The following is a 57,671-nucleotide window of genomic DNA, read 5'->3' on the forward strand; positions in this document are numbered from 1 at the left end:
GGAAGCGTTCCAGGTGGAGTTCGTCTACGAGACGAGGACGGACGCGGTGGTGGGGTACCGGACGGGTTTCGGAGTGACGACGGGGAAGAGGCTGTCGTCGGTGAAGGTGAAGTCGTTCGGGGAGGTGTTGAGGACGTATGAGTTGACGTACGACAACAGCTTCGCGCTGAGCCGGTTGTCGAAGGTGAAGATGACGGGGAGGGGAGGAGTGGGAGCGCTGCCGGAGCTGAGCTTCAGCTACGCGCAGGCGTTGACGGAGCAGGTGGTGCAGCAGACAGGCGTGGACGGGTGGGTGCTGAACACGCGAGGGGTGAACCTCATCGACATCGATGGGGACGGGATGAGTGACCTGGTGCGCACGGAGTCGGGGAACCATGCGTACAAGAAGGGCCTGGGGACCTCCTTCGCCCCGGCCGTCACGATGACGGGTCCCGCCGCGTCGCTCACCGCCATCCGACTGATGGATGTCGATGGAGACGCTCGACCGGAGTTCGTCCGCTACTTGAGCAGCGCCTGGCGCCCGTATCGCCTGAGCGGGACCACCTGGGCGGACATGGGCAGCACCTGGCCCGGCAGCACCTCCATCCCGTTGGTGGACGCGAGCTACTTCTACGCGGACCTGAACGGGGACGGGCGCACGGACGTGGTGCAGGCGGTGACGAACGGCATCCGCGTGAAGCTCAACGGCGCGAGCGGGTTGGGCGCGTGGGTGTCGAGGCCATACATCGGCGGGGGGACGTCGACGCTGGTGCCCGGGGCGAACTCACGCTTCCACGATGTGAATGGAGACGGGCTGGCGGACGTGGTGCAGCTCACCGACTCCCTGATGAGGGTGTACCTGGGGAAGGGGGATGGCCACTTCGTGCTGACGGGGACGTACAACCACCCGTGGGGGACGCTGGCGTTCCCGCTGGCGGACATCCGGCTGTGTGACTTGAACCGTGACGGGTTGATGGACGTGGTGAGGCTGTCGTCGAGCCACGTGTACTGGTACGCGGGGAAGGCGGAGGGAGGGGTGGTGACGACGCCCCGCTACGTGCCGAGGCCCGGGAGCGCGAGCTACGACTCGGTGGTGGCAATCGCGGACATCAACGGGAACGGGAGCGAGGACGTGGTGTGGTCGTCGCAAGAGGGCCTGTGGGTGTTGGACATGGCGGGAGCGACGACGGCGGGGATGTTGGTGGGTGTGGAGAACGGGCTGGGGAAGAGCCTGGCGTTGAGCTACTCGGCGTCGGCGGTGCTGTCGGTGGCGGCGGAGGTGGCTGGGCAGACGTGGACGAGCAAGCTGCCGATATCGGTGCCGGTGCCCATCAGCCTGACGACGCAGCCTGGGGTGGGGGAGCCGGCGCGTGTGGTGGAGTACGGGGTGAGGGACGGCTTCTGGGACGGGGAGGAGCGGCGGTTCGGAGGCTTCCTGACGAGCGTGAGGAAGGTGGTGGGGGCGACGGCGGGGGACACGCTGGTGGAGACGACGAGGTACCACGCGGGGCTGGGGGCGGAGCGCGTGCTGCGCGGGGTGCCGGTGGAGGTGAGGACGGAGGACGGGACGGGGGCGCTGTACACGCGGGTGACGTCGACGCACGAGGCGCGGCCCGTCGCGGGGCTGCCGAACGTGCCGCTGCTGAAGCGGGTGGCGACGACGGAGGTGCGTACCTGGAACCACGAAGGGGTGACGACACCGGTGGAGTCGCTGGTGACGTACACGTACGACGCGCAGGTGCGTCCCGTGGAAGAAGTGTCGTCGGGGCGCTTGGACGTGACGGGAGACGAGAAGCGGGTGCAGCGCAGCTACGCGAGCGATGCGGCGCTGTGGGTGCACGACGTGGTGTGCGAGGAGAAGGTCCTGGAGTCGAATGGGACGCTCCTGTCGCACGGTCGGACGTTCTACGGGGACGCGACGCAGGTGTTCTCGTGGAGCGACCCGGCCAACTGCCGCGCGGGGCGTCTGACGCGTGAGTCCCACACCTGGCTCGCGGATGCGCAGACGCCGCGCTGGGTGCTCCAGCAGGCCACGGAGTTCGATGCCTGGGACAACCCGACCCGCATCTACTCCGGCGGCGTGTGGCGGACGATGGGGTATGACGCCAACCACCTGCGGCCGGTGTCGGAGAGCGTGACGCCCTCGGCTGGCCACACCCTGACGTGGACGAGCGTGTGGGACGACGTGCTCGGCCAGCCCGCCAGCGTGACGGCGCCGGATGGCTCGACGATGGCGCTGGCCTACGACAGCCTCGGTCGGCTCGCCTCGATGGGGCACGACAGCGCGGTGCCTCATGTCCGGTATGTCTATGATTGGACCCCTCCGCGGCCTCGGACGCTGACGTACCTGTATGACGGCGCCTCGGCGTCGCTGCCTGGAAGCTGGACGGGCGGCTGGGTGGCGGGTGGCCCCTGGCGGGAGATGGTGGCGGTGACGAACGGCGCCGGCGAGGCGTTGTACTCCGCGACGCGCCTCACCTCGCAGCGCTGGGCCATCTCGGACTGGAAGGAGCGCGACGCGCGAGGGAAGGTGACGTTCGTCGGAAACGCCTTCTTCGCCGATGCCACGCTGCCCACCGCGCGCCCCGCGGGGCTCGACGGACAGGGCCTGACGTATGACGCCCTGGGGCGTCTGGTGAGCCAGCAACTGCCGAACGGCGGCGTGCGCTCGCTGGCGTACAAGGCCTTCGAGACGACGCGCAGCGACACGGCGATGGCGCCCATCGTCACCCGGATGGATGGTCAGGGCCGCATCCGCCGCACGGAGCGGCAGGTGGGCTCGGTGCTGGAGTCGGTGGACGCGGCGTACGACGCCGCGGGACGCCTCCTGTCGCTGACGCTGCAGGGCGGAGCGGTGACGCACTCGTTCACGTACGACTCGCTGGGTCGCCTGGTGGCGGCGCAGGACCCGGACGTGGGCGCGCGCGTGCTGCGCTACGACGACCAGAACCGCCTCACGCACCACACCAACGGCGCCAACCAGACGCGGCAGTACTTCTATGACGACGGCGGGCGGCTGACGCGCACCCTGGGGGAGGATGGCTCCGAGTTCATCTATCACTACGACCAGAACCAGGACGGCACGACGCAGGGCCACGTGGCCAGCCGGCTGGCCTGGGTGGAGGAGCCTCGGGGCACGGCGCACATGACGTACGACGCCTTCGGGCGCACGGCGTGGCAGCGGCGCGTCGTCGACGGGGTGGAGTCCGTGGAGACGGCGACGTACAGCCCCTCGGGGTTGCTGTTGGCTTCGACGGTGGACGGCCTGCCCATCGCACGCTCCTACGACGCCGCGGGACGCAACACGGCGGTGGGGTCGTACTGGCAGGCGGTGGAGCTGGACGCCGCGGGCCGGGTGCTGGAGGAGCAATACGGCAACGGCGTGCGCCAGCTCCACGAACGCGACGCGCTGGGCCTGTCCTCGCGCGTGCAGACGGTGAACGCGCTGGGCGTGGCGCTGTATGACGTGAGCCTCACTCGCAACGCCTACGCCGCGCCGCTGACGGTGACGGACTCGGACGGGCGGGGACTCAACCACTCTGCGGTGTTCGGCTACGACAGCGCCGCGCGTCTGACGGACGCCATCCTGGGCGCGGTGACGACGCCGGGCGGCGCTCTGGGGCAGGGCCCCAACTCGTATGTGTTCGGCTACCAGTACGACGGACTCCAGAACATGGTGGGCCGGCAGGTGGTGGGCCCGACGACGCTGAGTGTGGCGACCGGCAGCTTCCACTTCGCGGAGCGCGGCTTCGGCCCGCGGCAGATGACGCGGGTCGCGACGGCGTCCGGTGACACGCTGGTGGACTACGACGCGGCGGGCCGGCAGGTGCGCCAGGGCGACCGGCTGATGGCGTACAACGGCCTGGACCAGTTGGTGAGCGTGACGATTCCAGGGGCGGGCTCCACGTCGAAGGTGGTGGAGCACGCGTACGGGTACACGGGCCTGCGCGTGCGCACGGAGGTGTCGACGGGCGAGGTGCAGTACTGGTTCTCGTCGCAGGTCACCCAGCGCGCCAACGGCGTGCGCGAGCGGTATGTCGGCGTGGGTGACCGCACGGTGGCGCGCATCGCCTACGAGACGTCGGGGAGCGGCGGCGCGCTGGCGTGGGTGCCGGGGCTGGGCAGCCTGCGTGGCGCGGAGCTGGACCAGGTCGTGACGCGAGGGCTGGGCGCGCTGCTGCTGGGCTCGCTCATGCTGATGGCGGGCACGGTGGTGCTGCGGAGGTCGCAGCGCGCCCGCTCCTTGCGGCTGACCGCGGGGACGGTGGCGGTGGCGATGCTGGGCGTGGGGTGCGAGTCGGGGCTGCGCGCCTCCAACGTCTCGTTGAGCCACGACGCCCTGTGGGCCGTCACGGGCACGGTGTACTTCCAGAGCGGCGTGAGCGCGGGCCCGGCCCTCATCACCCGCGAGGACGGGAGCGTGCTGGAGGAGCGGCGGTATGAGCCGTTCGGCGCACCCATCGACGCCTACCGCGAGTTCGTGGGCGGAGGCAGCGCGGTGGGGGCCGTGGACCACGAAGAGGAGCCGCTCAACGCGCTGAACAAGCTGACGGACCCGCACACGGGTTGGAGCGACCACGGGGCGCGGTGGATGGCGCCGGAGCTGGCTTCATGGCTGACGCCGGACCCGCCGGTGAAGGCGCCGCACGGGCGCTTCCTGCTGGCGCCGTGGGACATGCACCCGTACCAGTACGTGCGACAGAACCCGGTGCTGTATTGGGACCCGGATGGGTGGACGCCGCGTCAGAGCCCCCTGGCCGCCGAGCTGGACGCACCGCTCTCCTCGGGCAGCTATCAGATCGTCACCCGCTCCTTCGCTCCATTCGACGAGTTCGGAGGGGGCTATGAAGGGGATGGGAGCAACCGAGGTTTCTCCACCGACTCTTCGGCCACGTCGCGCATGGTGCAGGCCACGACGGTGAGCGATGCCAAGGTCGTGTCGTCCGTCGCCTGGTCCGACGAGTCGGCGGGTAGCGGCATGCTCGCGCGTGGCTCCGGCGTCACGGTGGGCATCATGCCGTGGGACGAATTGAAGGGCTTCGCGTCTCCCGCCAACAGCGTGGACTGGTCATCGAGCAGTGGGTTCTTGAAGATCGAACAGTCACTCGCCGGCGCCATGCCACTCAACAAGTTCGCGCCAGATATCAACACGCGTAGCTATCTCCAGATCTTCAAGGAGAGCAACATGCTGCGGGTGTCGGGTTTCATGACGGGAGATGCATTCCCCTCCGCGGAAATGTACCTCCGTGACGCGGCGAACAACCGTGTGTTGATCAACGCGTCTCCCGCCAATGCGGGTGAGTACGGTCCCTTCTACAAACTGCAAGGTGAAGGCAGTCGGGAGATGGGAAACATCAACGTACAAATCCGTCTGGACGTCGATGGCAACTTCACGGGGGTTCGTGCCAAGGGCCAGGAGGAGTTCATGTCGATCGACGCCTGGAACCAGCAGATGAGCGCCACGCCGACGGGGCCGCAGTGATGCATCCTGTCCGTTCGACAGGTCGAGACTGGGGACGGGCCTTGTTGGGCCTGTCCCTGGTCGTCCTCGGGGCCTGCTCGAGCCGGGCGGCCCCGGAGGTCCACCTGCTTCCCGCGGGCTACGTGGGCCCCGTCGTCATCCTCTTCGACGTTCCAGAGGGCCAGCCGGTCGATGCACGCGACAGGACGTATCGCATCGGTCCGGACGGTCTGCTCGCGGTGTCCGCGCCGGAGAACCCGGGCTGGCAGACGGAGAAGGAGCTGCGGTTCTACTACGTGAACCCGGATGGCTCGCGAGAGCGCATCCCCATGGGGCGTGAGCGTCCCGAAGACTCGCTCCAGGTCTTCGGTCGTCATGTGCGGACGACGTTCCGCGAGACGACGACCGGTGGGGTGTCCACGCGCCATGTCATCAAGGCCCACGTGTACGCCGTGGGCGTCCCGAGTCGGATGGACGACTGGCTCGAGGAAGGACATGCCAGGATGGAGCGGTGGGCGGACGTCAGATACGGCCCGCGTGCCTCGGCTCCGGTTCCCGATGCGATGACGCCGTAGTCGCATCGGCTAGAAGGACCCGGGCGGCGCTCGGACGGATGAGCGCCGCTCGGGGATGGAGCGAGGCACCCCGGAACGAGGAGGTTTCACGCGATGACGCCAAGTGACAGGAGCTTCAGCGGGTGGCGGAGCCTTCCCTTCGTGTCCCTGACGTTCCTGTTGTCGGGGGCCGCGCTGCTCGTGTGGTTCCCCAGGGCCGCGGAGCGGCTGTGGCGGCTCGACTCGCTCATGGTGGTGCTGGCCCTGGTGTTCGCCGCGCTGTCCCTCCAGGCCCGACAGGGTGGCTGGGCGCGGGGCACCGCGGTCCTGTCGTGGATGTTCGCGAGCCTCTTCCTCGTGAGGATGTGTGGCGAGCATCTCCGGATGCGGGACCTGTACCGGCTCCACGCGGTCTCGGGGCGAGCCTGTGAGGAAGTGGCGGCCCGGGGGGCGGCCGTGGACCCGGACGCGGCGCTCGCGCGGGCGCTCGAACTGGCGGACCTGCCTCGCGAGGATGAGCGCTTCTTCCACCTGACCTGCTCGCCGGACGGCCCGAGGACGTCGATGGTGGATGACTTCGACGCGTCCTGGACGCTCGATGCCCGCGGGGAGCTGGGGCCGTAGCCCGGCGCCTCAACCCCGGGGCAGGAAGCCTCCTTCGAGGAGCGCGTCGAGCGCGGTGGAGAGCGGGTCGTAGTCCAGGGAGGCCCGGAAGAGGTTCTGGTGCATGAGCATGCCCAGGTAGGCGCTGAAGACGGCGTGCGCCATCCGCGCGGCGTCCAGGTCCTGGCGCAGCTCACCGGTCCGCTGGCCCTCCAGGATGAGCTCCTCCAGCAGCCGCGTGTAGTGTCCCAGCTTGTCGCGGATGGCCTCGGCCACACGCTCGTGGGTGTCCGCGGCCTCCGCGGTGAGCATCCCGAAGAAGATACCGTACTCGCGATGCTCCTTCAGGAACGCGTGCGTGTGGCGCCTGAAGGCCTGTAGGCGCTCCCGCGCGGAGTCCGTGGGCGCCGTCGCGAGCACGTCCTCGAAGGCGGTGAGGTAGCGCTGGTGCAGCTCGTCGAGCGCGGCCAGCAGCAGGTCCTCCTTGGTGGGGAAGTGCCAGTACAGCGCGCCCGGCGTCATGTGGATGGCGCGCGCGAGGTCGGCCATCGTCGTCGCCAGGAAGCCTCGGCGCGCGAACAGGGTGATGGCCGCTTCCAGGATCTCCACCCGGGTCCGTGCCGCCCGCTCCTGCTTGAGCTCCCGCTTCGCTGGTTCCTTGGACATGCCCGCCGAATCTACACCTCAGGCGAGCAGGGTGACCTTGACGATCTCCGACGGTGAGCCCACGCGCAGCGGCGGACCCCAGAACCCCGTTCCCCGGCTGACATACAGGTGCCGGCCGTGCTCCTCGAAGTGCCCCGCGTCGTGCTCCCAGATGGCGGACACCGCCAGGGTGAAGGGGAAGAACTGTCCGCCGTGCGTGTGGCCGGACAACTGCAATCCCATCCCCGCCTCCGCCGCGACGCGCCAGTTGGAGGGCTGGTGCGCGAGCAGCACCGCCGCCCGCTCCGGGTCCCTCCCCGCGACGGCCTTCTCCAGGTCGTAGCCCCGTCCGCTCGCGCGCGCCGCCCAGTCGTCCACGCCCACCAGGTCGAAGGACGCCCCCGCGTCACCGATGCGCACGTGCCGGTTGCGCAGCACGCCCACGCCCATCCGCTCCAGCGCCTCCGCCCACGCCTCGTGGTTCCAGTAGTACTCGTGGTTGCCCGTCACGAAGTACGTGCCATGCGGCGCGCGCAGCTCGCGCAGCGCCGCGACGGACGGCGCCAACGAGGGCACATTGCCGTCCACCAGGTCTCCGGTGATGGCCACCAGGTCCGGACGCAAGGCATTGCAGCGCGCCACCAACTCGTCCATGAAGCGCCGCTGGATGACCGGCCCCACGTGGATGTCGCTCAGGTGGACGATGGTGAAGCCATCCAGCGCGCGCGGCAGCCCTGGCAGCTTCACCGTCACCTCGTTCACCTGGGGTGGGTGGAAGGCGCTCCACATCCCGTAGCCCGTGAGGCCTCCCGAGGCGAGCACGGCCCCGCCCGCGGTCGCCCGCGCCAGGAATCGTCTGCGCTCCAGGTCCACCGGCTCCGCGGACGGCGCGCCCGCGTCGGCATGTCGCGGGGCGGCACCCACCTGTGGGGAAGCCAGCTCGACGGGGCCCGGCGCCCCGGCCGGGACCAGGGCCGGGACGACCTGGGGCGCGGGTGACGTCGCCTCGGCCACGCGCGCGCGACCCAGCCGCTGCGCCAGCTTGCGGGCGCCGCCCACCGCCCAGAGGGCGAACAGCAGGTACGTGGCCGCGCCCATCCACATCCACACGCCCGTGGCCACCGCGAACATGGCGTCCATGGGCAGGAAGCGCGTCACGGACCAGGACAGCACCAGCAGCGTCGCCAGCACCGTCATCACCCCCATGCCCACCCGCCGCCAGACGCGGTGCTCGGACGTGTCCGCGAACAGGCGCCGATACAGGTACATGTGGACCAGCACCGTGATGATGCCCGTCACGATGGCGAAGAGGATGAAGCGCACCGGAGAATCCATGGTCGCTCCAATACTCACCCGGCGACGCGTCACGGCAATGCCTTCGTCGTGAAGAATCGTGAACCCGCTCGCACGCCGCGTCACGGCTGCCTGCTCGGTGGGGAGGCTCCCACCGGGTCCGCTGTGTCCCAGGGCGTGACGCCTGGCGGCTCATGCCCACCGTGCTCTTGCTTTCGCAATCCGTGCTTCTCACTGGCCGAGGACACGATGTAAGGACCGCCGCTTTTCGCGCTGGAGGCGAAGCGATGAGAGAAGACAAGAAGGTCGGGGCCTGGCTCCCGCTGGCGTTGTGTCTGGGTTCGCTGCTCGCGGTGGGGTGTGGCGAGCCGGCGCGCGCCGCGCCCGAGGACCCCGCGTCCGCGCTGGCTCGCGGTACGCAGCGTGTCTTGCTCGAGCCCCAGCCCGTGCGCCTGGCCGCGGGCTCGCAGCACTCGCTGCATGTCACGCCCGGGGGCACCGTCTGGGCCTGGGGCGGCAACTCGCATGGGCAGCTCGGCTCCGGCGCCACGTCGTTCCAGCGCGCCACCGCGAAGCAGGTGACGGGGCTGACGGACGTCGTCGCCGTGGCGGCTGGCGACGCCCACTCGCTCGCCCTGCGTTCGGACCGCACGGTGTGGACGTGGGGCGCGAACGCCTCCGGTCAGCTCGGGGACGGCGCCACCGTGGACCGCGCGTCCGCGGCGCAGGTGGCGGGCCTCACCGACGTGGTGGCCGTGGCGGCCGGTGCCGCCCACACGCTGGTGCTGCGCGCCGACGGCACGGTGTGGGCGTGGGGTGACAACTTCTACGGCCAGCTAGGCCGGGGCCACACGCGCCAGGGCCTGTTGCCCGAGGGCGTGCCGGGCCTGTCGGGCGTGGTGGCGCTGGCCGCGGGCTTCGACTTCTCCGTCGCGGTGAAGGGCGACGGGACGGTGTGGGCCTGGGGCGCGAACAGCTTCGGGCAGCTCGGGGATGGCACGCGCACCCAGCGGTTGGTGCCCACGCGGGTGGCGGGGCTGACGAACATCACCGCCGTGGCGGCGGGGCTCTACCACGCGCTGGCGCTCACGAAGGACGGGACTGCGTGGGCGTGGGGGAGCAACGGCTATGGGCAGCTCGGCGACGGTACGTGGGCGGACAGCGCCGCGCCGGTCGCCGTCGCGGGCCTGTCGGGTGTGAAGACGCTGGTGGCGCAGGACTTCGGGTCGCTGGCGCTGCTGGGCGCGGGCTCCGTGATGTCCTGGGGCAGCAACTCCGTGGGGCAGCTCGGCGACGGCACGACCCTGGACCGCGAGGTGCCCGTGCCGGTGCAGGGGCTCGCGAGCGTGGTGGCCGTGGCGGCCGGCGCCGAGCACGCGGTGGTGGCGCGCACGGACGGGACGCTCTGGTCCTTCGGGAGCAGCGCGTTCGGGCAGCTCGGCCACGGGGGCTCCGAGCGGCACCTGTCCCCCGAGGTCGTCATCCGCCTGCCGGGTGTGGTGTCCTCCGCGTCGGGCAGCTCGCACTCGGTGGCCGCGCTCACGGATGGCTCCGTCTGGAGCTGGGGCCGCAACCAGTACGGACAACTGGGAGACGGCACGACGACCGAGCGCTCCGCGCCCATCCGCGTGCCCTCGCTCACGTCGGTGACCGCCGTCACCGCGTCTAGCCACCACTCGCTCGCGCTGCGCTCGGACGGCACCGTGTGGGGCTGGGGGCGCAACGCCTACGGTCAGCTCGGCGACGGCTCGACGAAGGACCGCGGCACGCCCGTGGCGGCGACCGGCTTGAGCAGCGTGAGGGCCCTGGTCGCCGGTGGCAGCCACGCGGTGGCGTTGCGTTCGGATGGCACGGTGTGGACGTGGGGCTACAACGGCGTCGGTCAGCTCGGCGACGGCACGACGAAGGACCGCGCGGTGCCGGGACAGGTTCCCGGCCTGACGAACGTGGTGGCCGTGGCCGCCGGGACCTACTTCTCCCTGGCGCTGCGCTCGGATGGGACGGTGGTGGCGTGGGGCGAGGGCTTCGAGGGGCAGCTCGGCGACGGCGCGGGGGTGCAGCGCACCCTGCCGGTGCTGGTGGCGGGGCTCACCCGCGTGGTGGCCATCGGCGCGGGCGCGGCGCATGGGCTCGCGGTCCTGGCCGACGGGACGGTGTGGGCCTGGGGCGACAACGCGGAGGGGCAGTTGGGCGATGGGACGTGGACGGACCGCTTCAAGCCGGTGCAGGTGACGGGCCTCTCCGGCGCGGTGTCGGCGTCCGGTGGGCTCTACCACTCGATGGTGGTGCTGTCCGACGGCACCGCGCGCGCCTGGGGCAACAACGCCTATGGCCAGCTCGGCGACGGCACGCTGACGTCGCGCACGGGCGCGGCCGCGGTGCCGGGCGCCACGGGGCTCAAGCGCATCAGCCCCAGCGCCCTGCACGTGCTCGCGGTGCGACAGGACGGCGTGTTGCTGGCGTGGGGCTACAACCGCTTCGGTCAGTTGGGGCTGGGGTCCAGCAGTTGGAGCGCGCAGCCGGTGCAGGTGCGCGGGCTGGGGCAGGGGGAGCGGCTGGCCGCGGGGCGCTCGCACTCGCTGCTCGTGCGGCTGGACGGCACGGTGCTCGCGTGGGGACAGAACACGTCCGGTCAGCTCGGGGACGGCTCCAGCACGCACCGCTCCGCGCCGGTCTCCGTGCGGGGGCTGCCGTGCATCCGCTCCGCCGCCGCGGGCGCGCAGCACTCGTTGGCGCTCGCGTGTGACGGCACGGTGTGGGCCTGGGGCGCGAACACGAAGGGACAGTTGGGCGTCGCCGCGGGCAGCGCGCGCTTGTTGCCGGTGATGGTGGAGGGGCTGTGGGGCGTGGTGGCGGTGGCCGCGGGCGGGGATGCCTCGCTCGCGTTGCGCGCGGACGGCACGGCGTGGGCCTGGGGCGCGAACGGCTCCGGCCAGCTCGGCGACGGCACCACGACGGACCGCGCCACGCCGAAGCAGGTGACGAAGGTGTCGGGCCTGTCCGCCGTGTCGCTCGGCGAGTCGCACGCGCTGGCGGTGGAGGGCTCCGGGAAGGTGTGGGCGTGGGGCGACAACAAGTCCGGCCAGCTCGGTGATGGCACCAGCACCGCGAGCCTGGTGCCCCTGTGGGTGAAGGAGCTGGACGGCGCCACCGACGTGAGCGCGGGCAAGGCCTTCTCCCTGGCGGTGCGCGGCGACGGCTCCGTGTGGAGCTGGGGCGCGAACGGCTCCGGGCAACTGGGTGACGGCACCAACGTCGCGCGCGCGTGGCCCAAGCCGGTGCTGACGGTGAAGGACGCGCGGGCCATCTCCGCGGGCGCGAACCATGCCCTGGTCGTGAGCCAGTCCGGCACGGCGTGGGGGTGGGGCGAGAACACGCTGGGGCAGGTGGGTGACGGCACGCGCGACGTCCGCTTCCAGCCCCAGGTGGTGGCGGAGCTGCGGGACGCGGTGGACGTGGCGGTGGGAGAGCAGCACTCGGTGGCGCTGCTCGTCGACGAGCAGGCGCGCTCCTGGGGCAGCAACGAGTTCGGCCAGCTCGGTGAGGTCGAGTCCGGAGTGCGGATGGAGCCGGTGCTCGTGAAGCTGCCGGAGTCGAAGGTCGCCTCCATCCAGACGGTGCGCGCCTGGCACCAGCACGTGGTGGCGCTGCTGACGGATGGCTCGCTGCGGACGTGGGGGAGCAACGACCACGGTCAGCTGGGCATCGGCACGCGGGACGGCCGGGCGGAGCCGACCACCATCGAAGGCCTGACGGGCGTGCGGGTCGTCTCCCCGGGCGCATGGCACACGCTGGCGCTGCGCGCGGACGGGACGGTGTGGGCGTGGGGGACGAACGTCCACGGCGCGCTGGGAGATGGCACCTACGAGGACCGCCTGCGCCCCGTGCAGGTGGTGGGCCTCACCGACGTGGTGGACATCTCCGCGGGCAGCTACCACTCGCTGGCGCTGCGCGCGGACGGCACGGTCTGGGCCTGGGGCTACAACGCCTTCGGGCAGCTCGGTGATGGGACGCCCGATATCCGCACGGTGCCCACCCTGATGCAGGGGGTGAAGGACGCCGTGGGCATCTCCGGAGGCGAGCACCACTCGCTGGTGCTGCGCGCCAACGGAACGCTGGTGGCGTGTGGCCACAACGCCTATGGCCAGCTGGGGGAGGGCTCCGCCACCACGCGCCTGACGCCGCTGCCCGTGGTGGGGCTCGACGGCGTGCGCGCGGTGCGCGCGGGCAACTACCACTCGCTGGCGCTGCGCGAGGACGGCACGGTGTGGACGTGGGGCGCCAACACGCATGGCCAGCTGGGCGACGGCAGCTACACGACGCGCATCCTCCCCGGGCAGGTGCCGGGGCTCGGCGGGGTGAAGTCGCTGGGCGCGGGCGCGGACCACGCGTTCGCCGTCGGCGAGGGCGGCGCCGTCTGGTCGTGGGGCCGCAACTCGCACGGCCAGCTCGGCAACGGGGAGAGCGCCAGCCGTCCTTCGCCGGTGATGGTGAAGGGCGTGGCGGCGGCGCGGGTGGTGTCCGCGGGTGGGGACTTCTCCGTCGCGCTCCAGGAGAACGGCGTGACGTGGAGCTGGGGCACCAACATCCACGGGACGCTGGGCGTGGGCGTCGCGGGACAGCGCGCGGTGCCCGGGCCCGTCTCGCTGCCCTGAGTCCGGCGCTCCTGCTCCCGGCGCGACCAGGGCGCCGGGAGCGTGGGGCCGTCACAGGCGCAGCCCGTCACCCAGGCGCTTCTGGAGCGGGCCCAGCTCCGAGAAGTCCAGCCCCATCTCCAGCAGCTCCAGGCGTCGCAGCCGGGGCAGCGCCTTGACCGAGCGGAACGCGAGCGCGCCCTCCTCGCTCAGCTCGTTCCGCGACAGCTCCAGGCGCTCCAGGGCGCCCAGGCCCCTGCTCTTCGCCAGCGCCTCCGCGGCCTCGTCCCCGAGGTCGCTCCGGTTGAGGGCCAACAGCGTCAGCGCGCCCAGCCCCTTGGCGCCCGCGAGCGTCGCCACGTCCTCGTCCGTCAGGCCCGAGCCCGACAGGTACAGGCGGGTCCAGGGCAGCGTCGCCTTCGCCAGCGTCTCCATGCCCTCGCCCGTGAGCTGGCAGCTCGAGAGGCTGACGGAGCGCAGCGCGGTCAACGCCGTCGCCCGGGTCAACGCGTCCACCGCCGCGTCCGTCGCCCCGGTGAGCACCAGCGCGTCGAGGTGCCGCGCGTGCGGGGCCGAGGCCAGGGCCCGCGTCGCCGCGTCGACCCCATCTCCCTCCACGCGCAGCCAGCGGACCTGCGAGAACCAGGGCTGGGTCACGGCGGTGGCGAGCCCCTGGCCGTTCCGCGTCCTCACCTCCAGCCGATACACGGGCTCGCGGGCGAACAGGTCGCTCCCGTGCTTCGCGAGCGCGTCCTCGGGGAGGCTCATCTCGTCGACGAAGCCCCGGCGCAGGGTGGGCTCGCGGACCTGCGCGCGCTGCAGGGGCTGGAGCCACGCGTGGGCGTTCGCGACCAGCAGCTCCCGCTCCCGTCGCTGGAGCGCCCGCCTGCGCGCGGGGTCCATCCGCCCGCGCAGGTCGAGCTGCACCTGGATGAACTCCGCGCGCGCGTCGTCCACGCCTCGCAGCGCCTCCGCGTAGGCCCGCCGGGGTCCATCCTCGCCAGCGTGGGTCGCCACCTCGAGGCGCAGCGCGTTCAGGTCACTCATCGGCCCAGCAGCTCCTTCACCTCGCGTTGCCAGCGCTCCCCGAGCCCTGGATGCACCATGCGCACGTAGGCGGCATAGCCCTCCAGCCACGCGGGGAAGTCCGGTCGGCCGCGCACCTGGGACTCCACGCCGTGCTTGCGGCAGTTGGCGAGGATGGCCTTGAAGCGGCGGCGCTCCTCGCGCGGGATGGAGACCTGCTGGTTGACGGTGAGGCCCGTCACCCGCTGGCGCCCGCCCCGCCGCATGACGCGGCGCTTGGGCGCGTTCTCCGCGAACCCCTCCTGCTGGAGGATGGCGTTGACCCACCACAGGAAGCGGCCGAGCCGTTCGGGGGGCTGGGGGAAGGAGAAGGTCAGGTCGTCCGCGTAGCGCGTGTAGCGCGCGCCCGCCTTCTTCGCGAGCGCGTCCAGGCGCGCGTCCAGGCGGCGGCACACGAGGTTGGCGATGGCGGGCGACGTGGGCGCGCCCTGCGGCAGCACGCCGGGCCACACCACGGTGCCGTCCGGCAGCTTCGCCCGCCACGTGGTGAGGCCCGCGAGCGTCGCGGACACCTCCGCGCCATAGCCGTGCGCCTCGAAGAGGCCCTTCACGCGGCGGTAGTGCACGGAGGGGAAGAAGTCCTCCACGTCCACGCGGACCACCACGTTCGCGCCCGTGTGCTCGCGGGCGTTCGTCACGGTGGAGCGCTCCGCGATGAAGCCGTGCGCGGCGGGGTGCGTGGCGAGCTTCGAGAGCAGCTGGTCGAGGAGCGCGCGCTGCGCGGCCTTGAGCTTCGCGCGGGGGGCGCACAGGCGTCGCATGCCGCCGGAGCGCTTGGGGGTCTCGAACTCCACGTAGCCGGAGCCCGGCCCGGAGCCCGGACGCATCAGCGCCACCAGCTCCGACTCCTCCAGGCCCACCAGCTTCGCCACGTCGGCGCGGTGGTTCAGCGGCGGCAGGTCCCTGGCGGCCTCGGGCTTGCGCTTCAGCGGCTTGCCGTACTCGGGGAACAGGCCGAAGTTCCACCCGGTGGGGTTCCAGCCGCCGAAGGCCCTGGGCCCCGGGCGTCGGGGTGGGGGGAGGCGGCTGTCCGGGAGCGAGATGTCCGCCAGCCCCAGCTTCTTCACGGCGGCGCGCGCGGCGGAGCCCACGCGCGAGTCCGCGTCCTTCACCCGGCGACGCAGGTGTCCGGCGGCGATGGAGCGGGGGAAGAGCAGGGGGATGAGGCGCACCGCCCGGAGGCGCTCGTCCGGGTCCACGCTGTTCAGCCGCGCCGACACGGACTCCATCCAGTGCCGGCTGACGTAGAAGCGCGCGACCTCGAACTCCGCCAGGCCCTGGTTCTGCTCCAACAACTGGACGATGCGCTCGAAGTGGGCCTCGGGCTTCGCCATCAAGGGCTCGAGCTCGAGGAGGAGTCCCGCCAGGTCCATGTCCTTGCTCCCACACCGCCACGGGTGCTGCATGCTCCTGGGGACGCCGCCACCTGCACGGCAGAGGCGAACGAGGTCGGGGAAGCCCGCCAGGCGGACCTCGTACCGGCGCGTTCTTCAATGGGTGTCATGGGCAGCCGCGACGTGACATCGCGGACGGAAGGCTGGCTGCACGCGACCCCAGGAGCGACACGAAGCTCATCACATCCCCCGGGGCGAGGAAAGGTCGTCTTCGGTGGGGGGCAGCGGTTCCTCCAGCAGCGCGAGCAGCGCGTCCCGAGGCCCTCCGGGCGCCCGGCGCACCAGGGCGTCGAGCCGCCGCGTCCGGTCACGCACGCGCTCGCCATGGGCCCGCATGGCGGGCAGGGCGTCGGGCTCCATCCACGGACGGGACAGGACTTCCAGGTTGTGCCGCAGTTCGCGCGCGTTGCGAGGCGCGGTGAGGGTGGCGCTGACGCCCGGTTGGGAGAGGGAGTAGCGGTAGCAGTCCACCGCGGTGGGGAGGGGCTGCTCCGGCGCCATGCCCGGGACGGGCTGGAGCAGGCGGCCGTAGCAGGTGGCGGTGAAGGTGAGCAGGCCCGTCCCCCGTCGCAGGGCGTCGGGGAAGAGGGCGCCCTCCGCGCCGGGATGCGCGGCGCTGTGGCGGGTCATCACCACGGGCCAGGGGTGCCGCGCGAGCGCGTCGCGCGCCAGGTCGCGCAGGTGCGTGGAGAAGCCGAAGGCGCGGACCTTGCCTTCCGCGCGCAGGCGCTCGAGCGCGGTGAAGTCCTCGTCGGAGAGGCGCTCGGGGGCGCGGACCCAGAAGAGGAGGAAGACGTCGAGCCAGGAGGTGCGCAGCCGGCGCAGCGCGGACTCCACGTCGCGACGCAGGGCCGCCGCGCCCGCGTGGTACGAGCCGGCCACCACCACGTTCTGGTCGCGCGGGCCGCGTCCACCCTGGAGGAAGCGCGTCAGCGTCTCGTAGCGCGGCTCCCAGAAGTAGGTGCGCAGGCCCGCGTCGTGGGCCTCGAAGAAGGCATCTCTCGTGGCGAGGTGCGCGCCGGAGAGCACGAGCGGGGACACCTGGATGCCGGTGCTCCCCAGGGGGCGGGACACGTCGCGGAGCGGGGCCTGGCGACGCGGCGTCGTCGCGGGGGCCGTGCGCGGGGCGGCCCGGGGACGCCGCCGGGCGAGGTCGGGCCTGGGTTCGAGGAACGCGGCGGGGAAGACGAGGAGCTGGGTCTCCAGGTGGGCGACGACGCGGGGTGGCTCGGTGCCCGCGTCGAGCGCGGCGCGGAGCGCCTCGAAGGCCGGGAGGTCGGCCTGTCGCAGGCGCCACGTCCACGCGGCGAGGCGCACGTCTTCGTCGACGTGGGGGGCGTCGCCTCGGAGCAGGGACTCCAACAGCGGGTCGAGCGCCTCGCACGCCTCGAGGGACGCGGCCACGGCGGCGCGGACCATGGGGACGGCGTCGCGCGACAGGCGCAGGAGCGTGTGGAGCGCGGCTGTGCCGTCCTCGGGGAGGAGGTGCTCCGCCGCGCGGGCGCGCATCCACGGGTCGGGGGCGTGGGCGCACGCCAGGAAGACGGAGAGCTGGGACTCCGAGGCGTCCGGGCCGTTGGAGCGCGCATGCGCGAGCACGCGCTCCAGGGCGATGCGGCGCAGGGTCGGGTCGGGGTCCTCCGTGCACGCGTGTCGCGCGGTGGTCGGGTCGAGGACGGCCGCGCGCAGCCAGGGGTCGTCTTGTGAGGCCGCGTGTTCGCGCTCCGTGTCGCTGAGCAGGTCGAGCGCCGCGAGGACCTCGAGCGCGGTGGCCTGGACGGGGACGTCTTCGTCTCGCAGCGCGCGGAGCAGCGTGTCGGAGTCCTGGAGGAGCGCGGCGGCGGAGGTGACGGCGCGGCGCTCGCGGGGCGTGGTGGCGCGTGGCGCGAAGGCGAGGAGCGCGGCGGCGTAGTCCCTCGCGGCGGCGGAGGACGGGGGGCGCCGCTCCCAGGCGGCGATGACCTCCTCGCGGACCGTCTCGTCCACGTCGTCGAGCGCGCCGAGCACGGTGCTCCGGCTGGCCGGGTCGTGGACGAGCGCGGAGAGGGCCGCGCGGCGGACGGCGGGCTCGGGGTGGGTGGCGAGGGTTCGGACGCGCGCGAGGAGGGGCTCGTCGCCCTTCTTCACCGCGACGCGCGCGGCCCAGGACACGACGCCGGGGCGGGGTGGGGACGCGAGGATGCGCGTCGCGAGGTCCACGTCGCCCACGTCGACGCGCTCCAGCAGCGCGCGGGCCTCGTCTTGGGCATGCGGGACGCGGGGCTCGTCCAGCCAGCGCAGCGCGAGCAGGAGGGTGTCCGGGTCGTCGCGCTCGCGCAGGCGACGTCGCGCGAGGTGGCGCAGGGGTTCGTGCGGGTCGCCGAGCCACTCCACCAGGTCGCGAGGCGGGACCTCGCTGGCGGCCATGGCCTCCAGGCGCGCCGTCGTCACCGCCGGGTCCTCGCTGCCGAGCCCGCCGAGGGACGGTGAGAGGTCCACGCCCGAACCGGGGATGGCCCCGTGTTCCCCCTGTGCCGTGGCGCCCGCGCCGTCGTATCCCCGCGTCTCCTTCCAGGTGACCTCCAGCCACGCCACCGCGGGACGCACGGGCCCTCGTGCATGTCTCGGCTCCGCTGCCTCCCTCCGGACCTCGCCCTGGAGCGCGGCATCCTCCGCGCCCAGCAGCGCGAGGGCCTGCACCGCCGCGTGCCGGACCCGCCAGAACGGGTCCTCCAACGCGCGCATCAGCAACCCCAAGGCGTCCGCGCCGGCAAGGGTCGCGGAGGCCCGGACCGCCGCGCGGCGCACCCACCACACGGCCTCGTCGCGCACCGCCCGTGCGGCATGGGGCAGCACTTCACGCGCGCCCAGTCGCGCCAACGCGCGCCACACCCTGTCCCGTACGAGCGGCATCGGGTCCGCGAGCGCGTCGATCAGCCCCGGGATGAAGCGCGTGTCCCGAGCCGCGCCCAGTTGCCGCGCGGCGGTGGCGCGCACCTCCGCGTCCTCGTCCGACAGCAGCGCCTGCCGCAGGGCATACCGACCCGACAGGAGGGAGGCGTCGACCCGTGCCGCCGCCTCGCGACGTACCGCCACGTCCTCGTCGAGCAGGCGCACCGTGGCCAGGTCCAGAGCAGGCATCGGCCGCGACTCTAGTCCGCTGCTACACTGCGGACATGCCCGACATGCTGGCCATCATCAGCAAGGCCCTCTTCGAGAAGGAGGCCGCGGGACTCGTCCCCGGCAAGGTGCTGCCGACCGACCGGTACCGCAGCCAGAGCAAGCACCTGGCCCCGCTGGAGTCCGGCGGGCGGCTGTTCCTCGTCACCGTGCGTCCTCCCGACGAAGCGCTGTGGCTCGTCGCCGTGCTCGACGGCCTGTCCCTGGACGACGAGGGCTGGGGCGGGCGCAAGAACCAGGTCCCCATCACCGACGTCACCGCCCTCATCCCCCAACTTCGCTTCGAGTCGGGCAAGGGCATCCAGGCGGCCAAGGGCGCGCTGGGCATGTCGCTCCAGACGCCGCGCACCCTCACGGCCGCGGACGCCACGCTGCTCCTGGGCACCACCGCCTGGGCGCCTCCCAACATCACCGCGCACCAGGCGCAGTCCCCGCTCCCCTGCCTGTGCAAGCAGTGCCTCTCGAAGAGCGCGGAGCACGCGGAGGCCCGGGGCGTGCGCTTCACCCGCGCGCACGTGGAGAGCGGCGGCAAGCGGCTCCACTACTGGCTGCCGGAGTCGCTGACGAAGGACGCGAGGGAGATCGCCAAGGCCGTGCAGACGGCCATGCAGGGACGGCGGAGCGCGTGAGCCGCGCCGGGGGGGCTACGCCTTGTCCGGCGTGGCCAGCTCCGAGCCGATCTGCTGCCACTCCTGGGCATAGGCGCCGCGCGTGAAGGCCCGCAGGTCCTCGCTCGTCACGGCGCCTCGGGCCAGGGCGGTGTCGAGCGCGCGCACGACCGCGGTGCGGTGCGGCTGCTCGACGTAGGGGTTGCCGTCGCGGAAGACCTCGCCGAAGAGCGACTCCAGCCGGCCGTCCTGCTTCAGGCGCTCGATGATGCGCGCCTGCGAGACGGGCTCGTCCGCGTGCGCGTGGAGCATCGCCGAGGCGAGGCCGCCCTGCGCGTCGGCGTCCTGGAACTCGGAGAGCAGCTCCAGCTCCGCGTCCGCGCCCGCGATGGCCGAGGCGTCCGCGGCGGAGGGCGTGGGCACGGCGGCCACGGCGGGCAGGCCGCGCGGGGTGGGCCGGCGCCCGGTCTCGAAGTCGCTGCGCCCCTGGAACGGCTGCACCGCGCGGTGGACCGGCCGGTCCTTCGCCGCCGGCGCGGTGCCCTTCGACGCGGAGGCGGAGTCCGGCCGCTCCGTGCTGGAGCGCTCCGCGACGGAGCCCTTCGGCGAGGACGAACGGTTTCCACCATCAATGCGCGACATGAGCGCTCCAGGAAATCCAGGACGGAGCGAGGACAGGGCTCCGGCAATTCCCAAGGGGGTTATCGGACGCACACGCCGCCAGTTGCGTCCACGACAAAGGTGGGGCGCCCGCCTCCCGCGCGCACGCCTGATGCCCACTAGAAGACACTCCAGAAGCGTAAGGACTATCGGCGTTTGGACGGAGGGGTGGGGGGGAACGTGCGCTCCAGCCCCCTCACCAGGTCGTCCCGCCACGCCGGATAGTTGTGTCCGCCGCTGTACTCCCGGTACTCGACCCGGTGCCCGGCCGCCGTGAGCACGGGGACCAGCCGCTGGTTGCCCTCCAGCAGGCTCTCGAAGCGGCCGCAATCCATCCACACCTCCAGCGGTCGCCGGGGCACCTGCCGCGCCAGGTCGAACACCACGAACTCGTGGTTCTCCACCACGAAGGCCCCGGACTGCGACAGCACCCGCCCGAAGACCTCCGGCGCGCGCAGGCCGGTGAACAGCGCCATCAATCCCCCCAGCGACGCCCCCAGCACCCCGTGCGCTCCCGGGACGTGTCGTTCGTCCACCAACGAGAGCTGCGCGTGGGCGAGCGGCAGCACCTTCCAGAGGAGGAGGGCGACGGTGTACTCGCTGCAGGCGTACTCGACGCCGCGCGTCTTGCCGCCGTTGGAGACCAGGGCGAGGGCCACCGGGGCCATGCGGCCATCCGCGACGAGGGTGTCCACCAGCTCCGGCAGCCGCACGCGGCGCAGGTAGTCGTCGCCGTCGAACACCACGAGCAGGGGCACGGGTCCGCGGACGGAAGGCGCGTACAGGTGCACGGTGCGCTGGCCGTCCAGGCCCACGTCGGCCATGTCCACGCGGTGGCGGGTGACGCGGCCCCGGGGGATGCCGCGCGGGCGGCGGGCCGGCAGGGAGGGGCCGCCCTCGGGCATGTAGAAGGTGTGGTTCACGTCGCCGAAGCCGTTGTCGGAGACGTGGCGGTTGAACGGGTCCGGCAGCCGGCGGCCCCGCGCGTCGAAGAGGGCGTATTCGACGTAGGCGTCGCGGGGCAGCGACACCGCCGCGCTCCACACGCCGGCGGCCACGCGGCGGAAGGGCAGGGGCTTGCCCTTCCAGTCCTGGAAGTCACCCTGCAGGAAGACGGGGCCCTTGCCGCGCCACACGAAGGTGGCCGTCTCTCCGTCGACGAAGGGGGTTCCCTCGGCGCGCGCCCGCGCCAGCAGTGTCTTGGCATCCATCTCGCGTTCGCGGCCTCGTGGAGGAAGGGGGCTTCCTTCTATCGCGAGACGGCCACGCGGGGGCGGGCTTCCGCTCTACGGCGGGGGACGATTGTCCACACCCGGGAGCGGGGTGTGCCTAGGGCGAGAGCAGGTCCTTCAGCGCGGGCTCCAGCTCCGGGTGCAGGAAGGGGAAGCCCGCGTCGAGCGCGCGGCGGGGCAGCACGCGCTGTCCATCCAGGACGACCTGGGCCATCTCGCCCATGGCGGCCTTGAGCACGAAGGCGGGGACGTGGACCACGGAGGGCCGGCCCAGCGCGTGGCCCAGGGCGTGCGCGAAGGCCGCGTTCGTCACCGGCTGGGGCGCGGTGGCGTTCACCGGCCCTTCCAACTGGGGATGCTCCAGGACGAACAGCAGCAGCGCCACCGCGTCCGCGCGGTGGATCCAACTGATGTACTGCCTGCCGCTGCCCATGGGGCCCCCGGCGCCCACGCGGAAGGGCGTCAGCATGCGGTGCATCGCGCCGCCCTCCGGGTGCAGCACCACGCCCATGCGCGCCATGGACACGCGGATGCGCGCCTCGCGCGCGCCCAGCGCCTGGGCCTCCCACGCGCGGCACACCCGGGCGAGGAAGTCGTCCCCCGGTGCGCTCTCCTCCGTCAGGGGCTCCGCGCCCCGGGTGCCCCCGTAGTAGCCCACCGCCGACGCCGCGATGAGGCGCCGCACCGTCCCCGCGCCCTTCATCGCCTCCACCAGCACCTGCGTCCCCACCACGCGGCTGTCGTGGATGCGCTGCTTGGCGTCCCGCGTCCAGCGCTGCCCCACCGGCTCGCCCGCCAGGTGCACCACGGCCTCCGCCTCCGCCAGCGCGTCCGGGGCCAGGGCCGTCTGTCCGTCGAAGTACGAACCCGACACCCCCGCCGGCAGCCGCCCCAGCGCCTGGGGGACGTCCCGCGACAGCACGTGCACCGCGTGCCCCCGACTCAACAAACCTTGTACAAGGTCCCGGCCGAGGAACCCCGTGGCCCCGGTGACGGCCACCTTCATCGCGCGCCCTCCTGGGGCGCTCCCGGTGCGGGCTCGACGGGTGTCCGCAAGTCCACACCCACCAGCTGGCTGAGCGCGGCGAAGAAGGCGGTCTGCTCCTCCGGCTTCATCCGCCCGGAGTGCCGGTAGACGACCGCCCCGCCCGCGTCGAGCAGCAGCACGTTCGACGTCTTCGTGGGCAGCTCCCAGGGGGGCTCGCCCAGCGTCCCCTTCAGGTCCACGAGGATGGGCACGCCCACCTTCTTCTCCTCGTCCCGGACGTAGGAGAGGGCGATCTGCCGTGCGGGGAAGAAGTCGAACTTCTGCAGGTTCGCCACCGCCACGACGAAGGCGGAGCCCAGGAGGTTGCGCTCCTTGCCCCGGGCGAACAGGTCCTCCTTCAGCCCCGCGTTCAACGTCGTCGAGTCCTTGTCCTCGTAGAACAGGATGACGGGCTTGCCCCGCCAGCGAGACAATCGCACCTCGTCCCCGGTGGAGGTGCGCAGCGTCGCGTCCATCGGCCCCTGGTGGGGCGCCGAGGCGAAGGTGCTCCCGGCGACCAGGGAGAGGGACAGCGCCTGTTTGATCCACGTCCTCATCGCGTCCTCCTCAAAAGACCAGCTCCCGACAAACCTTGTACATAGCCTTGACAAGCCCTGGACGCAAACGCTAGCTCTAGGGGAGTGAAGGCTTGCTGATGGTGGAGGATTCGCGCATGGCGCTCCCGCTTCCCGCAGTGCCGCCCCTGTCGGGTGCGCTTCCGTTGGAGCAGGCCTGGCTGAAGCTGGTCCAGACGGAGGTGGAGTCCTCGTTGCAGGAGCTGTTCGAGCTGCCGGACGAGGCGGGCCTCGACCCGCATTGGGCGCGGGCGGTGGAGCAGGCGCGCGCGTACGCGCTGCGGCCGGCGAAGCGGGTGCGGCCCGCGCTGGTCATGGCGGGGCACTGCCTGGCCCGGGGCACGCCGGTGGTGCCGTCGGAGCTGTGGCGGTTCGCGGCGGGGCTGGAGCTGCTGCACACCTTCCTGCTCATCCACGACGACGTGGCGGACCAGGCGGGCCTGCGGCGGGGGGGCGCGTCGCTGCACCGTCTGCTGGCCCCGGGACGCACGGGGGAGGACCTGGCGGTGGTGATGGGCGACCACCTCTTCGCCCGCGCGCTGGAGGCGATGTTGGAGTCGGGCCTGCCGGGGGTGGCGCGGGTGGTGCGCTACTACCTGGCCATCTGCCGCCACACCGCGGCCGGGCAATACCTCGACCTGTCGCTGGGGCAGGCGCCGCTGGCGGAGGTGTCGTTGTTCCAGGCGCTGCGCGTGGCCTCCCTCAAGACGGCGCGCTACGGCTTCTGCGCTCCGCTCGTGTGTGGCGCCATGCTGGGCGGGGGCGGCGACGCGCTCCGGCAGGCGCTGGAGCGCGTGGGCCGCCACGTGGGCATGGCCTACCAGCTGCGCGACGACCTCATCGGCCTGTTCGGCGACGCGGCGGTCGCGGGCAAGGCGGTGGACGGGGACTTCCTGCAGGGCAAGCGCACCTTCCCGGTGCTGGCCGCGTTCGCGCGCGCCTCGTCCCGGGGCCGCGCGGAGCTGGAGGCCCTGTGGGCCCTGCCCACGGCGGAGAAGGACGCGCAGGCGCTGGCCCGGGCCCGCGTGCTGGTGGAGGAGTTCGGCGGGCGCGCCGCGTGTGAGCGCATGGTGGAGCGGGCCTCGCGCACCGCGCGCCGCGCGCTCCAGTCGCTGCCCAATCCCAACGGCGTCCGGGACTTGTTGGATGCCCTCATCGTGCGCCTCGCGCACCGGGCGGCGTGACATGGAGACGACTCGCACACAGGGCCGTCGCGTGGTGGTGGTGGGGGCGGGCGTGGGGGGGCTCGCCGCCGCGGCGCGGCTGGCGCACGCGGGCTTCGACGTCCAGGTCGTGGAGAAGACGGACGGGCCGGGGGGGCGGTGCAACCGGCTCCAGCTTTCGGGCTTCACGTGGGACATCGGTCCCACCATCGTGTTGATGCCGGAGGTGTTCGAGGAGACCTTCCGCGCGCTCGGTCGCCGAATCGAGGACTACCTGACGCTGTCGCGGTGCGAGCCGAACTACCGTGTGCACTTCCGGGACGGCTCCGACGTCACCTTCACCTCCGAGCTGTGCGCCATGGGACGCGAGCTGGAGCGGGTGGAGCCGGGCAGCTACGCGCGCTACCTCGCCTTCCTCGCCCAGGGCCGCGTCCAGTACCGGACCAGCCTGGACCACCTGGTGGGCCGCAACTACGCGGGCCTCTCCGACTACCTGTCGCCGCGCGTGCTGGCGCGAATCCTCCAGGTCCGCGCCCACCGGCGGATGTACGCGGACGTCAGCCGCTTCTTCCAGGACGACCGGCTGCGCGCGGCGATGACGTTCCAGACGATGTACCTGGGGGTCTCCCCGTTCGAGTCCCCCGCGGTGTACGGCCTGTTGCCCTTCACCGAGCTGGGCGTGGGCATCTGGTTCCCCCAGGGGGGCCTGTACGCCATCCCCCTGGCGCTGGAGCGGCTGGCGCGCGAGGAGGGCGTGCGCCTGCGCTACGGCGCGCCGGTGGAGCGCATCCTCACGGACGGTGGCCGGACCACGGGCGTGCGGCTGGAGGGGGGCGAGGTCCTGGAGGCGGACGCGGTGCTGTGCAACGCGGACCTGCCGTACGCGTACGAGAAGCTGCTGGACCCGGCGGCCACCACGCTCAAGCGCAAGGCGTCGCTGCGCTACACGTCCAGCGGCTACATGCTCTACCTGGGGATGCGCCGTCGCTATCCCCAGTTGAACCACCACACCGTGGTGTTCGGCCGCGACTACCGGGGCTCGTTCGAGGACATCTTCCAGCGCTTCCGCGTGCCGGAGGACCCGAGCTTCTACATCAACGCGCCCACGCGCACGGACGCCTCGCTGGCGCCGGAAGGCAAGGACGCGCTCTACGTCCTCGTGCCCGTGCCGCACCAGCACCCGGGGTTGGACTGGCGCGAGGAGGGGCCGCGCGTGCGCGCCAAGGTCTTCGCCCGGATGGCGGAGCTGGGCTTCCCGGACCTCGAGTCGGACATCGAGGTGGAGCGCGTGTTCACGCCGGATGACTGGGCGGGCACGTTCAACCTGGCGCGGGGCAGCGCGTTCGGACTGGCGCAGAACTTCCGCCAGATTGGTCCCTTCCGGCCGGCGAACCAGGACGCGCGCGTGCGCAACCTGTTCTTCGTCGGGGCGTCCACGCAGCCGGGCACGGGGCTGCCCACGGTGCTCATCTCCGCGCGGCTGGTGACGGAGCGGCTGCTCGACTGGGCGAAGCAGACGGGCGCGAGGTTGGAGCCGCGAGTGGGGCCGACGGAGTCTGCGTCTTCGATGGAGGTGGCGGCGTGAGCACGTCGGGCGTGGGCACGTCGGAGGAGCGGGCGCTCATCCGGCGCGGGTACTGGCTGGCGGAGCGGGTCACCCGTCATCACGCGAAGAGCTTCTTCTTCGCCTCGTATCTGTTGTTCGGTCAGCGGCGCAGGTCCGCCTTCGCGTTGTATGCGTTCTGCCGGCGGCTCGACGACCTGGTGGACGACACGTCCGAGGCGGCGGGTGCGTTGTCGGAGCGGTTGGCCAAGGCGCGGCGGATGGTGGCGGAGCTGTACGTGCCGATGCCGGAGCTGGCGTCGCGGGAGCTGGGGCCTCCGTCCGGGCGGCTGACGGGCGCGGCGGCGCGCTCGCCGTGGGACGCGGGGGAGTTCGCGGCGCTCGAGCACACCGTGCGCCACTACCGCATCCCCGAGCAGCCCTTCCAGGACCTCATCTCCGGCATGGAGATGGACCTGACGAAGCACCGCTACACGACGTGGGACGAGCTGGACCTGTACTGCTACCGCGTGGCGGGCGTGGTGGGGCTGATGCTGACGCCGGTGCTGGGGTGCTCGGACGAGGCGGCGGTGCAGCCGGCGGCCGACCTGGGGCGGGCGATGCAGCTCACCAACATCCTGCGCGACGTGCGCGAGGACCTGGAGCGCGGGCGGGTGTACCTGCCAGCCGAGGAGCTGGCGGCGTTCGGGTTGTCCGAGGACGACCTGCGGCGTGGGCAGGTGGACGCGCGGTGGCGGGAGTTCATGCGCTTCCAGGTGGAGCGCTCGCGTGCCTACTACGCGAAGGCGGCGGCGGGGGTGCACTACCTCACCGGCTTCGGCAGCCAGCGGATGGTGCGGCTGATGGGCGCCATCTACGGCGACATCCTGCGCGACATCGAGGCGCGGGACTACGACGTGTTCAGCGCGCGGGCCTATGTCCCCACGCGGCGCAAGCTGGCGCTGGCGGGCGCGGCCTTCCTCCGGCCGCGAGCGGTGCTCCCCGCGCCGCCGGGCGAGGTGCGGATGCCCCTGCTTCCGAGCGGCGTGGGGGACCTGCGGCATGGCTGACGAGCGCGTGAAGGCGTTGCAGGTGCGGCGGACCTCCCGCCTGTCGGGCTTCTACCGGCAGACCCCCGAGCGGCGACGCGCGCGGCTGGTGGAGGCGCGGTGGGTGACGCCGGACGAGGTCGACGCGCTGGCGGGGCTGGCGGGCTTCGACGAGGCGTGCGCGGACGCGATGGTGGAGAACGTCATCGGCCTGCACGGGTTGCCGCTGGGGCTGGCGCTCAACTTCCTGGTCGATGGCGTGGAGCGGCTGGTGCCCATGGCGGTGGAGGAGCCCTCCATCATCGCCGCGGCGTCGCTGGCGGCGCGGCTGTGCGCGGAGGGCGGAGGCTTCACCGTGGTGACGGACCCGCCCATCACCACCGCGCAGGTGCAGTTGCTCGACGTGCGCTCCGTGGCGGATGCCCGCGCGACGCTGCTGTCGATGGCGCCCGTGCTGTTGGCGGAGGTCGACGCGCTCATCCCCGCGATGCGCGCGCGCGGCGGTGGGGCTCGCGAGCTGGAGGTCCGGGTGTTGGATGCCACGACGCTCGTGGTGCACCTGCACGTCGACACGCGCGACGCCATGGGGGCCAACTGCGTGAACTCCGTGGCGGAGGGCATGGCGTCACGGTTGGCGGAGCTCACGGGCGCGCGGGCGGGGTTGAAGATCCTCACCAACCTGGCGGACCGCCGGACGGTGCGGGTGAGCGCGCGTGTGCCGGTGGCGGCGCTGGTGACGGAGAACTTCCAGGATGGGGTCGCGGTGCGCGACGGCATCCTGGAGGCGCAGCACTTCGCGGAGCTGGACCCGTACCGGGCCGTCACCCACAACAAGGGCGTGATGAACGGCGTGGACGCGGTGCTCGTGGCCTGTGGCAACGACTGGCGCGCCGTGGAGGCGGGGGCACATGCGTGGGCGGCGCGGTCGGGTGTCTACCGTCCGCTCACCGCGTGGCGCGTGGGGGGGGATGGGGCGCTGGAGGGAGAGCTGTGGATGCCGCTGGCGACGTCGACGGCGGGGGGCGCGGCGCGGACACACCCCGGCGTGCAACGGGCGCTGAAGCTGGCGCGGGTCTCCGGGGCGCTGGACCTGGCGGCGCTCGCGGGCGCCGCGGGGCTGGCCACCAACCTGTCGGCGCTGCGGGCGTTGTCGACGGAGGGCATCCAGCGGGGGCACATGGCGCTGCACGCGCGCCGCGTGGCCGCCGAGGCCGGGGCGAGCGGTGACCTCATCGAAATCGTGGCGGAGCGCCTGTCGCGCGAGCGCGTGTATCGCCCCGAGCGCGCCCGGGAGATTCTCGCCGCGGAGGTGGCGCAGCTCCGGGGAGGGTGCCCATGAGCGCCCCGTGTCTCGCGCGGCCCGTGCTCCGCACCCACTGTGGTGGAGTGCTCCCGCGCCGCGTGGTCGCCGTCGGTGCCCTCCCGCCTGTGCGCGAGGTCCGGTCATGAAGACCCAGCGCGTCGCGGTCATCGGTGGTGGCATCGGCGGGTTGACCGCCGCGGGGCTCCTGGCGAAGGAGGGCCATGCCGTCACCCTCTTCGAGGGCGGGGACTCGCTGGGCGGCAAGGCGCGCGCCGTCACCGTGGATGGCGTGACGCTGGACACCGGGCCCACGTTGCTGACGCTGCCCGACCTGGTGCGCGGGACGTTCGAGCGGCTGGACGCGCTGGACCTGCTGCCCCCGCTCACGGAGCTGGAGCCGCAGTGCACGTATCGCTTCGCGGACGGCTGCGGCTTCACCGCCTACAAGGACCTGGAGCGCACGGCGGACAGCGCCTGCAACGAGGTGAAGCCCAGCGAGGGGCGGGGGGTGCGCAGCTTCTACGCGGAGGCCGCCGCCATCTGGAGCGCCGCCGGTGAGCCGTACCTGGAGGCACCCTTCGAGGGCATGGCCGGGTTCATGACCCGCGTGGCCCGCCGGGGCATCGGCGCCGTGCTGGCCGGGATGAAGCTGTCCAGCCTGCACGCGCTGGCCTCGAAGCACTTCAAGACGGACCACCTGCGCCAGTACGCGGGGCGCTTCGCCACCTACGCGGGCGCTTCTCCCTACGAGGCCAGCGCGGCCTTCGCGCTGATCCCCCACATCGAGCACGCCTATGGCGTCCACCATGCACGGGGCGGCGTGGGCGCGCTGGTGGAGGCGCTCGGGACCGCGGCGCGTCGGCTGGGCGTCGCCGTGCGGCTGCGCACGCATGCGCGCTTCACGCGAGAGGGCGCGGGCTACCGCGTCGGTCCTCCGGACGGCGAGGAGTCGTTCGACAGCGTGGTGGTGAACGCGGACCCCCTGGCGTCACTGCGCCGCGAGGACGAGCCGCTGGCGCTCTCCGGCTTCGTGCTGCTGCTCGAGGTGGAGGGCCGTCCCGCGCTGCCCCACCACACGGTGATGTTCGGCGGAGACTATCGGCGCGAATTCGACGAGCTGTTCACGGGACGGCTCGCGACCGACCCCACGGTGTACTTCTGCAACCCGTCCGCCAGCGACGCGACCATGACGCCTCCGGGGCGCACGGGCTTGTTCGTCATGGTGAACGCGCCGCCGCTGCCCCGGGGCACCGAGCACGCGGAGGCCGCCGCGCGCGCCTGGGAGCTCCAGGCCGAGCGCGTGAAGGCGCAGATGTTCGAGAAGCTCCACCTGCACTTCCCGGAGCTGAAGGGACGCGTGCGGGTGCTGGGGCAGCGCTCGCCGGTGGACCTGGCCGCGCAGGGCGCACCCGGCGGTTCCATCTACGGCTTCCTGCCGCACGGCAAGCTGGGGCCCTTCCGCAGGCCCCGTATCCGAGGTGGCACCCCGGGCTTGTTCTTCACGGGCGGCGGCACGCACCCCGGGGGCGGCGTGCCCCTGGTGATGCTGTCCGGTCGCTTCGCCGCGGAGCTGGCCTCCGCGCATCTCCGGAGAGGGCAATGATGCGGTTGGGAGACATCCCCGCGCTGCCGGACGAGGCCGGCGCCTACCGCTGGTTCTATGCCGACGTCACGGCCGGCCCGTTCAGCGCCGTGTGCATCTTCATGCTCGGCTCGCTCTTCTCCCCGCGCTACTCGGTGGCGGCCCGACGCGGAGGGCTCCCCCTGGAGCACAGCGCGGTGAACTTCGCGCTGTACCACGAGGGCGTTCGCCGGCTGTGGGTGCTCAGCGAGTACCCACGCGCGGAGCTGGAGTCGCCCGGGCGGCTGCGCATCGGTCGCTCGACGTTGACGTATGGCGAGTCGGGCACGGTGTGCATGGAGGTGGAGGACTGGACCGCGCCCTGGGGGCGCCCCGTCAGCGCGCGCCTGACGCTGGAGCCCCTCACCCCCATGGGTGAGGTCGTCCGACTCATGCCCGGACTGCCGCATTACTGGCAGGCCCTCGCCCCGCGCTCGCGGGCACGGCTCGAGGTCCCCTCGCTCGGCGTCACGGCCGACGGGCTCGGCTACCACGACACCAACCATGGCGATGAGCTGCTCGGGGAGCGGCTCGCGGGTTGGCACTGGTCGCGCACGCATCGCCAGGACGCGACGGTGGTCGACTACCACCTGCCGGATGGCGTGGGCCCGCTGCGGGTGACGGCGCGCGCCAACGGCGTTCGCTGCGAGCGCGGCGCCGAGGTGGAGACGCGGCCCACCAACTTCACCGGCTGGGGCCTGCGCGTGCCCACCCGGCTGCATGCGGGCAACACCGTGGTGGGGCAGGCCCGGCTCCTGGAGTCGTCGCCCTTCTACGCGCGGCTCGAGGCCCGACATGGCGCGCTCGACGCGATGGGCGAGGTGGCCGACTTCCGCCGCTTCCACTCGCCGCTCATCCGCTGGATGGCGCACTTCCGCACGCGCGTGGAGAGGGCCGCATGAGCGCGCTCGTCCTCCTCGGCCTCGGCTGGGCGGTGCTGGCCACGGGCTTCAGCGCGGTGGCGCTCGCGCGGCTCCTGCGGGCACGCCGCTCCACGACGCGCGCCGTGTCCCCACCTCCCGTCCTCCTCCTGCGCCCCGTGGACGCACCCACGCCTCGCGAGCTCGAGAACCTGTCCCTGCCCGTGACGTACGCGGGCGTGCTGGAGCAGGTGGTCGTGTCGCCGTTCCGGCCGCGCCTGCCTCCCGACGTGCGCTGGCTCCCGAGCGACCCCCCGACGCCGAACCGCAAGGTGGGCCACCTGCTCTACGCGCTGGGGACCCTGCCCACCGGAGGACGCGTCGTGCTCGCGGTGGACGCGGACGTGGCGGTGACGGGAGAACTGGTGGAGGCCCTCGCGACCCCGGTGGTGAACGGCGCCTCGCTGTGCACCGCGCCGCCGCTGCCCGTGGACGCGAGGGACCTGGCCGGTCGCGCCATGGCCGGCCTGCTGCGCTACACCCACCACAGCTTCCGGGCGCTCCACGCGATGAGCGCGGGCGCGAAGGCGGTCTGCGGCAAGGCCCTGGCGCTGTCCCCGGCGGCCCGGACGGAGCTGGCCGCGCTGGGGGACCACATCGGCGAGGACCTGGAGCTGTCCAAGCGCCTGCACGCGCGCGGCCTGGACGTCGCGCTGAGCGAGGTGCCCGCCGTGGTGCCCATGGGCGTGGTGGACTCGTGGAACATTCCATTGTCACGCTTCACGCGCTGGATGCGGGTGCTGGCCAGCCACCGGCCGGCGCTCTACCCGACGGTGCCGTTGCTGTTCACCCCCACGGTGCCGCTCGTCGTGCTGGCGGTGGTCGTGGGCTCGCCGGTGCTGTCGCTCGCGGTGGCGGTGCTCGCGGGGGTGCGCACGCTGCTGGCGCTCCGGCTGGCGGCCCTCGATGGCCTCGTGGGGGAGCGGCGGTGGTCCGCGCTGACTGGGTGGTTGGCGGGCGAGGCGCTGTTGCTGGCGGCCTTCGTGGGGTCGCTCGGAAAATCAGGGACGGTGACGTGGCGAGGGTATACGTACGCGCTGCGTCCAGGCGGCCGCATGGTGCGGGTGTGGCCGGAGCTGACGGGAGGACCGGGATGACCTACGCGCGTTTCCTCGGGCTGTTCGTGCTCGTGCCCATCGTCGTCCAGCTCTGGTGCTACCGGAGGACCTTCTCCGTGCGGACCCTGGCGCCCATGGGCCTGCTGCTGTGCGTCGTGTACGCGGCCACCTCTCCGTGGGACAACCTGGCGGTGAAGTGGGGGCTGTGGGGCTTCGACCCGGAGCGCATCTGGGGCATCAAGCTGGGCTGGCTGCCGCTGGAGGAGTACCTCTTCTTCGGACTCCAGACGCTGCTGGTGGGCCTGTGGGCCCGTGCCCGGTTGGCGCGCGTGACGGGGAAGGCTCCGGAGCCGAAGGTCGATGTCCCAGGAACGGCCCGGGACGCGGGACTCACCCCCGGGGAGGTGTCGCCATGATGGAGTCTCGCTGGGCCTATCTCATCCACCTGCTCGCGTGGACGCTGCCCCTCATCGCCTTCCAGCTCGCGGTCCTGGTGCATCACTACAAGGACCGCGCGGGCGCGGTGCTCAAGGCGGTGCTGCCGCCCGCGTTCGTGGTGGGCGTGTACCTGGCGGTGGCGGACCACCTGGCCATCTCCACCGGCATCTGGAACTTCGGCGAGGGCAAGCACCTGGGCATCTACCTGGGCCTGGTGCCGCTGGAGGAGGTGCTCTTCTTCCTCATCACCAGCGTGCTGGTGTCGCTGGGACTCGCGCTCTTCACGGGCCTCGTCGAGCTCATCCACCAGAAGAAGGCGGCCAGGGCGTCGTGATTCCCGACGCCAAGGGAGGCCCCTTCGGGTGGGCGCTGGACGCGTACATCGGGTGGAAGTTCCGCTCGGCGTTCCGGGGGCTCTGGGTGCGGGGCGCGCTGCCGGAGGCGGGCCCCGGGCGGCTGGTGTATCTGAATCACACCAACTGGTGGGACGGCTTCATGCTGCACCAGCTCTCCCGCGTGGCGGGCTGGGATGGGTACTGCTTGATGGACGAGGAGAACCTGCGGCGCTACCGGTTCCTGGCGCGCATCGGCGCGTTCAGCATCCGGCGCAAGGACGCCGTGTCGTCGGTGGAGTCGCTGCGCCACGCGAAGCAACTGCTGCGACGTCCTCGCGCGGCGCTGTATGTCTTTCCCGAAGGCGAGCACCGTCCCTTCGGCGAGCTGCCCCTGCGGTTGGAGCGCGGGGTGGAGCTGCTGGCGCGGGTGGGGCGGGTGGAGTGTGTCCCCATCGGCGTGCGCTACGCCTTCTTCGAGCACGAGCGGCCGGACGTCTTGCTGGAGGTGGGCACGCCGCACCCACCGGGGCCGATGGAGGTCTTCCAGGCCGGGCTGGAGTCGGTGGTGCGGCGGTTGATGGCGGTGACGACGCTGGACGGCTTCTCGCGGCGGGTGGAGGGCGCGCGGGGCGTGGCGGAGCGCTGGGACGCGGCCCGGGGGCTGTCGTCATGATGCTGCGCATCCGCACCATCGCCCGGCTGACGGGCATCCGCGAGGCGACGCTGCGCGCGTGGGAGCGGCGCTACGGCTTCCCGCGCCCCCTGCGCACCGAGGGCAACAACTACCGCGTCTACACGCGCGAGGAGGTGGAGGCGATCCGCCGCGTGGCCCGCCACATCCAGATGGATGGGCTGTCGGTGAGCGAGGCCATCGCCCAGGTGATGGCCACCCCCCTGCAGCCCCCTCCGAGGGGTGAGCGCCTCAACGAGCGCTTCTGGTCCGCCGTCGTGGCGCTGGACGGGGACGAGGTGACGCGTGTGCTCGACGAGGCGCAGGCGACGCTGGACCCGGAGGCGCTCTGCGATGGCTTCCTGATGCCGCTGCTGCGCGAGATGGGCGTGCGGCTGGACATCGCCCGCGAGCACCTGGCGTCCGCCTACGTCCGCCACCGGCTGCGGCAGGTGCTGGCGGGGCTGGACAGCATGGCGAACGGGCCGCGCGCGCTGCTCGCGTGCCCCACCGGAGACCACCACGAGGGGGGATTGCTGGCGTTGGGCATCCACCTCAAGCGCCGGGGCTGGCGGGTGACGCTGCTGGGCGCGGACACGCCCGCCGACGCGCTGCGCAGCGCGTGCGAGCAGTTGCAACCGGATGTCGTGGCCCTGTCCTTCGTGCAGAGCCGCGAGCCGGACGTGTTCCAGGCGCTGCTGGCCGACGCGCTGAGGGCCTGCGGACCCTGCCCCATCGTGGTAGGAGGGCCCGGGGCCCGTGAGCACCTCAAGGCCATCTTCACCCTGGGGGCGCAGTACGCCGAGTCCGCCCAGGAGCTGGTCGCTCTCTGGACCCAGGCGCGCAGCGCGCAGAACCGTCCCTGAACCGCTTCCTCCATGGCCGAACGCACCTACCGAATCCATGTCGCCGCGGAGCTCTCGGGAGTCCGAGTGGAGCTCATCCGCGCCTGGGAGCGGCGTTACGGGGTGCTCCAGCCGCTGCGTACGCCCGCCGGCTACCGCGTCTACACGGAGCGGGACGTGGCCCTGCTCAAGCGGTTGAAGAAGCTGACGGACGAGGGGGTGGCCATCAGCGAGGCGGCGAAGATGCTGCCGCAGCTCCTCCTGGAGTTGGAGGCGACCCCCATGGTGACGGAGCCCGGGCCCGGTAGCGGGGCCGCGCTGGACTTCTGGCGCGACGCCGCGCTGCTGGCGGCCGAATCCTACGACCAGGCAGGCGTGTCCACGGTCATGGACGAGGTGCTCTCCTCGCTGCCGCCGCTGAAGGCCTTCGACGGCGTGCTGGCGCCGCTCCAACGCGAGGTGGGGGAGCGCTGGCACGCGGGGCGGCTCTCGGTGGTGCAGGAGCACCTGGTGACGCAGGTGGTGCGCGCGCGGCTGGTGAGCTTGCTGCACGCGGCGCCCATGGGCGGGCGCCGCCACGCGGTGCTGGCGTGCTTCCCGGACGAGGAGCACGAGCTGGGGTTGCTGGGCGCGGCGCTGCGCTTGCGGCACGCGGGCATGAAGGTGACGCTGCTGGGCCAGCGCGTGCCCGCGGCCGACCTGGGGCGCGCGGTGGCGGAGCTGAAGCCAGACCTGGTGGGGCTGTCGGCGGTGACGGACTCGGGGGGCCCCGCCTTCCGGACCATGCTGGCGCAGGTGCTGCGCTCGCTGCCGCAGACCATTCCAATCTGGGTGGGGGGCGCCGCCGCGGAGGCCCACGCGGACATCGTGCAGCGGCTGGGCGCGCGGCTCGCCACCGACGAGGATGACTGGGCGCGGTTGGCGGAGGAGGAGTAGTCACGCCCGACGCTACGGCTTCGGGGGAGGGCGCACGCGCCGGAGCGCGGCGATGCGGCCCGTCTCCCCCACGGCCCACACCCGGTTGCCTGTGCGCGACGCGGCGACGGCGTGGAAGCCCTCGGCGCCCAGCGAGCTCCAGGACCGTCCGCCATCCGTGGACAGCTCCGCGCCGGAGGGGCCCACGGTGACGAGCGTGGGGCCGGGGGCGCCGGGGATGCGCGTGACACACGAGCGGTAGCCCGCGGGCCGCGCGCCCGTGGGCACGGTCCAGGTCCTGCCGCCGTCGCGGGTGAGCGCGATGTTCCCGGTGGGGTCCTCCGGCTTCTGGTGGTTGCCGCCCACGGCGATGCCTTGCTGGTCGCTCCAGAAGAGCAGGGAGAAGACCCCCGCGCCCTCGCCCTTCGCCAGGGGCGTCGTCGATGCCGTCCAACGCTGCCCCCCGTCGCTGGAGGCGAGCACGCGCGCCGCCGCGCCCCCCATTCCGAACCAGACGCGGCGTGGGCCGAGCACGGCGATGCTGGTGCCGCTGGCGGCGAAGCCCGCCTCGCCCGGGAGCGCGGGAGGGAAGGCCTCCTTCGAGACGGGCGTCCAGTGCGCGCCCCCGTCCGACGTCCTCACCGCGACGAAGTGTCCGTCCACCGGGTCGCTGAAGGCGATGCCGTGCTGTTCGTCCCAGAAGGCCATGCCGTCGAAGAACGCGCCCGGCAGGGCGTTGGTGAACTGCAGCGACCACGTCGCGCCGCCGTCCACCGTCTTGTAGATGCGGGACTTGTCACCCGCGCCAATCGACAGCAGGTAGGCGGTGGTGGCGCTGAAGGCGTCCACGTCCCGGAAGTCGAGGGCCTCGGCGCCCGGGACGGTGCCCGCCTTCCACGTGAGCCCGCCGTCCGTCGTGCGGACGAAGGTGCCCCGGTCCCCGCTCGCCCAGGCCACCTGGGCATCCACGGCGCTGACGCCCCGCAGGCGCACGGACGTCCCGCTCTGCTGCGGCGCCCACTGCATGTCCGCGCTCCCCAGGGTCAGCAGCGTCGCCAGCCACATCGCTCCCGTCATGCCGCGTCCTCCTCGGACGGGAGGCTAGCTCACGGGTGGAGCGACTGGGCCTGTTCGTTGGACTCGGAGTTGTTGAAGAGGATGCTGCCGTAGAACCGCTCCGCCTCCTCGGCGCTGTCGCAGATTTGGGAGCACTTGTCCGGGCCGTAGACGTTGTCGGGGTCGCGGCAGTCGTTGATGACGTGTCCGCTCGAATCCTCGACGGGGGCATTGAGGTCGACGCAGCCGGCGGTCAGGTGCTTCCAGCGCCAGTGGCTCAGGCATGAGGGGCCCCAGACGTTCCAGCCCGCCTCGAAGGGCATGGCCGCGCTGGTGCTGCCCTCGGTCGGGGCGGGGATGAGGTTGGGCGTCAGGTCATCCCACGGGCGGATGCGCGTGCCGTCCTGCGTGAAGGAGGTGCCGTTGCCGCAGTAGTCGGCGCGCGCCATGCGGGTACAGGCCCAGTGGGCCCGCGTCACCGGGCCGGCGGCGCTCCCGTCCAGCCAGGGCTTGTAGCCCCACCGGTAGCACTTGGCGATGACGCCGGGGTCGCAGGCCAGGGTGAAGTGGGTGGTGCTCTCCGCGCGCGCGCCCGTAGCCGAGTACAGCCCGCGCACCGGCACCGCCCAGGCCCACCCGGTGGCGGGGTCCGCGCCCTGTGTGCAGAGGTCGACGGTGGGCACGTCGCCGGACAGGTACTTCAGCCGGTAGAGGAAGGTGTCGCCGCTGGCGTCCCAGGTGCCGGGAGACTCCGCGATGGTGACGTTGCGCGCGTTGTTGAGGCCCACCACCTCGACGGTCGTGATGTGGGTCGCCGCGGGGATGCCCAACCGCGCGCCGAGCAACTGCGTGCCGCGCAGCTCCTTGTCCGTCGCCGGGAAGGTGCCCGTCGTGGGCTTGAGGGTGAGGAGCCAGACGCGGCCGGGTGTCACCGGGCTGGTGGTCCGGGGGCCGGCGAGCACGGTGTAGACGCCGCTGCGGGGACAGGTGAATGTGGCCACGGGACAGGACGCGTTGCAGGCGCTCTCGCCCGTGGTGAGGTAGCCCACGCCCAGGTACTCGCACGGCTTCTCCCCCGAGCACACACGCATGACGGGGTTGCCCACGCAGCTCCCTCCCATGCCCGCGCAGGCGCCGCCGTGGAGGGTGACCTCCGTCCCGGAGGTGCACACTCCCTGTCCCTCGACCTTGAAGCCACAGCCGCGTGTCGCGCCCGTCTGCGCGGTGGGGCAGGCCTCGAGGCTGGGCGTGGTGCCCGACACCTGCAGGGCCGTCTTCGCCAAGAGCTCTCCCTTGTCGAGCCGGAGCGTCGCCGCGCGCCGCTCCCCCTGGAACACCACGCTCGCGCCGCCGTAGCTGAAGGCGGTCTGCGGCGTGCCGTGCAACTGCGTGCCCTGGGAGTGGGAGTCGTCGTTGCCGGCGGCGAAGACGCGCGACTCGAGCGGGAGGTCGTCGGCGTCGGGAGGCGCGCAGGCGGCGAACAGGCCGATGAACAGCGCGGCGGACAGGGGGCGAAGGGGATGGCTCATGCGAAGGACCTCGTTCTCGGACGTCCGGGATGACGGGGGCCGAGAGCATCCGTCGTGCCACCGAGCCCTCCGCGTGGCGTCACGGGTGGGCGACGGGTGCGCAGGACCTGCCGGCAGGCATGGCGTGCAAGGGATGCCGGCAAGTCTTGCCGTGGGATGGCGATGGCTGCCGGGTCAGCGGCGGGGCGTGGCGCACACGCGCAGGCCGATGAGCGCCTCGCGCTGGGTGGGCTCCACCCGGTCCCGGTTGGCGGCGTGCGCGGTGAGGTCGCTCTGGTACCAGCTCCCGCCCTGCGCGGAGGGCTTGTCGGGGTTCACGTCGGAGCGGGTCCACTCCCAGACGTTGCCCGCGAGGTCGTCCACGCCGAAGGGGCTGCGCGAGCGGGGGTGGCTGCCCACCTCGTCCGGACCGAAGCCCCAGGGCTCCCGGCCATAGGTGACGTCGTGGTTGGCGTCGTCCGGTGCCAGCCAGTCACCGGAGGGGTAGCGGCGGCCATCCGCGCCGCGCGCCGCGCGCTCCCACTCGCGTTCGGTGCAGACGCGCGCGCCGGGCACCCGCCCCGTGCCGTCCAGCCAGGTGGTGTACGCGAGGGCGTCCTCGAAGGAGATGGCGGACACGGGGAAGCGCAGCCAGTCCTGCTCCGCGCGCCGGTCGCGGCGGCCGTAGCGCAGCGGCTCCGTATCGCGGACGCTGTAGCTGGCCGAGGCGGGCCGCAGTTGCAGCCGCCAGTGGCCGTCCGCCTCGCGAGACAGGTCCACCACGGTGAGGCGTCGGCGGGAGCCGGGCATGCGCGCGACGCGCTCGTCGTCGGGCAGGCTCTCGAGGAAGGCGATGTACTCGCCGAACGTCACCTCGTGCTTCGCGATGAGGTACGCGTCCGTCTCCACCAGGTGCAGCGGGGGCGCGAAGAAGAACGCCCGCCGCAGGTATTCGCTCTCCGCGGCGCCCTGCAGGAAGCGGCCAGCGGGGACGTAGACGAAGCCCTCGGGCACGGAGCCCGCTTCCGGCAGCGTCAGGTCCAGCGCGAGGTGCTCCCCGGAGCGCAGCAGCACGGGGGCCTTCACGGAGACATGCCCTGGGGCCTCCAGGAGGAGGACATGGGAGCCCGGGGGGAGGTCCACGCCGGACAGCGGCGTGACGCCGAGCAGGCTGCCCGCGTCGTCCGCCGGGTTCGGTGACTCAACGGTGAGCGTCACCAGGCGCACCCGGGCGTCTGGTGGCGTGGTGTGGAGGTCGAGGCGCGCGGGGGCCTCGAGTCGTTCGCGTCGCTGGCCGGTGGTGTCGTAGGCCCGGAGCCGCGCGAGGAGCTGGGTGCGGCGCTCGGGCGGGCCCAGGCGGTCGGCTCGCTCCACCTGCTCCGCGAGGAGGTCCGCCAACGGCTCGTTCACCCGGGGGCTCCCCGGGTCGAGTCCCCAGGCGGCCTCCAGCTCCGCCATGGCGCGCAGGGACTGCTCCTCCATGCCGCGCTCCCGTTCGAGCACACGCGTCCACAACGCCTCGGCGGCCTCACGTTTTTCGGGGCCCGGGGTGTCGAAGAGGGCGAGGGCCTCGTGTCGCAGCCGGCGGGCCTCGGCGTCCTGGGCGAGCGCGGCGTCCCCGTGGCGGCGGGCCTCGTCGAGGTGGCGGGTGATGCGCGCGTCCAGCTGTGCGCGGGACTGCACGCGGGTGATGCCGGCCACGGCGAGCAGGACGAGCGGGGCGGCGATGGCCACCGCCCAACGCACGCCACGTCGACGGCGTGCCGTCTGCCGGGAGCGGGCGAGGAAGGCCTGTTGTCGAGGGCCCTCCGGTGTCAGCGCCGCGTCCCGCACCTCGCCGAGCTGGCGCTCCGCGTACAGCAGCTCCGGGGGATGCCCCAGCCGCTCCCACTCCGAGGCGGCGCGCTCCAGGCGATGACGTGTGGCGCGGCGCTGCTCGTCCTGGCCCAGCCAGCCTCGAAGGGTGTCCCAGCCCGTGAGCAGGCTCTCGTGCGCGAGCGTGTAGATGCCTCCGCCGCCCTCGGCCTCTCCCGCGGTGAGGAGCCGGCCGCTCACCAGTCCATCCAGCACCGCGCGCCCGGTGTCGTCATCGGGGCCGCGCAGCAGCTCCTCGCGGGTGCGGCGCATGCGCGTGCCCTCGGGGGTCACGAGCTCCAGGAGCAACGCGCGGGCACGGGGACGTTGTTCGGGGCGCAGCCGTCCGACCACCGCGTCCGCGTGTCGGGCGAGGGCGCCCTCCACTCCCCCCAGGGCCTCCAGCGCGGCGGAGGTGATGACGCCCTGCCGCGTGTCGCGCGCGTCCCAGAGCGCCTGCAGGGCGAACTGGAGCAGCGGCAGGCCTCCCTCGGCGCGCGACGCGGAGGTGACGAGGGAGTCCACGAGGGCAGGGGATTCGAAGTGGACGCCGAGCGCGCGGGCGGGTGCCTCGATGGCCTCACGCAGGCCTCGCTCGGTGAGGGCTCGCAGCAGGTACAGCGCGCGAGGCAGCTCTTCTCCCAGCCCGGGCAGCGCCGCCAGTCGCGTGAGGCAATCGCTGCGCGCGGTGGCGAGGAGCCGGACCCGCGGCGCGCGGCGCAGCACCAGGGCCAGCTCCTCCGCGAGTCGGGCGGCCTGGTGGGGCTCCGAGAAGGTGACCAGCTCCTCCAAGGGGTCGATGAAGAGCAGGACGGGGGGGGCGCTCGCGGGCCGACGTCGCAGCGCCCGGGAGAGGGCGCCGGGCTCCTCGTCCTGGACCTGGGCCAGGAGGGTCTCCGCGCTCTCTCCCGACACGGGAGCGAGCGCCTCCGTCAGCGTCTCCAGGGGGCGTTGGCCGGGCGCGCAGGCGATGACGCTCCAGGCGGATTCACCCGTCGCGAGCAGCGGGAGGACTCCCGCGCGGCACAGCGAGGACTTGCCCACGCCGGAGTCGCCGGCCAACAGGACGAAGCGCTCGCCGCGCAGCCGGTCCACGACCTCGCGCAGCGCGGCCTCGCGGCCGAAGAACACGCCGCGATGCTCGGCCTCGAAGGGGTGCAGGCCTCGATAGGGATTGCCGGTGGGGAGCGGGGTGTCGCGCGTCGGGAGCGCCAGGGACTCCAGGGCCTCGCGCAGCGCATCGCCCGACTCGAAGCGGCGGGCGGGGTCGAGGTCGAGACACCGGTCCACCACGGCGGCGAGACCGGGAGGGAGCCCCGGCAGCCGCTGCTCCGCGAGGGAACGCGGAGGGCGCTCCGTCACGGCGCGGCCCAATTCCTCCAGGGGCACGTGCTGGTGGGGCGCGGCTCCGGTGCCCAGCTCGTGGAGCAGCACGCCCAGCGCATACACGTCACTGGCGCGGCTGGCGGGCTCTCCACGCCACAGCTCGGGGGCGAGGTAGAGCGGTGTGCCCGGCGCGGGGAAGAGGGGCCCCAGCGTGTTCGTTCGGGAGGCATGGACCAGGTCCGTACCCGCTCCGCGTGGAGGTGCCCCGTCCGGGGCTGTCTCCACGCGTGGGACCTGCACGGTGCGCTCGTCGTGCAGGGGGGCGTTCGTCCCCGTCCGCGCCGTCGAGGGCAGGGCACCCGTCCACGAAGCGGCGTTCTGTCCCGTTCGCGCGGCGCTCGTGGCCCGCGCCCCTGCTCCGTCAGGCCCCGTCTCCGCCCGAGTGGGAGGCGCGGCCGACTCCGAGGCGCGACCCGTTGGACGGGGTGTGGTCGTCCTGGATGCGGGAGCCTGTGCTTCTCTTTCCGCGCCCTCCACGACGAAGGGTGATGCGGCGTTCAGGTCTCGAGCGGGCGGCTCCGCCCCCGCGCGTCCCGGCAGGGGGCGCGTGTCCGCGACGGGACTCGGGGTGGGAACCTCGCCCGTTCGCGAGGACAGGTCTCGCGGGTCCTCCGTCGTCCACTGCTCGGCCAGGCCGAAGTCGAGCAGCTTCACCTCTCCGTCCTCGGAGAGGATGGCGTTGGCCGGCTTGATGTCGCGGTGGAGCACTCCGCACCGATGCGCGGCCGCGAGCCCGCGCGCGAGCCCGATGGCGAGCCTCAGGAGCCGCGCCCCCTCCACGGGGAGCGGCAGCCGATCCAACGGCTCACCGCGAATCAGCTCGGACACGAGGAACGGCTGGCCACGCACCTCGCCCACGCGATGGATGGCCACCACGTTCGGGTGCTGGAGGCGGGCGATGGCGCGCGCCTCCTGGAAGAAGCGCGCGCGCGCCGTCGCGTCCGGTCGCCGTCCCTCGGGCGTGGCGATGAACTTCACCGCCACCAGGCGCTCCAGCAGCAGGTCCTTGGCCAGGAACACCTGCCCCATGGCCCCGCGTCCCAGGGGGCGCAGGAGCTGGTACTCCTCGAACTCGCGGGGTGGCTCCACCCCGGGCGTGGAGCTCATCCGGGTGGCGGCCCCCGCCGGGTGGCGCGAGGTTGAAGCCCCAGTTGCTTCAGCTTGAAGGAGAAGGTGCGGATGGGCATGCCGATGAGCGCCGCCGCGCGCGTCTGCACGCCCTCCGACGCGTCCAGCGCCTCCTGCATCCTCCGCCGCTCCAGCTCACGAATCTCCTGGGCCAGGGGAAGTCGCGGGGACGCCGTCACGGACTCCGGGGCCGGCATGGGCTCGGGCGGAGAACCCGTCGCGCGGGAGAGGCCCATCATCCGCGCGGGCAGGTGATGGGGCTCCACCACGTCGCCCGTCACGGCCGCCGCCACGTAGTCCATCAGGTTGCGCAGCTCGCGCACGTTGCCGGGCCACGCGTGGCGCGACAACGCGAGCAGGGTGCCCGAGGCCAGCTCCATGCCGCCACGTCCGAGCGCCATACAGGCCCGCGCCAGGAAGTCGCGCGCCAGCATGGGCACCTCGCGGGGGCGCTCCCTCAACGGCGGCAGCAGCACCGTGGCCGCGCCGAGCCGGAAGTACAGGTCCTGGCGGAACCGCCCCGCTGCCACCTCCGCCTCCAGGTCACGGTGCGTGGCGGCCACCACGCGGATGTCGATGGGGCGCTCCCGCACGTCGCCCACGCGGGTGATGCGGCGCACCTCCAGCGCGCGCAGCAGCTTGGCCTGCGCGGCGGGTGGCAGCTCGCCCACCTCGTCCAGGAACACGGTGCCCCCCTGCGCGCTCTCCAGCAGGCCCACGCGCGAGGCGTTGGCGCCGGTGAACGCGCCCTTCTCGTGCCCGAACAGCTCGCTCTCCACCAGGCTCTCCGGGAGCGCGGCGCAGTTGACGGGGACGAAGGGGCCCGCGGCGCGGCGCGAGCCATGATGCACGGCGAAGGCGGCGTTCTCCTTGCCCGCGCCCGTCTCGCCGCACACCAGCACGGGCAGCTCGCTGGCGGCCAGCCGCCGCAGCAGCGCGTAGAGCTGCGCCATCGCGGGGTCCGCGACCAACACCACGCGGTCCCCCAGGGTGAGCCGCGTGATTCCCTCCGACGCCGCGGCGAAGGCCCCGGGCACGGCCACCTGCGCGGCGGTGCGCGCCGCCGCCACCAGCGTGTCCGCGTCGCATCCGTCGGAGGGACACGTGGCCACGCCCACGCGGGCGCGCGGGCACGCGGCGAGGAGCGCCTCGACGCGCTCGCCCAGCCCCTCCTCTCCGGGCTCACCGGATACCTCGGGGAGCAGCCACAGCAGGTGCGCGCTGTCCAGCCAGCCCGCGGCCTCCGCCGGGCCCGCGTCGGAGCCCAGCACGCCCTCCACCGCGTCCCGTCCGGCGCCCGGCTCCGGCAGGGCCACCGCCAGCACGGTGAGAGGTCGGCCGTAGCGCAGCGCGCGCTCCACCTCCTCGCGGAGCTGTCCCATCAGCCGCTCGGCGTCCATCGCCCGGCGCGCCGGCACGGGGCGCGAGCGCACGCGGACCACGGCCACCACGGCCCCGAAGGCGAGGACGTCGCCCGACAGCAGGGGCTGGGCATCCTCGAGGGCGCGGCCGTTGACGGACGTACCGTTCTGGCTGCCCAGGTCGACCACGCGCGAACCCTCGTCCGTCACGAGGATGCGCGCATGCCGGCGTGAGACGCTCTCGTCCCGCAGGCGCAGGTCGGCCCGCTCGTCGCGCCCCACCAGCACGACCCCCTCCGCGGGGAGGGGGAAGCGCCACGAGGACTCTCCTTCCAGCACGAGCAGGTACGCGTCACCGGACCCGCTCGACTCCGAGGGGGCCCCCATGGGGCGGGTGTCCTTGACGCTGGCGGGCGGAGCGGACATCGGGCAGCCATCCATGCTGGCATGCCCGTGTCGAGGGGAGCAACCCGGCGAGGGACGGTGGCGTCGTCCCCGGCCGGGCGCGGACGCGCGAGGACTCACCGGCGCAGCGTCATCGGCAGGCGCTCACCCGCGCGCGACAGGTACACCCGCGACAGCTGGCGCGAGCCCTCCGTGCGGGGACTGAGCACCGCCTGTCCCTGGAGGCCGGGCGTGAGCGTCAGCGACGGCAGCAGCTCCATCCGGCCCTCGGGCCCGTCGTGCTCCACCTCCAGCGTGCACAGGTGGGTGCGGCACTCCACGCCCACCAGTCGCGAGCCGGAGATGCCACCGCCATGGAAGGCCTGCGTCACCAGCGCCTCCGTGCTCCGGGCCCAGTCCGGGTCGCGTGGCTCCGTGTGGGCCGCCACCTCCAGCTCCGCCTCCAGCTCCTGACGGCGCTCCTGTCGCGCCACCTCCGCCGCCGCGAGCGTCGCCTCGCCCGGGGGACGGCTCGCCACGGGCTCCTCCGCCGCGGACGGAGGACGGGACGGTTCGGGCGCGGGCTGACGGGCCAGGGCGGCCTGGCTCCGACGCAGCTCCGCCAGCTCGGCGCGCAGCGCGCGGACGTCCTGCTCCAGGTCCGCTGGTGACCCTGGCCGGGGTTCCATCACCGGCGCGGGTCGAGTGGTCTCCTCGGGCGTGGACGCTCCCTGGCTCCACGCCATGCCGGCCACGGTCATCGCGACCGCGACCCCCCCCAGGGCTCCCCAGCGGACCTTGGACATGGCGGCTACTCCACGACGGTGAAGCTGGAGAGGACGGAGGAGAACTTCGCGCCGGACGTGTCGGTGTACTGGCCCGGAATCACGCAGCGCAGGGACAGGTAGCCGTTCACCGACGCGAAGACGGACGCCAGGTTGATGGAGATGCCCTTGATGTTGGCCGTGTCCGCGCCGGTGGTGCAGGCGGAGCCGGAGGTGATGGCCGTGCCGTCCGCCTCCGCCACCGTGGCCACGCAGCAGACGTTCTCGGTCAGGTGCGCGTCGATGACATAGGCGGCGAAGCTGGAGTCCTCCGTGAAGGAGGTCGACACGTTGCGCTGCAGCGGGCAGACGACCTCGATGGTGTTCGCCGTCTGGTTGAGGAGCCGGCCGCTGCGGAAGATGGTCGGCGCGGAGAAGCCCGACACGGAGGTGCACAGCGAGCCGGAGTACGTCGCGGTCCCCGCCGCGGCCGGCAGGGCGCCGAGCAGCGCGAGCGCCGCCACGGACTGGGTCAGCCTGCGGTTGAACGTCTTCATGGTGTCTTCCTGTTCCCGCGCGCCCTCGTCGAGATGTCGCGTCATGCGGCACTGGAGGGTGCGTGCGTGGCTGGAAGAGCAACCGGGGTGCCAACCCGCCCACGCCCTCCGTTCAGGCGGGGAGCGAGGCTTCACCGGCAAGCCTTGCCGTCCTCGCCTCCGCGGGGGGCGGCAAGCCTTGCCAGGGTCGGCAGTCGTTGCCGAGAGTCGCGGACAGGGAGAGGCCCCGGTGCGCGGAGGCGCGCTCCCGGGGCCCGGCCCGCGCGGGACTGCCGCGGGGGCTCACTTCGCCGGAGCGGGACCGGCGGCGAGCGGCTTCTGCGACTGGAGCATGGGCGCAGAGGCGGAGAGCGCGCCCAGGTAGAGCCGGCCGTGGAAGCCGTCCGGACGCGCCTCCGCGGACAACTGGATGCCCGGCGCGACCGCGTCCGCCTGCCATGCCTCGCGCGTGGGGCTGATGCCGAAGACGTCACATTCGATCTCCTCCCAGACGTTGAAGCGGCAGGCGAACTGGGTGCCGCGCCGGAAGCCCACGTCGAGCGCACGCACGGAGGAGGGCAGCGCCTTCGCGAGCCGCGCGCCGAGGGGCTCGAAGTCGCTGTCCCACGCCGCCTTCGCGGTGCGCGCATGGACACTGCCCGTGAGCACCAGCGTCCACGCGGTGGGGCGCGTGGCGCGGAAGGCGAGCAGGCTCCTGGCCATCTCCGCCTCACGCGCGTCGCCCTGGGCCTTGCTCGTGTCGATGGCGACGACGGCCACGTCCTTGCCGTGGGCGCGCAGCCGGCGGACCTGCTCCACCAACCAGAGGGTGGCGCGGCTGCTGCGGCCATCCTGGTAGGTGCGGCGCCAGAAGCCGCTGCCGCTGAGCAGGGCCTGGGCGTCGGAGGAGAGGCCCGCGCTGGAGAGGTAGGCCTCGAGGAAGGGCTGCTCGGTGGAGGGGACGGAGAGCGCCAGCGTGACGGGGAGTCCGCGCGTGGTGGCCTCGCACAGCATCCGCAGGGCGGCGGTGGGCACCTCGCGCGTGCCGAGCGGGTCCGCCACCAGCAGCACCTGCCCCGGGCCCAGCAGCGACGAGGCGCCCCCCTCCAGCAGCGGCGGCGAGGCGCCTTCGGCCCCCGTGTCACAGGCCGGCGGGAGCGACGTCACCGACTCCCCCGCGTCATCCATCAGCACGGAGCGCATGGGGATGGGCGCGTTGCCGCTCACCACCTCCAGCGCGGGCACCATCTCCAGCCGCTGGAGCAGCGTGGTCTCGATGCCCATGTCCCGGATGCCGTGGACGTAGCGGAAGCGCTCCATCCCCGGTGCGTTGGGGAAGGGGTTGAGCATGGCGACCTGCCGCGCGCCGTTGCTGCCGGGCGCGGAGGTGAAGGCCTCCATGCGTGCGTCGAAGGGGTGCCGGTCGTTCGCGTTGAACACCCGCATCTCCCGGGAGTTGTCCGAGCCCATGATGCCCGGCGTCTCCTCGACGTTCGTCTCGAGCTCGTTGTAGCGGAGCCGGTAGACGCGCACGAGCGACTGGCGAGGCCCCATGCGCTCGCCTTTCACGTAGTAGCGCTCGAAGGTGCGCAGGCCCGGGTCGTTCTTCCCTGGCTCGTGGGCGGAGGAGAACATCTCCAGCCCGCCTTCCTTCTCCAGGACGTCGTAGCGCTGCTCCTCCAGGACGCGCCGTGCCGTCATCATCGCGTCCTCGACGGGCACCCTGTAGACGAGCTCCTCTTTCGGCGTCTCGTACTCGCCCGTCTCCGGGTTGTAGTGCGTCGCGAGACCTCGCGTCATCGAGGCACAGCCCGAGCACCCCAACAGCCCCAACGCCCAGTAGAACCGACGCACTGAATCCTCCGCGGATGGCTTGCTGCGAGGGAACGCTCGGGACGCGGGATGGATATCGCCCCGAGGGCCGCGGGCTCACTCCTTCGGAGCGGGGACCGCGGCGAACTGTCTCTGGGTCTGGAGCGCCGGGGGAGAGGCGGAGAGTGCGCCCAGGTAGAGCCGTCCGTGGAACCCATCCGGCCGGGGCTCGGTGGCGAGCTGGACGCCCGGCTCCTCCTCGTCCGCCTGCCGGACCTCGTTCGTGGGGCTGATGGCGAACACGTTGCACTCGACGTTCTCCCAGACGTTGAAGCGGCAGGCGAACTGGGTGCCGCGCCGGAAGCCCACGTCGAGCGAGCGCACCGCGGAGGGCAGCGCCTTCGCCAGTCGTGCGCCCAGGGGCTCGAGGTCATCGTTCCAGCCGACCTTCGTGGTGCGCGCGTGGACGCTGCCCGCGAGCACCAGCGTCCACGCGGTGGGGGGGCGCGTGGCGCGGAAGGCGAGCAGGTTCCTGGCCATCTCCGCCTCGCGCGCGTCGCCCTGGGCCTTGCTCGTGTCGATGGCGACGACGGCCACGTCCTTGCCGTATGCGCGCAGGCGCCGGGCATGCTCCACCAACCAGAGGGTGGCGCGGCTGCTGCGGCCGTCCTGGTACGTGCGGCGCCAGAAGCCGCTGCCGCTGAGCAGGGCCTGGGCATCGGAGGTGAGGCCCTTGCTCGCGACGTAGGCCTCGAGGGAGGGCTGCTCGGTGGAGGGGACGGAGAGCGCCAGCGTGACGGGGAGTCCGCGCGTGGTGGCCTCGCACAGCATCCGCAGGGCGGCGGTGGGCACCTCGCGCGTGCCGAGCGGGTCCGCCACCAGCAGCACCTGCCCCGCCAGGAGCAGGGGCGTGGCGCCCTCCACCAGCGCGTCGCAGTCCGGAGGGAGCGTGGCCACGGCCTCGCCCGCGTCCTCCATCAGCACCGACCGCATGGGCACCGGCGCGTTGCCGCTCACCACCTCCAGCGCGGGCACCACCTCCAGCCGTTGCTGGAGCCGCGTCTCGATGCCCATGTCCCGGATGCCGCGCACGTAGCGGAAGCGCTCCTGCCCGGGGGCGTTGGGGAAGGGGTTGCGCAGGACGACCTGCCGCCCGGAGGCGCCGCCCGGGGTCGTGGTGAACGCCTCCATGCGCGTGTCGAAGGGGTGCACGGCGTTCGCGTTGAACACCTTCGCGTCCCGCGAGTTCTCCGAGTTGCTGACGGGCGGTGGCTCCTCGACCCCCGTCTCCATCTCGCTGTAGCTCAGCCGGTAGATGCGCACGAGCGACTGGCGGGGCCCCATGCGGTGGCCCTTCACGTAATAGCGCTCGATGTTGCGCAGGCCCGGGTCGTTCTTCCCCGGCTCGTGGGCGGAGGAGAACATCTCCAGCCCGCCCTCCTTCTCCAGGACGTCGTAGCGCTGCTCCTCCAGGACCCGACGCGCCGTCATCATCGCGTCCTCGATGGGCACCAGGTAGACGACCTCTTCCCTGGGCGTCTCGTACTCCCCCGTCTCCGGGTTGTATTGCGACGCGAGGCTCCGCGTCAGGGCGGCGCAGCCCGTACAGCCCAGGAATGCCAGCACCCAGCCGAACCGACGCATTGCATCCTCCATGACGGCACCCTGGGGGCCGAGCGCGCTCCCACCTCGGGGTGAGGCGGGAACGCTCGGGGAGGGACGGGATATCTCCCGTGACGGTGAGCCTACCGTGGCGCGGGGGTGGGGCGCGGTGGGGGAGGGCGGCGCTCGTCGGTCGGGGGACGGAGCCCGGTGGCTTGGTCGCGGGGCGGGGCCTGTAGTGAAGTGTCCCCTCGTGCCTGCCTCCCCCGCCGTCTCCTCCTCCAGCACACGCCCCGTCGGCCCGCTCCAGTTGTTGGCGCTGGGCGTCAACGGCATCGTCGGCGTGGGCATCTTCTTCGCGCCGGCGGAGGTGGCCGCGAAGGCGCCCGGGCTGGGTGGGGTGCTCGCCTTCCTCCTCACCGGGCTGGCGCTGGTGCCGGTGGCCTTCGCCTTCGCGGTGCTGGGGCGCCGCTTCGACACGGACGGCGGCCCCATCGTCTTCGCGCGGGCGGCGTTCGGGGAGCGCGCGGCCTTCCTCGTCGGGTGGGTGGCGTACGTCAGCGCCTTCCTCAGCACGTCCGCGGTGGTCGCCGGCCTGTCCCAGGCGCTGGCGCCGTCGTTGGGGATGGAGGGGCCGGTGGGCCAGCGCGTGCTGGCGTCCGGGCTGGTCACCGCGCTGGCGGCCGTCGTCGCGTCGGGCATCCGCGTCTCCGCGCGCGCGTGGACGGGGCTCACGGTGCTCAAGCTGCTGCCGCTCGCGGCGCTGCTGGGCGTGTTCCTCTTCGTCGCGGGCACGGGCGGCGTGCCGCCGTCGCCGGCCGCGGCCACGGACACCGCGTGGCTCCGCGCGGGGCTGACGGTGGTGTTCGCCTACCAGGGCTTCGAAATCGTCCCCGTCATCGCCGGCCAGGTGCGCTCCTCCGAGCGCAGCGTGCCCATGGCCACGGTGGGCTCGCTGCTCGGCGCGGTGGGGCTGTACGTGGGGCTCGTGTGGGCGTGCGTCGCGGCGCTGCCGGAGCTGGCGTCCTCGCCCGCGCCCCTGGCCGCCGCGGCGGACGTGTGGGGCGGGGGCGCGTTGTCGCGCGTGGTGGCCGCGGGCACCAGCGTGTCCGCGCTGGGCATCTGCCTGGGGATGATGGTGACGACGCCGCGCTACCTGTCCGCGCTGGCGTCCGGGGAGCGGCGGCTGCTGGGGTTGGACGGGATGTCGCCCCGGGGCGTGCCCGCGCGGGCGCTCGCCGTCACGTGGGCGCTGGTGTTGCTGTTCGTCAACCTGGGGAACCTGTCGGAGCTCTTCGCGCTCTCGAGCCTCGCCGTGCTGCTCCAGTACGGCGTCACGGCGGCGGCGCTGGCGCGGCTGGCGTGGGGGCGCGAGCGGGGCCTTTCGCCCTCACACGCGCTCCTGGCGGTTCCCACGCTGGCGCTCGGCCTGACGCTGGTGGCGTTCGGCGCGAGCGCCCGGGAGGCCGCCACCACGGGTGTCGCGGTGGTGGCGGGCCTGGGGTTGTGGGGCCTGTCCCGGCCGAGGGCCTAGAACTGGCTCCAGAGGTACTGGTTGGTGATTTCGTGGTGGAACTGGATTTCGGACGTCTTCACGCGGGTGCCCAGCTGCTTGGGGCAGCGCTCCGCGGAGGCCGTCTTCAGCTCCGCGAACTTGCCCTGCACGTTCTCACCGAGGATGCCGGCGATGAACTGGCTGCCCTTGAAGAGGCGGATGGCGTCGAAGATGTTGTCCGGCAGGAAGCGGGTGCGGCTGCGCTTGGTCTCCGCGTCCTCCTGCGGCTGCGGGCCCTCCAGGCCGGTGCGCAGCAGCGAGTAGAGCACCAGGTAGGGGTTGGCGTCCGGGGCCACCGAGCGGCACTCGACGCGCGCCGAGCGCTCGTTGCCATAGGGGATGCGCACCATGGCGCCGCGGTTGTTGGCGCTGGCCTTGATCTGGTTGGGCGCCTCGTAGTGCGGGTCCAGGCGGCGGTACGCGTTGACGCTGGAGTTGAGGACCAGGCAGATGTCGTTGGCGTTGGTCAGCAGCCGGTCGATGAAGTCCCAGCCCATCTGGCTCAGGCCGTCCTGGCCGCCCTTGTCGTAGAAGAGGTTCTTGCCGCCCTTGGACAGCGACATGTTCATGTGCATGCCGTTGCCGTTGACGCCCGTCACCGGCTTCGGGAGGAAGCTGGCGGTGGTGTCCATCTGCGCGGCGACCTGGCGGCACAGGAGCTTGTAGAGCTGGATCTGGTCGGCGGAGATGAGCGCCTCGCTGTACGAGAAGTTCATCTCGAACTGGCTGGGGGCCACCTCCGGGTGGTCCTTCTCGTTCTGGAAGCCCATGGCGCGCTGGGCCTCGGCGGCCTTGTCGATGAAGGCGCGCAGCGGGTCACCCGGCAGCGAGTGGTAGTAGCCGCCGGTGGAGATGAAGTCGAACTTGCCCGTCTCGTGGTAGTGGCGCTCGGCGTCACGGCCCTTGAAGAGGAAGCCCTCGACCTCCGGGGCGGCGTGGAACACCGTGCCGTCCTTCTGGAACAGGGCCTCGGTGACGCGCTTGAGCTGGCCGCGCATGTCCGCGTGGTACGGCGTGCCGTCGCGCTCCAGCACCTCGCTGAACACCAGCACCTTGCCGGGGCCGAAGATGTCGGACGGCAGCCAGTAGAAGGAGCCCCAGTCCACGTTCAGGCGCAGGTCGCTCTCCGCCTGCTGGGAGAAGCCGCGGATGGACGAGCCGTCGAAGGTGAGGTTGTCGGCGCTCTTGAGCAGGAACTTCTTGTCGTAGTCCAGCATGTGCAGCCGACCCTCGAGGTCGGTGAAGCACACGGTGACGGCCTTCAGGTTGCGCTCGTCGGTGAGGTACTTGATGCGCTCCTCACGGACCTTGTCCGCCGACTCGTGCTTGAGACGCTGCTCCTTGACGCGCAGGTTCTTCTCTTCCAGCTCGTCGTAGGGAATCTCCAGGAACGTCCGCAGCCCCTTCGTCTCCATGTGTCCGTGCCTCCAGGCCGGTGTCCGCCGTGAACACGGCGGGGCGAATCCGTGGACGCAGGTATTTACATTCGGCTGACGGAAATCAAGCCTTAATTCCCGCGCTTGGAGCCTTAAAACTTGGGCCAGAAACCTCTGGTAACCGTTGGGAAACATTCCTGAGGGCGTTTTCGACCTCCCGGATGTCCGCTGGTGCGCATCTGGAGGGGACAGGGAAGCGCCCGGCCGGAAGGAGGATGGACGGGTGGGGGCGGGGTAGAGTGGCCCTCCTGCGAGGTGGGGGTGGCGGATGGGGGAGGGGTGGGGAGGCTGAGTCCCGATGACGTCGAGGAGCAGCTCAGCGTGGCGTACCTGCATGCGGTCGCGGCCCGGGCGGGATTCCCGGTCGAGCGGGTCCTGGTGGACCGTGACAGCAGCGACCTCGAGGTGTGTGGCCGGGGAAGGTGGGGCGGCGAGGCGACCTTGTCGTCGCCGAGGACCCCGCGTCCATTGGGTCGACGAGGTTTCGGGCTTCGGCATCGTCGATGGAGTCGGGAGGAGTCGATGAGCAGCTCGGAGTGGATTCTCGAGGCGGCGGCGCCCTCCGCGGACGTGCGCATCCCCTATGGGCCGGGGCCGCACCACTTCGGAGACCTGCGGCTGCCTGCCGGACCGGGTCCTCACCCGGTCGTCGTCGCCTTGCACGGGGGCTTCTGGCGCGCGAAGTACGACCTCTCGCACCTGGGGCACCTGTGCGCGGCCCTGACCGCGGAGGGCTTTGCGACCTGGAGCCTGGAGTTCCGCCGCATCGGCCATGAGGGCGGCGCCTTCCCCGGCACCCTGGCGGACGCCGCGCTCGGCGCCGACTTCCTGCGCACGCTCGCGGGCACCCACGGGCTGGACCTCGCGCGCGTCGTCGTCCTCGGGCACTCGGCGGGCGGGCACCTCGCGCTGTGGCTGGGCGCGCGGCACCGGCTGCCCGCCGCGGACCCGCTGCACGTCGAGGCCCCGCTGCGACCCAAGGGGGTCGTCGCCCTGGCCGCCGTGTCCGACCTGGCGCGGGCCTTCGCGCTGCGGTTGGGCGACGGCGTGGTGGAGTCCTTCGTGGGCGGCTCACCGGAGGCCGTGCCCGAGCGCTACCGCTCCGCGTCCCCCGCCGAGCTCCAGCCGCTGGGCATCCCCCAGGTGCTCGTCCATGGCACCGACGACGACACCGTGCCGGTGTCCCTGAGCGAGGAGTTCACCGAGCGGGGCCGCGCGCTCGGCGACGACGTGCGGCAAATCACCCTGGCGGGGGCGGGCCACTTCGAGGTGGTCGACCCCCGCTCCGCCGAGTGGCCCCTCGTCCTCCAGGCCGTGCGCTCCCTGGCGTGAGCGCGCGGCCCGCGCGTCACTTCACCTCGACGCCGGGCCTCTGCCCCAGGCCCAGGTCGATCCACCCCGGCATGGTGTAGCTGGCCACCGGCCCCTCCGCCTGGGTGAAGAGCGGGTTCTGGTCCACGTGGACCGCCGTGCCCAGGCCCTGGAAGACCGTCTGGGCCAGCCCCTCCGGCGTCGCCTCCATCAGGTTCATCGTCGTCGCGGGCAGGTTGGGCACGCTGCCGTTGATGAAGCTGGCCTCGCGGTACGCGGCGAGCCACGCGTCGTGGCTGTAGCCCGGGTCGTCCGGCGTCATCGCCAGCGTGGAGAACGGCTCGCCCTCCGTCTTCAACCGCTGCCGCTCGGCGGCGATGGCGGCGGGGTCGCTCGAGTCCGCGTAGTAGCCCATCACCATGCCCTGCGCCTGTCGCGCGGCGACGTCCTGCACGTTCGCCAAGCCCTCCGCCCCCGTGACGTTGATGGTGGTGAAGCCCACGCCGTCCGGGTTGCGGACCTCCATGCTCATCGCCTCGAACTTCTTCGAGCCGTCCGGGTTGAGCGAGAACTGGATTTCGAACGTGCTGTCGCTGCCGGCCACCTTGCCCTCGGCCGTCACCGTCGTCTGGCCGTTCACCGTCGTCACCGTCTCCGTCAGGCGCTCGTCCCAGAACGAGTGCTCGATGCCGACGAACTTCGTCAGGTTCAGCTCCCCGCTGAGCGAGGCCTCCTCCGAGTAGGTCTGCTGCGTGCGCACGTCCAGCACGCCCGGCCCCGTCTGCGTGGGCAGCGTGCCGTCCCGGACGAACGTCTCGTAGGCGGTGCGGCCCTCCGGCGTCCCCAGGTCGAACTCCACGCTGGCGGAGGTGCCCTCCGTGTAGCTGCGCTCCGAGCCGAGGCTGCCTCCCACCTTGTGGCCTTCGAGCTTCATCTCCAGGCCCAGCTCCAGCTTCGAGGTGAGGGCCTCCTCCGGGCCCACCGTCACGCGCACCGTGGTGTCCCCGGTGCGCTCCACCGCCACCGACCGGGTCTTCTCCTTGCCGTTCTCCCCGCTGAGCTTCAGGGGGCCGATGGACAGCCCGCTCGACAGCGTCTTGAAGTCGGAGACGTCCATCACGAGCTTGCTGCCCGGCGGCATCGCCAGCGGGTCGCTCAGGGTGGGGAGCCGGAACCCGCCGGGGTTCATGACGAGCTCGCCAATCTCGCCCTCCGTGAGAGCCAGTTGGAAGCTGGCCGAGCTCTTGATGCCCGCGTCCCCGCCGACCTCCGCGCCGAACGGGCCCACCGTGCCGGCCTCGATGCCCGCGCCGGCCTTGGCGCCACCGGTGGCCTCGAACGTGACGGTGATGAGGTGACGGCCGTCCGCGTTGGGCTGCGTGGGGTTCCAGTTCAGCGTGACCTGCGTCTCGGCATAGGGGCCGCCGGTGAGGGTCCCCTTCAGCTCGCCATCCTTCCGCTGCTTCTCCAGCTCCCCTTCGGGCTTGAACTCCGCCGTGATGCCGACCTCGATGGTGCCGTCGGTGGAGAGGGTGAGCTTCGGCGTCACCGACCCGTTCTTCTTCGCCTCGGCCGCGCCCGCCGTCGCCGCCGCGTCGTCCGCCACCTTGCGGCTGGCCGCGCCCGTCAGGCCGAAGCCGTGGATGAGCGCCTCGCGCGCGGGGCCGGGCGGCACGGACAGGATGCGCGCCAACTGCGCGTCCGGCACCGCCACCGGCTGACCGTAGGCGGGGTGCGTGGACTTCCACTCGGCGAGGTTGGAGTACATGCGGCCCGGCTCGTTCGGGTCGACGATGGCGCCCCCCGGCTTGCGCACCAGCGCGTGGCCCACGCTGTCGCGCGAGTCCCCGAGCAGCAGCACCTGGTCCCCTGGCTGGGACAGCGTGTTCGCCTTCTCCAGGCAGTTGGCCTTGCCGTCCCCGAGCACCTCCGTGCGCAGCGTGCTCGCCATCCCCACGCCGCCGGACAGGTCCATCCGGCGGGGCCGCTCCGGCTGCTGGAAGCTGCTGCGCCCCGAGTGCCCCGCGTCCCGCCTGGGCTGCGCGGGAGGCGGCGGAGGAGGCGGGGGCGGCTGGGGCGCGGGCGCGACGGTCGGCGGATTCACGGCGGACGGTGTCGGGGTGGCGGCGCGGCGAATCGGGGCCATGGACTCTCACTCCTCGGAGACGGCTGCGGCGTGGATAAAAAACCAATCGACCAATTTGTTTTTAGCCGATTCTCCACGCGTCCGGGTGAAAGTTGCTGCCAGTCGTCACTTTTCCGGTGGGGACGGACGGATTCCCGGGTTGGGGCGGGGCCACCTCGGAGGCGATGTAGGTTGAGGTGGCCCCTGGGGCCGTCAGTTCACGTCGCCGAAGACGAGGCCGTAGCCCACGGCGTTGGGCGTGCCGCCGTCGGCGCCGGTGCCGGGGCTCATGCAGGTGAAGGTGCTGGTCACGTCGTCGTACGCGTAGGTGTACGCGGTGGGGCAGCCCTGCTTGAGGAAGGCGAGCCAGGGTTGGACCTGCTGGGCCCAGGCGGGGTTGTTGGCGATGCACTCGCCGGCGTCCTGCTGGGCGGGGTTGTTGCCCGCCTGCAGGGTGGAGGGCCAGAACGCGCCGGCGTCGTTGCCCGGGTAGGTCGCGCAGCCGCAGCATGCCGGGGTGTCGCCGGAGGTGGCGTTGTAGCAGGACTGGCCGAACTGGCCCGCGCACTGGAAGAGGTTGTTGAGCGAGTCCGTCACGCTGGTGGTCGGGCCGGTGGCGACGGTGAGCTGCTGGGTGCAGTCGAGCGGGCCGTAGCTGTACGTGGGGTTGGCCGCGCACAGGTCCTCGTAGGACCACCAGCCGATGGGCTGACCGCAGGTCTGGAGCAGCGGCGTCTTGTCCCCCACGCCAGGGATGAAGGCGGTGCCGCACACGAACGTGCCCGCGTCGCTCGCGCAGTCGCTGTCCGACAGACAGGTGCCACAGGCGCCCGCGTCCGGGGCGTTGGGGTTGCTGCACGCCTGTCCGTTCGCGCAATAGGGCGCGGCGCCGTTGCACGCGGTCAGCGAGGGGACGCACTGGTTGCCCTCGCAGGTCGCGCCCGCGGCGCAGTCGCTCGTCTGCGAGCAGGCGGGGAGCGCGACGGCGCGCAGCAGCGTGGTGAAGTCGGCGGGCAGGCCGGTGGTGGTGTCCGGCGTGAAGGTCCACGCGCAGGCCTCCAGCGTCCCCACCGTCGAGTTCCCCTGGGCCTGACGCGAGCCCGCGGTGCCGCAGTAGTACGGCGACGGAATCGGCGCGGGGGCCAGCCCCGCGTCCGCGAGCGGGCCCATGGTGATGCTGACGTTGGCGCCGTTGATGATGGTGATGTCGTAGAAGTCGCTGGCGTTGGGCTGGAGCGTGAACTCCGCGGCGGAGAACGGATTGGTGCCGCCCTTGCCCAGCGGACACGGGAGGCCCGGCACGTTGCCGCAGTCCGCGCTCCGGCAGTTCGTGCCGCCGTCATCGCAGCCGAGCCGCCCGAAGAAGCCCCCGCTCCAGCCGACCACGGGGCGACACACGCACGCGCCCGCGTCGGAGGCGCTGCAGTCCGTGGGGGGATTGGGAATCGCCTGCCCGCTGCCGACGAGGCAGCGGTTGCTCTGGCACTGCGAGTCCTCCGTGCAAGGGCTGTATTGGGGGAGCCGCTGCGCGTAGGTGGCGGGGAGGGTGGAGGGCATGCACAGCGTGGACGTCTCCTGGGGCGTCAGCTCCAGGGCGTCATAGGGGACGCCGCCGTCGGTGCGCGGGTACTGGCACAGGCCCAGCTCCACGTTGCAGGACTGGCCGGTGGGGCACGGTGAGTCGGACGTGGTGCAGGCCGTGTTCTCGCCCGGGACGACCTGTTGGAAGTAGCAGGTGCCGCCGTTGACGTTGCTGCACTCCTGCACCGTGTCGGCGCAGGTCGTCCCGGTGGGGCAGACGGCCTGGCCACCCTGCGCGCAGTTGCACAGTCCCGTCGCGGTGTCACATCCCGCGTCGCCGCAGCCATTGCACGCGGGCACCTGCGTCGCGCCGGTGCACAGCATGGAGGGCAACTGCACCGTGACGATGGGCGCGCCGCCGTTGCAGCTCGTGCCGGACGCCACCATGCACTGCCCGGTTCGGGTGTCACACATGTTGCCGCTGTTGCAGTCGGCGTTGCTGGCACAGCCCGGGTTCTGACAGGACTGGTTGGGCCCACAGTCGGAGTCGGTGGTGCAGACGAAGGGCGGAGGCGCGGCGCCCGCCGTCTGCCCCAGCCACACCGTCTGGCTCGCCTGGTTCGTCACCGTGAAGGTGCGGAAGCCCGGAGGGCATGCGACGCCCGCGTCCGGTGACGAAGTCGTGTCGTTGCCGCGCGCCTCCGCTGGCTTCTCGCCCGGGCGCATCGCGAGGACGACGACCACCACGGCAACCGCGAGTGACACCACTGGTACGACGATTCGGCGCGACACCATGGAGCGGACTCCTGAGTTGGTCCGCCGCGAGAAGGTACTGTCGGTGAAATGAAGTCCCAAGGATGCGGCGCGTAGTCGTCGTCCGCTCACGGGGAAGGACCCAGGACGGTCGACCGCCGTGGGGCCCTTCCAGGTGGGTTCGCGTGACGCCCGGGGCGATGCGACCCGGATGTTTCACGCTCCTGTCTGGAGTTGAGACATGTCTGGACGTGACGTTGGCTTGACTTCGAGCCCTTGATTGTTTCTCCTGAAACACCCCGTCAATACAACACGCGCGACATCCAAGAATGACGACCATCAATTACATCTGGTTGGGTGAGAGAAGTCTGGGCGCGCTGGAGTTGTTCAACATCTACACGTGGAAGCTCGTCGGCTGTGACGTGGCGATCTACGCGTTCCACTGGACGAACGGCAGGGCCCACGACGCCCGGAGCCTGGGGCTGGCCCCGGACGATGACGTCGCCGTCCATGACATGCATGCCCTCGTCGCGGACGACGACTCGGTCCAGGACGAGAACGACCCGCGGCGGTACTGCCCCGAGATGAGGGAGGTGCTGTCATCCTGGTACAACCGCGTGTGGAGCGCGGGGCTGGATGGGGATGAGGACAAGCGGCGGGATCAGATCTTCAACATGGTCGACCTCACGAAGTCCTATATCGGCGCGACCCGGCTCGGCATCGTGCTGGACTTCAAGGTCGGGCCGAGCCCGCACTTCAAGGCCTACGAGGATGCGTTCTCCAAGAAGTTCATCAGCTACACCCGAGGC

General features: G+C 72.4%; 40 protein-coding genes (1 of these 40 running past the window's edge). 20 read left to right on the forward strand and 20 right to left on the reverse strand.

Features of this window, described 5'->3' with window-relative positions; all coding sequences use genetic code 11:
* Positions 1 to 13: 13 nt before the first annotated feature.
* The 3 genes from LZ198_RS32910 to LZ198_RS32920 all read left to right on the forward strand — a co-directional run bounded on the left by LZ198_RS32910 (position 14) and on the right by LZ198_RS32920 (position 6,618).
* Complete coding sequence (locus tag LZ198_RS32910) at positions 14 to 5,461, forward strand: RHS repeat domain-containing protein (protein WP_253976092.1); 5,448 nt, start codon at positions 14 to 16, stop codon at positions 5,459 to 5,461.
* Between the two features lie 41 nt (positions 5,462 to 5,502).
* Positions 5,503 to 6,015, forward strand: a complete 513-nt coding sequence (locus LZ198_RS32915) for a DUF6843 domain-containing protein (protein ID WP_253976093.1) — start codon at positions 5,503 to 5,505, stop codon at positions 6,013 to 6,015.
* A gap of 141 nt (positions 6,016 to 6,156) precedes the next feature.
* Complete coding sequence (locus LZ198_RS32920) at positions 6,157 to 6,618, forward strand: hypothetical protein (RefSeq protein ID WP_253976094.1); 462 nt, start codon at positions 6,157 to 6,159, stop codon at positions 6,616 to 6,618.
* Between the two features lie 9 nt (positions 6,619 to 6,627).
* On the opposite strand, the gene LZ198_RS32925 is transcribed toward LZ198_RS32920, so the two are convergent.
* Together LZ198_RS32925 and LZ198_RS32930 are read right to left on the reverse strand one after the other, a co-directional pair.
* Positions 6,628 to 7,263: a TetR/AcrR family transcriptional regulator gene (locus LZ198_RS32925; protein WP_253976095.1), complete on the reverse strand. Its 636-nt coding sequence runs from the start codon at positions 7,261 to 7,263 to the stop codon at positions 6,628 to 6,630.
* Positions 7,264 to 7,281: 18 nt separating this feature from the next.
* Positions 7,282 to 8,577 (reverse strand): metallophosphoesterase, encoded by a 1,296-nt coding sequence (locus tag LZ198_RS32930; RefSeq protein WP_253976096.1) that lies wholly within the window; start codon positions 8,575 to 8,577, stop codon positions 7,282 to 7,284.
* Positions 8,578 to 8,822: 245 nt separating this feature from the next.
* On the opposite strand from LZ198_RS32930, the gene LZ198_RS32935 reads away from it, so the two are divergent.
* Positions 8,823 to 13,190, forward strand: a complete 4,368-nt coding sequence (locus LZ198_RS32935) for an RCC1 domain-containing protein (protein WP_253976097.1) — start codon at positions 8,823 to 8,825, stop codon at positions 13,188 to 13,190.
* A 51-nt stretch (positions 13,191 to 13,241) separates the two neighbouring features.
* On the opposite strand, the gene LZ198_RS32940 is transcribed toward LZ198_RS32935, so the two are convergent.
* The 3 genes from LZ198_RS32940 to LZ198_RS32950 form a co-directional block, all read right to left on the reverse strand.
* Positions 13,242 to 14,216 carry a leucine-rich repeat domain-containing protein gene (locus LZ198_RS32940; protein ID WP_253976098.1) on the reverse strand — a complete coding sequence of 325 codons (975 nt, stop codon included), beginning with the start codon at positions 14,214 to 14,216 and terminating at the stop codon, positions 13,242 to 13,244.
* Positions 14,213 to 15,628 (reverse strand): reverse transcriptase family protein, encoded by a 1,416-nt coding sequence (locus tag LZ198_RS32945; protein WP_253976099.1) that lies wholly within the window; start codon positions 15,626 to 15,628, stop codon positions 14,213 to 14,215. The genes LZ198_RS32940 and LZ198_RS32945 overlap by 4 nt, the downstream gene beginning before the upstream one ends.
* A 201-nt stretch (positions 15,629 to 15,829) precedes the next feature.
* The gene (locus LZ198_RS32950) at positions 15,830 to 18,769 is read right to left on the reverse strand and encodes an aldo/keto reductase (protein WP_253976100.1); all 2,940 of its coding nucleotides are present in this window, start codon (positions 18,767 to 18,769) and stop codon (positions 15,830 to 15,832) included.
* A gap of 35 nt (positions 18,770 to 18,804) precedes the next feature.
* Here LZ198_RS32950 and LZ198_RS32955 point away from each other — a divergent pair, with 35 nt between their 5' ends.
* Positions 18,805 to 19,437 carry a hypothetical protein gene (locus LZ198_RS32955; RefSeq protein WP_253976101.1) on the forward strand — a complete coding sequence of 211 codons (633 nt, stop codon included), beginning with the start codon at positions 18,805 to 18,807 and terminating at the stop codon, positions 19,435 to 19,437.
* A gap of 15 nt (positions 19,438 to 19,452) precedes the next feature.
* Here the strand turns inward: LZ198_RS32955 and LZ198_RS32960 are convergent, their stop codons facing one another.
* From LZ198_RS32960 to LZ198_RS32975, 4 genes are all read right to left on the reverse strand, one after another.
* Positions 19,453 to 20,058, reverse strand: a complete 606-nt coding sequence (locus tag LZ198_RS32960) for a hypothetical protein (protein ID WP_253976102.1) — start codon at positions 20,056 to 20,058, stop codon at positions 19,453 to 19,455.
* A gap of 164 nt (positions 20,059 to 20,222) precedes the next feature.
* A complete protein-coding gene (locus LZ198_RS32965) occupies positions 20,223 to 21,287 on the reverse strand; it encodes an alpha/beta hydrolase (protein ID WP_253976103.1) in 1,065 nt (354 codons plus the stop codon).
* Positions 21,288 to 21,405: 118 nt separating this feature from the next.
* A complete protein-coding gene (locus LZ198_RS32970) occupies positions 21,406 to 22,314 on the reverse strand; it encodes a TIGR01777 family oxidoreductase (RefSeq protein ID WP_253976104.1) in 909 nt (302 codons plus the stop codon).
* Positions 22,311 to 22,892: a peroxiredoxin family protein gene (locus LZ198_RS32975; protein WP_253976105.1), complete on the reverse strand. Its 582-nt coding sequence runs from the start codon at positions 22,890 to 22,892 to the stop codon at positions 22,311 to 22,313. Before LZ198_RS32975 ends, LZ198_RS32970 begins: the two co-directional genes overlap by 4 nt.
* Positions 22,893 to 23,008: 116 nt before the next feature.
* Between LZ198_RS32975 and LZ198_RS32980 the strand changes: the two genes are divergently transcribed.
* The 12 genes from LZ198_RS32980 (at position 23,009) to LZ198_RS33035 (ending at position 34,791) form a co-directional block, all read left to right on the forward strand.
* Complete coding sequence (locus LZ198_RS32980; protein WP_253976106.1) at positions 23,009 to 24,094, forward strand: polyprenyl synthetase family protein; 1,086 nt, start codon at positions 23,009 to 23,011, stop codon at positions 24,092 to 24,094.
* A gap of 1 nt (position 24,095) precedes the next feature.
* The gene (locus LZ198_RS32985; protein ID WP_253976107.1) at positions 24,096 to 25,658 is read left to right on the forward strand and encodes a phytoene desaturase family protein; all 1,563 of its coding nucleotides are present in this window, start codon (positions 24,096 to 24,098) and stop codon (positions 25,656 to 25,658) included.
* Positions 25,655 to 26,686: a phytoene/squalene synthase family protein gene (locus LZ198_RS32990; protein ID WP_253976108.1), complete on the forward strand. Its 1,032-nt coding sequence runs from the start codon at positions 25,655 to 25,657 to the stop codon at positions 26,684 to 26,686. Before LZ198_RS32985 ends, LZ198_RS32990 begins: the two co-directional genes overlap by 4 nt.
* Positions 26,679 to 28,004: a hydroxymethylglutaryl-CoA reductase, degradative gene (locus tag LZ198_RS32995; protein ID WP_253976109.1), complete on the forward strand. Its 1,326-nt coding sequence runs from the start codon at positions 26,679 to 26,681 to the stop codon at positions 28,002 to 28,004. The genes LZ198_RS32990 and LZ198_RS32995 overlap by 8 nt, the downstream gene beginning before the upstream one ends.
* 106 nt (positions 28,005 to 28,110) lie before the next feature.
* On the forward strand, positions 28,111 to 29,571 hold the full coding sequence (locus tag LZ198_RS33000; RefSeq protein ID WP_253976110.1) for a phytoene desaturase family protein: 1,461 nt from the start codon (positions 28,111 to 28,113) through the stop codon (positions 29,569 to 29,571).
* Positions 29,568 to 30,491, forward strand: coding sequence for a carotenoid 1,2-hydratase (locus tag LZ198_RS33005; protein WP_253976111.1), 924 nt, complete (start codon positions 29,568 to 29,570; stop codon positions 30,489 to 30,491). The genes LZ198_RS33000 and LZ198_RS33005 overlap by 4 nt, the downstream gene beginning before the upstream one ends.
* Entirely contained in the window at positions 30,488 to 31,606 is a 1,119-nt protein-coding gene (locus LZ198_RS33010; protein WP_253976112.1) for a glycosyltransferase, read from the forward strand. The genes LZ198_RS33005 and LZ198_RS33010 overlap by 4 nt, the downstream gene beginning before the upstream one ends.
* Complete coding sequence (locus LZ198_RS33015) at positions 31,603 to 31,983, forward strand: lycopene cyclase domain-containing protein (RefSeq protein WP_253976113.1); 381 nt, start codon at positions 31,603 to 31,605, stop codon at positions 31,981 to 31,983. The genes LZ198_RS33010 and LZ198_RS33015 overlap by 4 nt, the downstream gene beginning before the upstream one ends.
* The gene (locus tag LZ198_RS33020) at positions 31,980 to 32,339 is read left to right on the forward strand and encodes a lycopene cyclase domain-containing protein (protein WP_253976114.1); all 360 of its coding nucleotides are present in this window, start codon (positions 31,980 to 31,982) and stop codon (positions 32,337 to 32,339) included. The genes LZ198_RS33015 and LZ198_RS33020 overlap by 4 nt, the downstream gene beginning before the upstream one ends.
* The gene (locus LZ198_RS33025) at positions 32,336 to 33,013 is read left to right on the forward strand and encodes a lysophospholipid acyltransferase family protein (RefSeq protein ID WP_253976115.1); all 678 of its coding nucleotides are present in this window, start codon (positions 32,336 to 32,338) and stop codon (positions 33,011 to 33,013) included. The genes LZ198_RS33020 and LZ198_RS33025 overlap by 4 nt, the downstream gene beginning before the upstream one ends.
* Complete coding sequence (locus LZ198_RS33030; protein WP_253976116.1) at positions 33,010 to 33,876, forward strand: MerR family transcriptional regulator; 867 nt, start codon at positions 33,010 to 33,012, stop codon at positions 33,874 to 33,876. The genes LZ198_RS33025 and LZ198_RS33030 overlap by 4 nt, the downstream gene beginning before the upstream one ends.
* Positions 33,877 to 33,888: 12 nt before the next feature.
* On the forward strand, positions 33,889 to 34,791 hold the full coding sequence (locus LZ198_RS33035) for a MerR family transcriptional regulator (RefSeq protein ID WP_253976117.1): 903 nt from the start codon (positions 33,889 to 33,891) through the stop codon (positions 34,789 to 34,791).
* Positions 34,792 to 34,803: 12 nt separating this feature from the next.
* Here the strand turns inward: LZ198_RS33035 and LZ198_RS33040 are convergent, their stop codons facing one another.
* The 8 genes from LZ198_RS33040 to LZ198_RS33075 all read right to left on the reverse strand — a co-directional run bounded on the left by LZ198_RS33040 (position 34,804) and on the right by LZ198_RS33075 (position 48,203).
* Positions 34,804 to 35,847: a WD40/YVTN/BNR-like repeat-containing protein gene (locus tag LZ198_RS33040; RefSeq protein WP_253976118.1), complete on the reverse strand. Its 1,044-nt coding sequence runs from the start codon at positions 35,845 to 35,847 to the stop codon at positions 34,804 to 34,806.
* A 29-nt stretch (positions 35,848 to 35,876) separates the two neighbouring features.
* On the reverse strand, positions 35,877 to 37,355 hold the full coding sequence (locus LZ198_RS33045; protein ID WP_253976119.1) for an ADYC domain-containing protein: 1,479 nt from the start codon (positions 37,353 to 37,355) through the stop codon (positions 35,877 to 35,879).
* A 174-nt stretch (positions 37,356 to 37,529) separates the two neighbouring features.
* Positions 37,530 to 41,681 (reverse strand): nSTAND1 domain-containing NTPase, encoded by a 4,152-nt coding sequence (locus LZ198_RS33050; RefSeq protein WP_253976120.1) that lies wholly within the window; start codon positions 41,679 to 41,681, stop codon positions 37,530 to 37,532.
* Positions 41,678 to 43,489 (reverse strand): sigma 54-interacting transcriptional regulator, encoded by a 1,812-nt coding sequence (locus LZ198_RS33055; RefSeq protein ID WP_253976121.1) that lies wholly within the window; start codon positions 43,487 to 43,489, stop codon positions 41,678 to 41,680. Before LZ198_RS33055 ends, LZ198_RS33050 begins: the two co-directional genes overlap by 4 nt.
* Positions 43,490 to 43,584: 95 nt before the next feature.
* Positions 43,585 to 44,253, reverse strand: coding sequence for a hypothetical protein (locus tag LZ198_RS33060; protein ID WP_253976122.1), 669 nt, complete (start codon positions 44,251 to 44,253; stop codon positions 43,585 to 43,587).
* Between the two features lie 5 nt (positions 44,254 to 44,258).
* Positions 44,259 to 44,768, reverse strand: a complete 510-nt coding sequence (locus tag LZ198_RS33065; RefSeq protein ID WP_253976123.1) for a hypothetical protein — start codon at positions 44,766 to 44,768, stop codon at positions 44,259 to 44,261.
* A gap of 282 nt (positions 44,769 to 45,050) precedes the next feature.
* A complete protein-coding gene (locus LZ198_RS33070; RefSeq protein WP_407667483.1) occupies positions 45,051 to 46,601 on the reverse strand; it encodes a hypothetical protein in 1,551 nt (516 codons plus the stop codon).
* Positions 46,602 to 46,676: 75 nt separating this feature from the next.
* Positions 46,677 to 48,203: a TraB/GumN family protein gene (locus tag LZ198_RS33075; protein WP_253976124.1), complete on the reverse strand. Its 1,527-nt coding sequence runs from the start codon at positions 48,201 to 48,203 to the stop codon at positions 46,677 to 46,679.
* A 211-nt stretch (positions 48,204 to 48,414) separates the two neighbouring features.
* On the opposite strand from LZ198_RS33075, the gene LZ198_RS33080 reads away from it, so the two are divergent.
* Entirely contained in the window at positions 48,415 to 49,695 is a 1,281-nt protein-coding gene (locus tag LZ198_RS33080) for an APC family permease (RefSeq protein ID WP_253976125.1), read from the forward strand.
* Here LZ198_RS33080 and LZ198_RS33085 read toward each other — a convergent pair.
* A complete protein-coding gene (locus LZ198_RS33085) occupies positions 49,692 to 51,131 on the reverse strand; it encodes a glutamine synthetase family protein (protein ID WP_253976126.1) in 1,440 nt (479 codons plus the stop codon). The genes LZ198_RS33080 and LZ198_RS33085 overlap by 4 nt on opposite strands.
* A gap of 543 nt (positions 51,132 to 51,674) precedes the next feature.
* On the opposite strand from LZ198_RS33085, the gene LZ198_RS33090 reads away from it, so the two are divergent.
* Positions 51,675 to 52,484 carry an alpha/beta hydrolase family protein gene (locus LZ198_RS33090; RefSeq protein ID WP_253976127.1) on the forward strand — a complete coding sequence of 270 codons (810 nt, stop codon included), beginning with the start codon at positions 51,675 to 51,677 and terminating at the stop codon, positions 52,482 to 52,484.
* 16 nt (positions 52,485 to 52,500) lie between these two features.
* Here LZ198_RS33090 and LZ198_RS33095 read toward each other — a convergent pair whose 3' ends face one another.
* The gene (locus LZ198_RS33095; protein WP_253976128.1) at positions 52,501 to 54,609 is read right to left on the reverse strand and encodes a hypothetical protein; all 2,109 of its coding nucleotides are present in this window, start codon (positions 54,607 to 54,609) and stop codon (positions 52,501 to 52,503) included.
* Between the two features lie 192 nt (positions 54,610 to 54,801).
* Positions 54,802 to 56,904: a thaumatin family protein gene (locus LZ198_RS33100; RefSeq protein WP_253976129.1), complete on the reverse strand. Its 2,103-nt coding sequence runs from the start codon at positions 56,902 to 56,904 to the stop codon at positions 54,802 to 54,804.
* 287 nt (positions 56,905 to 57,191) lie between these two features.
* Between LZ198_RS33100 and LZ198_RS33105 the strand changes: the two genes are divergently transcribed.
* On the forward strand, positions 57,192 to 57,671 hold the 5' portion of the coding sequence (locus LZ198_RS33105; RefSeq protein ID WP_253976130.1) for a hypothetical protein. 474 nt of this gene lie beyond the right edge of the window; the window shows 480 of its 954 coding nt (coding positions 1-480); it begins with the start codon at positions 57,192 to 57,194; its stop codon lies off the right edge, out of view.

The sequence above is a fragment of the Myxococcus dinghuensis genome, assembly GCF_024198235.1.
Classification (GTDB): domain Bacteria; phylum Myxococcota; class Myxococcia; order Myxococcales; family Myxococcaceae; genus Myxococcus; species Myxococcus dinghuensis.

Bases quoted from the DNA above. Each gene is read 5' to 3' on its own strand.
- LZ198_RS32960 (WP_253976102.1), bottom strand. From the start codon at position 20,058: ATGTCGCGCATTGATGGTGGAAACCGTTCGTCCTCGCCGAAGGGCTCC.
- LZ198_RS32970 (WP_253976104.1), bottom strand. From the start codon at position 22,314: ATGAAGGTGGCCGTCACCGGGGCCACGGGGTTCCTCGGCCGGGACCTT.
- LZ198_RS32985 (WP_253976107.1), top strand. From the start codon at position 24,096: ATGGAGACGACTCGCACACAGGGCCGTCGCGTGGTGGTGGTGGGGGCG.
- LZ198_RS32995 (WP_253976109.1), top strand. From the start codon at position 26,679: ATGGCTGACGAGCGCGTGAAGGCGTTGCAGGTGCGGCGGACCTCCCGC.
- LZ198_RS32965 (WP_253976103.1), bottom strand. From the start codon at position 21,287: ATGGATGCCAAGACACTGCTGGCGCGGGCGCGCGCCGAGGGAACCCCC.
- LZ198_RS33040 (WP_253976118.1), bottom strand. From the start codon at position 35,847: ATGACGGGAGCGATGTGGCTGGCGACGCTGCTGACCCTGGGGAGCGCG.
- LZ198_RS33095 (WP_253976128.1), bottom strand. From the start codon at position 54,609: ATGGCCCCGATTCGCCGCGCCGCCACCCCGACACCGTCCGCCGTGAAT.
- LZ198_RS33060 (WP_253976122.1), bottom strand. From the start codon at position 44,253: ATGTCCAAGGTCCGCTGGGGAGCCCTGGGGGGGGTCGCGGTCGCGATG.
- LZ198_RS33055 (WP_253976121.1), bottom strand. From the start codon at position 43,489: ATGTCCGCTCCGCCCGCCAGCGTCAAGGACACCCGCCCCATGGGGGCC.
- LZ198_RS33010 (WP_253976112.1), top strand. From the start codon at position 30,488: ATGAGCGCGCTCGTCCTCCTCGGCCTCGGCTGGGCGGTGCTGGCCACG.
- LZ198_RS33030 (WP_253976116.1), top strand. From the start codon at position 33,010: ATGATGCTGCGCATCCGCACCATCGCCCGGCTGACGGGCATCCGCGAG.
- LZ198_RS32950 (WP_253976100.1), bottom strand. From the start codon at position 18,769: ATGCCTGCTCTGGACCTGGCCACGGTGCGCCTGCTCGACGAGGACGTG.
- LZ198_RS33020 (WP_253976114.1), top strand. From the start codon at position 31,980: ATGATGGAGTCTCGCTGGGCCTATCTCATCCACCTGCTCGCGTGGACG.
- LZ198_RS33045 (WP_253976119.1), bottom strand. From the start codon at position 37,355: ATGAGCCATCCCCTTCGCCCCCTGTCCGCCGCGCTGTTCATCGGCCTG.
- LZ198_RS33085 (WP_253976126.1), bottom strand. From the start codon at position 51,131: ATGGAGACGAAGGGGCTGCGGACGTTCCTGGAGATTCCCTACGACGAG.
- LZ198_RS32955 (WP_253976101.1), top strand. From the start codon at position 18,805: ATGCCCGACATGCTGGCCATCATCAGCAAGGCCCTCTTCGAGAAGGAG.
- LZ198_RS33000 (WP_253976110.1), top strand. From the start codon at position 28,111: ATGAAGACCCAGCGCGTCGCGGTCATCGGTGGTGGCATCGGCGGGTTG.
- LZ198_RS33035 (WP_253976117.1), top strand. From the start codon at position 33,889: ATGGCCGAACGCACCTACCGAATCCATGTCGCCGCGGAGCTCTCGGGA.
- LZ198_RS32945 (WP_253976099.1), bottom strand. From the start codon at position 15,628: ATGGACCTGGCGGGACTCCTCCTCGAGCTCGAGCCCTTGATGGCGAAG.
- LZ198_RS32930 (WP_253976096.1), bottom strand. From the start codon at position 8,577: ATGGATTCTCCGGTGCGCTTCATCCTCTTCGCCATCGTGACGGGCATC.
- LZ198_RS33065 (WP_253976123.1), bottom strand. From the start codon at position 44,768: ATGAAGACGTTCAACCGCAGGCTGACCCAGTCCGTGGCGGCGCTCGCG.
- LZ198_RS33100 (WP_253976129.1), bottom strand. From the start codon at position 56,904: ATGGTGTCGCGCCGAATCGTCGTACCAGTGGTGTCACTCGCGGTTGCC.
- LZ198_RS33005 (WP_253976111.1), top strand. From the start codon at position 29,568: ATGATGCGGTTGGGAGACATCCCCGCGCTGCCGGACGAGGCCGGCGCC.
- LZ198_RS33075 (WP_253976124.1), bottom strand. From the start codon at position 48,203: ATGCGTCGGTTCGGCTGGGTGCTGGCATTCCTGGGCTGTACGGGCTGC.
- LZ198_RS32975 (WP_253976105.1), bottom strand. From the start codon at position 22,892: ATGAGGACGTGGATCAAACAGGCGCTGTCCCTCTCCCTGGTCGCCGGG.
- LZ198_RS32980 (WP_253976106.1), top strand. From the start codon at position 23,009: ATGGCGCTCCCGCTTCCCGCAGTGCCGCCCCTGTCGGGTGCGCTTCCG.
- LZ198_RS33015 (WP_253976113.1), top strand. From the start codon at position 31,603: ATGACCTACGCGCGTTTCCTCGGGCTGTTCGTGCTCGTGCCCATCGTC.
- LZ198_RS33090 (WP_253976127.1), top strand. From the start codon at position 51,675: ATGAGCAGCTCGGAGTGGATTCTCGAGGCGGCGGCGCCCTCCGCGGAC.
- LZ198_RS33050 (WP_253976120.1), bottom strand. From the start codon at position 41,681: ATGAGCTCCACGCCCGGGGTGGAGCCACCCCGCGAGTTCGAGGAGTAC.
- LZ198_RS32925 (WP_253976095.1), bottom strand. From the start codon at position 7,263: ATGTCCAAGGAACCAGCGAAGCGGGAGCTCAAGCAGGAGCGGGCGGCA.
- LZ198_RS32940 (WP_253976098.1), bottom strand. From the start codon at position 14,216: ATGAGTGACCTGAACGCGCTGCGCCTCGAGGTGGCGACCCACGCTGGC.
- LZ198_RS32935 (WP_253976097.1), top strand. From the start codon at position 8,823: ATGAGAGAAGACAAGAAGGTCGGGGCCTGGCTCCCGCTGGCGTTGTGT.